General features: G+C 70.3%; 50 protein-coding genes, 1 tRNA gene and 1 pseudogene (2 of these 52 cut by a window edge). 28 read left to right on the forward strand and 24 right to left on the reverse strand.

The window, feature by feature from the left end; all coding sequences use genetic code 11:
• The 6 genes from ACQP1N_RS04520 to ACQP1N_RS04545 form a co-directional block, all read right to left on the reverse strand.
• A protein-coding gene (locus ACQP1N_RS04520; protein WP_433229298.1) for a type IV secretory system conjugative DNA transfer family protein crosses the window boundary here: on the reverse strand, positions 1 to 2,092 show its 5' portion. The gene continues 443 nt to the left of window position 1, outside the view; only the first 2,092 of its 2,535 coding nucleotides appear in the window; the start codon lies at positions 2,090 to 2,092; the stop codon falls past the left edge of the window.
• A complete protein-coding gene (locus ACQP1N_RS04525) occupies positions 2,089 to 3,843 on the reverse strand; it encodes a VirB4 family type IV secretion system protein (RefSeq protein ID WP_433229299.1) in 1,755 nt (584 codons plus the stop codon). Before ACQP1N_RS04525 ends, ACQP1N_RS04520 begins: the two co-directional genes overlap by 4 nt.
• 77 nt (positions 3,844 to 3,920) lie before the next feature.
• Complete coding sequence (locus ACQP1N_RS04530) at positions 3,921 to 4,898, reverse strand: PrgI family protein (protein WP_433229301.1); 978 nt, start codon at positions 4,896 to 4,898, stop codon at positions 3,921 to 3,923.
• Positions 4,895 to 6,235 (reverse strand): hypothetical protein, encoded by a 1,341-nt coding sequence (locus ACQP1N_RS04535; protein ID WP_433229302.1) that lies wholly within the window; start codon positions 6,233 to 6,235, stop codon positions 4,895 to 4,897. Before ACQP1N_RS04535 ends, ACQP1N_RS04530 begins: the two co-directional genes overlap by 4 nt.
• A 31-nt stretch (positions 6,236 to 6,266) precedes the next feature.
• Entirely contained in the window at positions 6,267 to 6,482 is a 216-nt protein-coding gene (locus ACQP1N_RS04540; protein WP_433229304.1) for a hypothetical protein, read from the reverse strand.
• Positions 6,483 to 6,594: 112 nt separating this feature from the next.
• Positions 6,595 to 6,924 (reverse strand): pilin, encoded by a 330-nt coding sequence (locus tag ACQP1N_RS04545; RefSeq protein ID WP_301177925.1) that lies wholly within the window; start codon positions 6,922 to 6,924, stop codon positions 6,595 to 6,597.
• A gap of 542 nt (positions 6,925 to 7,466) precedes the next feature.
• On the opposite strand from ACQP1N_RS04545, the gene ACQP1N_RS04550 reads away from it, so the two are divergent.
• From ACQP1N_RS04550 to ACQP1N_RS04570, 5 genes are read left to right on the forward strand one after another with little or no spacing between them, the layout of a single operon-like run.
• A complete protein-coding gene (locus tag ACQP1N_RS04550) occupies positions 7,467 to 8,483 on the forward strand; it encodes a hypothetical protein (RefSeq protein WP_433229306.1) in 1,017 nt (338 codons plus the stop codon).
• A complete protein-coding gene (locus ACQP1N_RS04555; protein ID WP_433229308.1) occupies positions 8,480 to 9,364 on the forward strand; it encodes a TRM11 family SAM-dependent methyltransferase in 885 nt (294 codons plus the stop codon). The genes ACQP1N_RS04550 and ACQP1N_RS04555 overlap by 4 nt, the downstream gene beginning before the upstream one ends.
• On the forward strand, positions 9,361 to 9,831 hold the full coding sequence (locus tag ACQP1N_RS04560; RefSeq protein WP_433229310.1) for a hypothetical protein: 471 nt from the start codon (positions 9,361 to 9,363) through the stop codon (positions 9,829 to 9,831). Before ACQP1N_RS04555 ends, ACQP1N_RS04560 begins: the two co-directional genes overlap by 4 nt.
• Positions 9,828 to 10,100 (forward strand): DNA-binding protein, encoded by a 273-nt coding sequence (locus tag ACQP1N_RS04565; RefSeq protein WP_433229311.1) that lies wholly within the window; start codon positions 9,828 to 9,830, stop codon positions 10,098 to 10,100. The genes ACQP1N_RS04560 and ACQP1N_RS04565 overlap by 4 nt, the downstream gene beginning before the upstream one ends.
• On the forward strand, positions 10,101 to 11,813 hold the full coding sequence (locus tag ACQP1N_RS04570) for a tyrosine-type recombinase/integrase (RefSeq protein ID WP_433229313.1): 1,713 nt from the start codon (positions 10,101 to 10,103) through the stop codon (positions 11,811 to 11,813).
• A 576-nt stretch (positions 11,814 to 12,389) separates the two neighbouring features.
• Here the strand turns inward: ACQP1N_RS04570 and ACQP1N_RS04575 are convergent.
• Entirely contained in the window at positions 12,390 to 13,535 is a 1,146-nt protein-coding gene (locus ACQP1N_RS04575; RefSeq protein ID WP_242609080.1) for an IS701 family transposase, read from the reverse strand.
• Positions 13,536 to 14,515: 980 nt separating this feature from the next.
• Positions 14,516 to 15,772 (reverse strand): caspase family protein, encoded by a 1,257-nt coding sequence (locus ACQP1N_RS04580; protein WP_433229314.1) that lies wholly within the window; start codon positions 15,770 to 15,772, stop codon positions 14,516 to 14,518.
• Positions 15,773 to 16,048: 276 nt separating this feature from the next.
• Between ACQP1N_RS04580 and ACQP1N_RS04585 the strand changes: the two genes are divergently transcribed.
• The 4 genes and pseudogenes from ACQP1N_RS04585 to ACQP1N_RS04600 all read left to right on the forward strand — a co-directional run bounded on the left by ACQP1N_RS04585 (position 16,049) and on the right by ACQP1N_RS04600 (position 20,526).
• Positions 16,049 to 16,174, forward strand: a complete 126-nt coding sequence (locus ACQP1N_RS04585) for a hypothetical protein (RefSeq protein ID WP_433229316.1) — start codon at positions 16,049 to 16,051, stop codon at positions 16,172 to 16,174.
• 913 nt (positions 16,175 to 17,087) lie between these two features.
• Positions 17,088 to 17,861: a HEPN domain-containing protein gene (locus ACQP1N_RS04590; protein WP_433229317.1), complete on the forward strand. Its 774-nt coding sequence runs from the start codon at positions 17,088 to 17,090 to the stop codon at positions 17,859 to 17,861.
• A gap of 200 nt (positions 17,862 to 18,061) precedes the next feature.
• The gene (locus ACQP1N_RS04595) at positions 18,062 to 19,096 is read left to right on the forward strand and encodes an abortive infection family protein (protein WP_433229318.1); all 1,035 of its coding nucleotides are present in this window, start codon (positions 18,062 to 18,064) and stop codon (positions 19,094 to 19,096) included.
• A 122-nt stretch (positions 19,097 to 19,218) separates the two neighbouring features.
• Positions 19,219 to 20,526, forward strand: a pseudogene (locus ACQP1N_RS04600) (IS1380 family transposase).
• 223 nt (positions 20,527 to 20,749) lie between these two features.
• Here ACQP1N_RS04600 and ACQP1N_RS04605 read toward each other — a convergent pair.
• From ACQP1N_RS04605 to ACQP1N_RS04630, 6 genes are all read right to left on the reverse strand, one after another.
• On the reverse strand, positions 20,750 to 22,267 hold the full coding sequence (locus ACQP1N_RS04605) for a ThiF family adenylyltransferase (protein WP_433229320.1): 1,518 nt from the start codon (positions 22,265 to 22,267) through the stop codon (positions 20,750 to 20,752).
• 357 nt (positions 22,268 to 22,624) lie between these two features.
• Positions 22,625 to 22,873, reverse strand: a complete 249-nt coding sequence (locus ACQP1N_RS04610) for a multiubiquitin domain-containing protein (protein ID WP_433229322.1) — start codon at positions 22,871 to 22,873, stop codon at positions 22,625 to 22,627.
• Positions 22,874 to 23,099: 226 nt separating this feature from the next.
• Positions 23,100 to 23,627, reverse strand: coding sequence for an ImmA/IrrE family metallo-endopeptidase (locus tag ACQP1N_RS04615; protein WP_364545501.1), 528 nt, complete (start codon positions 23,625 to 23,627; stop codon positions 23,100 to 23,102).
• Positions 23,614 to 23,952: a helix-turn-helix domain-containing protein gene (locus ACQP1N_RS04620; RefSeq protein WP_433229323.1), complete on the reverse strand. Its 339-nt coding sequence runs from the start codon at positions 23,950 to 23,952 to the stop codon at positions 23,614 to 23,616. The genes ACQP1N_RS04615 and ACQP1N_RS04620 overlap by 14 nt, the downstream gene beginning before the upstream one ends.
• Positions 23,953 to 24,414: 462 nt before the next feature.
• Positions 24,415 to 24,490 (reverse strand) — tRNA-Lys (locus ACQP1N_RS04625).
• Between the two features lie 43 nt (positions 24,491 to 24,533).
• Entirely contained in the window at positions 24,534 to 25,820 is a 1,287-nt protein-coding gene (locus tag ACQP1N_RS04630; protein ID WP_433229325.1) for a cytochrome P450, read from the reverse strand.
• Positions 25,821 to 25,844: 24 nt separating this feature from the next.
• Between ACQP1N_RS04630 and ACQP1N_RS04635 the strand changes: the two genes are divergently transcribed.
• Positions 25,845 to 26,243: a PaaI family thioesterase gene (locus tag ACQP1N_RS04635; RefSeq protein WP_067792968.1), complete on the forward strand. Its 399-nt coding sequence runs from the start codon at positions 25,845 to 25,847 to the stop codon at positions 26,241 to 26,243.
• Position 26,244: 1 nt separating this feature from the next.
• Positions 26,245 to 26,928: a dienelactone hydrolase family protein gene (locus ACQP1N_RS04640; RefSeq protein WP_433229326.1), complete on the forward strand. Its 684-nt coding sequence runs from the start codon at positions 26,245 to 26,247 to the stop codon at positions 26,926 to 26,928.
• 5 nt (positions 26,929 to 26,933) lie between these two features.
• Here the strand turns inward: ACQP1N_RS04640 and ACQP1N_RS04645 are convergent, their stop codons facing one another.
• Complete coding sequence (locus ACQP1N_RS04645; RefSeq protein ID WP_433229327.1) at positions 26,934 to 29,522, reverse strand: helix-turn-helix transcriptional regulator; 2,589 nt, start codon at positions 29,520 to 29,522, stop codon at positions 26,934 to 26,936.
• 101 nt (positions 29,523 to 29,623) lie between these two features.
• Between ACQP1N_RS04645 and ACQP1N_RS04650 the strand changes: the two genes are divergently transcribed.
• Positions 29,624 to 30,697 carry an alkene reductase gene (locus ACQP1N_RS04650; RefSeq protein WP_067792813.1) on the forward strand — a complete coding sequence of 358 codons (1,074 nt, stop codon included), beginning with the start codon at positions 29,624 to 29,626 and terminating at the stop codon, positions 30,695 to 30,697.
• Between the two features lie 65 nt (positions 30,698 to 30,762).
• Here ACQP1N_RS04650 and ACQP1N_RS04655 read toward each other — a convergent pair whose 3' ends face one another.
• Complete coding sequence (locus ACQP1N_RS04655) at positions 30,763 to 31,191, reverse strand: C40 family peptidase (RefSeq protein WP_242608567.1); 429 nt, start codon at positions 31,189 to 31,191, stop codon at positions 30,763 to 30,765.
• A gap of 784 nt (positions 31,192 to 31,975) precedes the next feature.
• On the opposite strand from ACQP1N_RS04655, the gene ACQP1N_RS04660 reads away from it, so the two are divergent.
• The 4 genes from ACQP1N_RS04660 (at position 31,976) to ACQP1N_RS04675 (ending at position 34,982) form a co-directional block, all read left to right on the forward strand.
• On the forward strand, positions 31,976 to 33,289 hold the full coding sequence (locus tag ACQP1N_RS04660) for a glycoside hydrolase family 1 protein (protein WP_084262333.1): 1,314 nt from the start codon (positions 31,976 to 31,978) through the stop codon (positions 33,287 to 33,289).
• Positions 33,290 to 33,367: 78 nt separating this feature from the next.
• Positions 33,368 to 33,982, forward strand: a complete 615-nt coding sequence (locus ACQP1N_RS04665) for a nucleotidyltransferase (protein WP_433229329.1) — start codon at positions 33,368 to 33,370, stop codon at positions 33,980 to 33,982.
• 5 nt (positions 33,983 to 33,987) lie between these two features.
• Positions 33,988 to 34,224 (forward strand): BON domain-containing protein, encoded by a 237-nt coding sequence (locus ACQP1N_RS04670; RefSeq protein WP_067792981.1) that lies wholly within the window; start codon positions 33,988 to 33,990, stop codon positions 34,222 to 34,224.
• Positions 34,221 to 34,982 (forward strand): metallophosphoesterase family protein, encoded by a 762-nt coding sequence (locus tag ACQP1N_RS04675; RefSeq protein WP_433229330.1) that lies wholly within the window; start codon positions 34,221 to 34,223, stop codon positions 34,980 to 34,982. Before ACQP1N_RS04670 ends, ACQP1N_RS04675 begins: the two co-directional genes overlap by 4 nt.
• Positions 34,983 to 35,172: 190 nt before the next feature.
• Here ACQP1N_RS04675 and ACQP1N_RS04680 read toward each other — a convergent pair whose 3' ends face one another.
• Positions 35,173 to 36,021: an SDR family oxidoreductase gene (locus tag ACQP1N_RS04680; RefSeq protein WP_433229332.1), complete on the reverse strand. Its 849-nt coding sequence runs from the start codon at positions 36,019 to 36,021 to the stop codon at positions 35,173 to 35,175.
• Positions 36,022 to 36,184: 163 nt separating this feature from the next.
• Between ACQP1N_RS04680 and ACQP1N_RS04685 the strand changes: the two genes are divergently transcribed.
• The 3 genes from ACQP1N_RS04685 (at position 36,185) to ACQP1N_RS04695 (ending at position 38,977) form a co-directional block, all read left to right on the forward strand.
• Positions 36,185 to 36,958: an SDR family NAD(P)-dependent oxidoreductase gene (locus tag ACQP1N_RS04685; RefSeq protein ID WP_067792818.1), complete on the forward strand. Its 774-nt coding sequence runs from the start codon at positions 36,185 to 36,187 to the stop codon at positions 36,956 to 36,958.
• Between the two features lie 7 nt (positions 36,959 to 36,965).
• Entirely contained in the window at positions 36,966 to 37,730 is a 765-nt protein-coding gene (locus ACQP1N_RS04690; RefSeq protein WP_433229334.1) for a crotonase/enoyl-CoA hydratase family protein, read from the forward strand.
• A gap of 170 nt (positions 37,731 to 37,900) precedes the next feature.
• A complete protein-coding gene (locus ACQP1N_RS04695; RefSeq protein ID WP_433229335.1) occupies positions 37,901 to 38,977 on the forward strand; it encodes a hypothetical protein in 1,077 nt (358 codons plus the stop codon).
• A gap of 192 nt (positions 38,978 to 39,169) precedes the next feature.
• Here the strand turns inward: ACQP1N_RS04695 and ACQP1N_RS04700 are convergent, their stop codons facing one another.
• Together ACQP1N_RS04700 and arfB are read right to left on the reverse strand one after the other, a co-directional pair.
• Positions 39,170 to 39,436, reverse strand: coding sequence for a hypothetical protein (locus tag ACQP1N_RS04700; protein WP_433229337.1), 267 nt, complete (start codon positions 39,434 to 39,436; stop codon positions 39,170 to 39,172).
• Between the two features lie 188 nt (positions 39,437 to 39,624).
• Complete coding sequence (gene arfB / locus ACQP1N_RS04705; protein WP_067792830.1) at positions 39,625 to 40,050, reverse strand: alternative ribosome rescue aminoacyl-tRNA hydrolase ArfB; 426 nt, start codon at positions 40,048 to 40,050, stop codon at positions 39,625 to 39,627.
• An 88-nt stretch (positions 40,051 to 40,138) separates the two neighbouring features.
• On the opposite strand from arfB, the gene ACQP1N_RS04710 reads away from it, so the two are divergent.
• Positions 40,139 to 40,963, forward strand: coding sequence for an oxygenase MpaB family protein (locus ACQP1N_RS04710; protein WP_067792833.1), 825 nt, complete (start codon positions 40,139 to 40,141; stop codon positions 40,961 to 40,963).
• Between the two features lie 131 nt (positions 40,964 to 41,094).
• On the opposite strand, the gene ACQP1N_RS04715 is transcribed toward ACQP1N_RS04710, so the two are convergent.
• The 4 genes from ACQP1N_RS04715 to ACQP1N_RS04730 all read right to left on the reverse strand — a co-directional run bounded on the left by ACQP1N_RS04715 (position 41,095) and on the right by ACQP1N_RS04730 (position 45,035).
• On the reverse strand, positions 41,095 to 42,636 hold the full coding sequence (locus ACQP1N_RS04715) for a sensor histidine kinase (RefSeq protein ID WP_084262334.1): 1,542 nt from the start codon (positions 42,634 to 42,636) through the stop codon (positions 41,095 to 41,097).
• Positions 42,636 to 43,370 (reverse strand): response regulator transcription factor, encoded by a 735-nt coding sequence (locus ACQP1N_RS04720; RefSeq protein WP_067792836.1) that lies wholly within the window; start codon positions 43,368 to 43,370, stop codon positions 42,636 to 42,638. The genes ACQP1N_RS04715 and ACQP1N_RS04720 overlap by 1 nt, the downstream gene beginning before the upstream one ends.
• An 86-nt stretch (positions 43,371 to 43,456) precedes the next feature.
• Positions 43,457 to 43,987, reverse strand: coding sequence for a peptide deformylase (def, locus tag ACQP1N_RS04725; protein WP_067792839.1), 531 nt, complete (start codon positions 43,985 to 43,987; stop codon positions 43,457 to 43,459).
• Between the two features lie 82 nt (positions 43,988 to 44,069).
• Positions 44,070 to 45,035, reverse strand: coding sequence for a DivIVA domain-containing protein (locus tag ACQP1N_RS04730; protein ID WP_067792842.1), 966 nt, complete (start codon positions 45,033 to 45,035; stop codon positions 44,070 to 44,072).
• Positions 45,036 to 45,333: 298 nt separating this feature from the next.
• Between ACQP1N_RS04730 and ACQP1N_RS04735 the strand changes: the two genes are divergently transcribed.
• The 5 genes from ACQP1N_RS04735 to ACQP1N_RS04755 all read left to right on the forward strand — a co-directional run bounded on the left by ACQP1N_RS04735 (position 45,334) and on the right by ACQP1N_RS04755 (position 52,474).
• On the forward strand, positions 45,334 to 45,855 hold the full coding sequence (locus ACQP1N_RS04735) for a gamma carbonic anhydrase family protein (protein WP_067792845.1): 522 nt from the start codon (positions 45,334 to 45,336) through the stop codon (positions 45,853 to 45,855).
• An 89-nt stretch (positions 45,856 to 45,944) separates the two neighbouring features.
• A complete protein-coding gene (locus ACQP1N_RS04740) occupies positions 45,945 to 49,964 on the forward strand; it encodes an AAA family ATPase (protein WP_433229339.1) in 4,020 nt (1,339 codons plus the stop codon).
• A 167-nt stretch (positions 49,965 to 50,131) separates the two neighbouring features.
• Positions 50,132 to 50,329 carry a hypothetical protein gene (locus ACQP1N_RS04745; RefSeq protein ID WP_306303145.1) on the forward strand — a complete coding sequence of 66 codons (198 nt, stop codon included), beginning with the start codon at positions 50,132 to 50,134 and terminating at the stop codon, positions 50,327 to 50,329.
• A gap of 364 nt (positions 50,330 to 50,693) precedes the next feature.
• Complete coding sequence (locus tag ACQP1N_RS04750) at positions 50,694 to 51,311, forward strand: DUF47 domain-containing protein (RefSeq protein WP_067792853.1); 618 nt, start codon at positions 50,694 to 50,696, stop codon at positions 51,309 to 51,311.
• A gap of 137 nt (positions 51,312 to 51,448) precedes the next feature.
• On the forward strand, positions 51,449 to 52,474 hold the full coding sequence (locus tag ACQP1N_RS04755; protein WP_407642170.1) for an inorganic phosphate transporter: 1,026 nt from the start codon (positions 51,449 to 51,451) through the stop codon (positions 52,472 to 52,474).
• A gap of 108 nt (positions 52,475 to 52,582) precedes the next feature.
• Here ACQP1N_RS04755 and ACQP1N_RS04760 read toward each other — a convergent pair whose 3' ends face one another.
• On the reverse strand, positions 52,583 to 54,268 hold the full coding sequence (locus tag ACQP1N_RS04760; RefSeq protein WP_433229342.1) for a bifunctional metallophosphatase/5'-nucleotidase: 1,686 nt from the start codon (positions 54,266 to 54,268) through the stop codon (positions 52,583 to 52,585).
• Positions 54,269 to 54,386: 118 nt separating this feature from the next.
• Here ACQP1N_RS04760 and mshD point away from each other — a divergent pair, with 118 nt between their 5' ends.
• The 3 genes from mshD to pstC all read left to right on the forward strand — a co-directional run.
• Positions 54,387 to 55,253 (forward strand): mycothiol synthase, encoded by an 867-nt coding sequence (gene mshD, locus ACQP1N_RS04765; protein WP_174548807.1) that lies wholly within the window; start codon positions 54,387 to 54,389, stop codon positions 55,251 to 55,253.
• A 246-nt stretch (positions 55,254 to 55,499) separates the two neighbouring features.
• Positions 55,500 to 56,603, forward strand: a complete 1,104-nt coding sequence (pstS, locus tag ACQP1N_RS04770) for a phosphate ABC transporter substrate-binding protein PstS (RefSeq protein WP_067792861.1) — start codon at positions 55,500 to 55,502, stop codon at positions 56,601 to 56,603.
• Positions 56,604 to 56,692: 89 nt separating this feature from the next.
• On the forward strand, positions 56,693 to 57,171 hold the beginning of the coding sequence (pstC, locus tag ACQP1N_RS04775) for a phosphate ABC transporter permease subunit PstC (protein WP_433229343.1). The gene runs 499 nt beyond the window's last position; the window shows 479 of its 978 coding nt (coding positions 1–479); the start codon lies at positions 56,693 to 56,695; its stop codon lies beyond the right edge, outside the window.

The following is a 57,171-nucleotide window of genomic DNA, read 5'->3' on the forward strand; positions in this document are numbered from 1 at the left end:
TGAGGCTGAACCGGTAGGCGCGGGCCTCGGCGAGGATGTCGGAGATGGAGCCGGGCAGGTTGAGGAAGTTGTGCGCCTCGTCGATGTAGGCGGAGGCGTCGCGCCGCTCGCCCTCGTGCTGGGTGGCGCGCGGGGTGATGGCCTGCCAGGTGTGCGCCAGCAGTAGCGACCCGAACAGGCGGACGGCGTCCTCACCGAGCACGCCCTTGGGCAGCCGCGCCAAGACCAGCCCGCCGGAGCCGAGCATGCCGCCCAGATCGAGGGTGGAGGCGCCGCCCGACAAGGTGTGGCGGACGAACGGCCGCAGCAGTACCGCGCGGAGTTTGTTCATCACCGGCCCGATTACCGACGCCCGTGCGGCCGGGGTCAGCTCGTCGTAGGAGGCCCAGAACCCGCGCAGCAGTTCGTCGTCCAGGCGTGCGGTGACGCGGGTCCGGTAGGGGGTGTCGGTGAGCAGGCGGGGGATGTCGGCCAGGGTGGCGCGGGTGCCGTTGACGCGGGTGAGGGTCAGGCACGCCGAGCGCAGCAGGTCGTCCAGGCGCGGCCCCCAGGACGAGGAGAAGCAGCGGCGGAAGGTGGTGACGATCGACTCGGCCGCGAACGCCGGATCACCTCCCGCCAGCACGTTCAGGCACGGTGGGCGGCCACGGTCGGCCGGGTCGAACACCACCGTCTGCCCGACCGCCCGCTCGGGGAGGCGGTCCAGGATGTCGGCGACCAGGTCGCCTTTGGGGTCGATGACCAGCGCGCCGCGCCCCGCGGCGGCGTCGGACAGGATGAGGTTGGCCAGGAAGGTGGACTTGCCGACGCCGGTCTGCCCGAGCACGTGCAGGTGCTGGCGGGCGCCGGCGACGGTCAGCCCGACCGGCCGCGGCGCCCCGGCCTCGGAGTCACCGAGCACGCGGACCCCGGGCCCGGCCACCGGGACGGCGGGCGATGGGGCGATGGGGCGGGCACCGGCACGGGTGACACCGGGCGCGGCCAGGTCGTAGGGCAGGTGCGCGAGCGCCACCAGTTCCGGCACCGACAGCAGGTAGCCGCGGTGCAGGTGCCGTGACTCCAGCCGGGCGGCGGGGCGGCGGAGGCGCCTGCGGCGCAGGCGCTGGTGGCCGGAGGTGAACAGCGCGAACGTGGACGCGACTTCGTGGGCGTGCGCGCGCAGCCACCCGGCTTCAGCTTGGTCGGGGTGGCGGGTGGCGACGCCGTAGCGGATCTGGACCTCGAAGCGCGGCTGGGCGGCCTTGCCAAGGACGGCGCGGACTTGTTCGGCGCGTTCGGGGTGCAGGCGGGTGAGTTCGCTGGGGTTGTGGTGCCCGGACATGCCGGGGGTGACCAGGTCGAACAGGAGGCTCTGGGGTGCGGTGGAGCGGCCCCCGCGCAGGGCTGATGCGGCCCGGTGGGCCTTGCCGAGGCGGCGGCCGGTGGCGGGGCGGGCCAGGATCTGCACGGCCAGGTGTTCGCCTTCGGCGAGGCCGGATGCAGTGCCGAGCAGCCCGCGCAGCGGGTCGGTGTCGTGGTCGCTGGTGAGCGGGAAGTGCTCGGGTCGGGCCAGTACCAGTCGTCCGCCCGCCGCCTGGTACTCCGGGTCGAGGGGGAGTGGTGGTGTGGCGGGGTGGGTGGTGAGGGTGGCGCCGGGCCAGGACGCCCGGATGGTCTTCTCCACGATTCCGGGCGGGATGGTGCCGGGCGCCCAGATGTGGAAGCGGACGCCGTTGTGGTCGGTCCGGTATTCGAAGGCCAGGTGCGGTTGCCCGAAGAGCAGCCGCTTCCAACGCGGGTGGGTGAGGCCGATGAGGCGGGTCCACCAGGCGGCGGAGCTGGCCGGCTCCACCTTCGGCGGCACCGCCACCTCGATCAACCGGGCGCCCGGGGCGAGCCGGCTGTTGCGCCAGTCCCACAGCACCCACCGGACACTCGCCCACGCGGCGGCCGCACCGAGAACACTCAGCACGGCAACGGGCCCGTACTCCGTGGCGGCGTCGATGAGCCGGTGCGGGGCGTGACCGAGGTCGGACAGCAGCCCGTACAGGCCCGTGCCGCCGCCAGAGTCGTGGACCAGGGCAGCGTCCTGGAGCAGAAGCGTGTGAGTCATCGGTGTTCGGCCTCCGTTTCCGTGGCTGCGATGCCGCCGTCCTTGCAAGCGTGGGCGGCGAGTTCAGCCGGGTCGGTGGTGACGAGCTGGTGTTCGTGGCCGCTGGCGATGGCGGTGAAGGCGACCCGGTCGGATCCGGCGCCGGTTCCGCACAGCAGGCCGTGGCCGCGGTCGGCCGCGAGTAGGAAGGTCTTCTCGCCGTCGGTGAGGTCGAAGGCGTCGGCGATCTGGTCGATGGCCTGGGGTGCTTGGCGGATCAGGATCTGGGTGGCGGAGTTGGTGATCACCGCCCGCCCCAGATCCGAGCCGAGCAGGTCTCCGGCGTCCTGGGTGACCACCGCTAGGCCCGCCCAGTGCTTGCGGGCGGACTTGGCCAGCCGGTATAGGAACCGGGCGCCCTCGTCTTCACGCATGAGCATCCACGCCTCATCGACCACGACCAGGCGGCGGCGCCGGTCGGCCGGGTCGGCGACTTGCCGCCAGATCGCGTCCAGGGCCAGGAGCATCCCGACGGGGCGGGTCTCCTCGGGCAGGTCGCGCAGTGAGAACACCACCAGGTGCCCGCCGGGGCGGGTGGTGGTGGGTCCGGCGAACAGGCTCCGGTAGGACCCGGTGACGTACGGTGCGAGCCGTGCCGACAGATTGGCCGCCTCGGCCGAGCCATCGGTGCCGGCGCGGTCGAGTTCGTCGGCCAGGTCGGCCAGCAGCGGGGCGCGGCGCTTCCAGGTGCGCGGGTCGGAGGTGATCCCGGCCGCCTTGTAGGCGGCGAGCACGGCCCGGTCCAGCACCGCCCGCGCCGCCGGGGCCAGCGGTTCGCCGAGCATCGCCCCGATCAGCGTATGGACGAACAGCGCCCGCCGGATCAGCGTGTCCTCGCCTTGCCCTTCGGGCAGGTCGAAGGGGTTGAAGCACACGCCGGGCGCGCCCAGCGGGATGTGGGTGCCGCCGACCGCGCAGGCAAGGCGCTGGTATTCGTCTTCGGGGTCGATGACGGCGACGTGGACGCCTTGGTAGAGCAGGCGGAGGGTTTCGAGTTTGGTGAAGTAGGACTTGCCGGCCCCGGAGCGGGCGAGGGTGACGGAGTTGTAGTTGTCCTGGGCGAACCGGTCCCACACCACCACTCCCGAGGAGTAGGCGTTCAGCCCGTACAGCACCGGCGTGTCACCCAGCACCGGCTGCAGGTCGGGTGAGGTGAAGGGGAACGCGGCGGCGAGCGCGGCGGTGTCGAACACCCGCCGCGCCCGCACACTGTCATGGGCGAGGGGGAGGGTGGTGGTCCAGCCTTGCAGGGCGCGGAAGGTGGTGGGCTGGGCGTCCAGTAGCAGCGATGCGGCCAGTGCCCGCACCCGCTGCACCTCCGCGTCGAGTTCTGCGTCGTCTCCGGCGTGGACGGTCAGGTACAGCCCGACCCGGAAGAGTCGGCCGTGTCCTCGGGCGAGGGAGGCGGCGAGTTCGGCGGCGTCGTCGGCGGCGGCCTCTGCCGCGAAGTCGGCCAGCCGGCCGTGCTGGGCGTTCGCGCGGGACGACGATTCGAGCCGGGCGAGTTGGCGGCGCAGCCGCTGCGCGGCCACCAGCGGCGGTACCGGCTCAACGTGCAAGGACACGTCGAGGCGGCCGGGGTAGGTCAGCAGCGGCTCCAGCCAGCCCGCGCCGACCTCCCGCGGATACCCGGTCACTGCGAACGAGGCGCACACCCCGCCCGGCAACTCCACCGACCGCGCCCGCACCCGCAGTCCCGACGGCCCGAACATGCCTGACAAATCACCATCGGTCCTGTGGTCTCGACCGGCCCCATTGCGCCCCTGAACACGGGCAACGATCTTGCGCATCACGCCTCCTGCCCCATGGTGATGAGGTCGTCCGGTGCAGCGTTATCCACAGGCCGGGGCTCGCCTGGGGACAGCGACTCGGCCAGTGCCGCGACGCAGGACCGGCTGTCGAGTACCTCGGCCGCGACACCGAGCGCGGCGAGCGACTGCACGGCCTCGGCGGCTCGCCGCACCACTACCTCGGCGCTGGCGTCTCGCCCGATCCGCTGCCGGCCCTTGCCCCACGGTGCGGAGGCGGACGCGGCCGGGGTGGTGGTGAACACGATCAGGACGTGCCGGACCAGTAGGCCGTGGGCGGCGCCGATCTCGGACAGGAATGCGGCATGCTCGCCGGCCGCCTGCTCCAGCGCCGGATCAGGCAGGCCGGTCGCGTGCTCGGTGATGTGGTCGGCCAGGCCTGTCAGGTCGACCGGGCGGGCCTGGACCAGGATCTGCACGGGGGTGTCCAGCGAGTTGAGCCACCGCCCGAACCCGGCGACCAGGCCCGCCTGCTCACCCGGCGTGCGCAGCCCGAACGCCACCGTCCCGGCCCGCACCATCGCGGCCACCCCGCCGCCGGTCAGTTCCATGGCGCCGTCCTGGCGGACGGCCCGGACCGGGAGCCGCAGTGGGGCGGGCAGCCGTCCCCGCATCCGGCACCACGACGGCGGCGCCTGCACCGCACCTTCGGTGGTGACTCGTGCCTTCGGCGCGCGCAGGTGGGCGAGAGCGGTGACCAGGTAGCGGTCCAGGCTCATCCCGTCCCGGCGGGCGACCGCCAGCACGACCCCGCCTGCCGCGACGGGGATCAGTACCGCCACCAGGACTGGGAACGGCACCAGCGCCTGGAAGGTGAGCAGCAACCACAACACGACGGCGGCGGTGCCGCCAAGGATGGCCAGCTGCCGGGCGGTCAGCCCGTAGAGGATCTTGTCGGGCTGGTCGACGTCGGCGGGGATCTTCACACTCATCGGCTGCTCATGCGAGTGGCTGTTCATGTGCGCCTCCTGCGTTTGGGCGGCTCGGTCCACAAGGTCAGCTGCCGGTGCGGCACCGGCCGCCGCGGCATCCCCGGCAACATCAAGTGGCCCGACCGCGGACGAGGCCGCGCCGGTTCTCCAGTCGGCCTAAAGCGTGTTGGCGGAGGCGTGCGCGTTGCCGGGATGGGCAGCGCAAGCTGCACCGGCCGCCGTCTCCGGGGCCGCGCCGGGATCGGGAGCGCGAGCTGCATCGAACGTCCACCTCCAGGAACAGGGCCCGATTCCGGGCCGGCAGGGTCGACGGGAGAACCGGGCGAGGGCGGTTCAGGGGGCGGCGGTGGCCCGGCGGGCAGCGCCAGCCGATGACGCGGCGCCGGCAGCTCCAGCTGCCTCGGCGGCACAGGCGGGGGCGGTGGTACGGGAGGCGGGTGCTGGCGCCGTATCGGGGCGACGACGCGGCGCCGGTTGCCGAACAGAGCGCCCAGCCCCCGGTAGAGGATCAGGCTGCGCAGCAGACCGCCGAGCATGCGCGGCTGCGCCGGACGCCAGATGGTGCGCGCCACCCAGGACGGAATCCGCAGCATCACCCACAGCAAGCACGCCGCCAGCAGCAGATCGGTCACGTCGTTATGCGACGGGATACCGAGGAGATGGTCCCCGCTGTCGCCGGTTTCGGAGAACATCAGCCGGAACGCGGTCGCCAGCACCAGCGACTGGCACACCTGGATCGCCAAGATCCCGCTGATCCCGCGCCACCACAGCCGCGCCAGCCCGTCCGTCACCGGCAGGGCGTGGAACATCAACGCCAAAGGCGCCGCGGCGATCAGCACCATCGTGATCGCCAGCCGGATGATGTAGATGAAAGCCACGCACAGCGCCAGCACCACCACGCCCAGCCCCAGGAACGCGGTGAACGGCTGCCCCGGCACCAGATTCGCCGCCACGAAACCGGCCACCACATCGGCGACCACACTCGGATCAACCGATTCGGCGCCCGCGTCCAAGAACGCCCCGGCCAGCCCGTTAGCGAACCCGACCCCGTATCCGATCAGGACCAGGCTGAGGTTGGAGGCCAGGAACGCCCCCACGATCCGTACCGCGAGTTGCCCGGGGGTGAGCTCGGCGCCGGGCAGGCTGTGCCCGGCCATCAACCACACCCCACCGGCGGTGATGAGCAGCACGTAGCAGGTGTTGGCGATCGTCTGCGACACGCCCCACAGATCCCGCGCCCGCGCCATCTCCGCCGAGTCCACCTCCGGCGTGCCCAGCACCGTGTCGCGCAGCAACCCGAAGACCGGCTTGGCAGCCGACGACACCAGGTCGGTGAACCAGCCGTTCACCGCACGCTTGGCCATACAACTCACATCAGCGAATCCGCAACCGTCCTCACCGCTGGTGCCCTGCCCGCCCGGCGCTGCCGGCGTGGGCGAGGACCCCGGCGACGGAGACGGCGAAGACGGGGCTGGCGTTGACGAAGGTGATGTCGGTGAGGGCGATGCCGGAGCCGCCGGAGGCGCAACCGGCGGGGTCTGCGCAGGAGCACCAGGAGACGGACTCGGCGCCGGATCGGCCACAGCCCTCACCGGGAGCGCCGACACCCACAGCCAGGCCCCGGCCGCCAGCACCACGAGCACGGCGACCTTGGCGGCGGCGCCGACCGGTGGCCCGAGGCCAGCCATTCGCAGGGTTCGCCGGCTCCGGGCGGTATCGGGAGTCACGAAGGTGTGCCCACAATGCTCTGCAGCAGCTTGACCAGCACCGGAGCCAGCACCGCCACCGAGTACCCGATCGCCGCGTACCGCAGTGTCTTCTTAGCCGCCTCCACCTCACCCGGGTCACCCCCGGCCAGGATGTAGCGGACTCCGCCGATCGTGGCGAAGAGCGTCGCCAACCCCACTAGCAGACCGACGATCACGTTCCGCAGGTTGGTGATCACCTCGTCCAGCGAGGCGGCCGCAGCCAGGCCCGTGCCGGCCTCGGCGACACCGGGCACCAGCAGGGAGGCGGCCACGCACCCGCCCGTCCACAGCAGCGAAGCGGTCAAGACCCGGCGTCGGCTGGGCCGTCGGCGCGTGGTGCGGCCCGCAGCAGCGGATCGCTGAGAGGTGTCCGTCGTCGGCCCGCGGCCTTCCCGAGTGCACCTGGGACGGCGGGCGTGCTGGCGTGCGTGATCGTGGATGCGCATGGCAGTGTCTCCGAACACGAGGTGGGAAACGGGTACGGGCTGCCATCGAGACCACCGGCACCGGCGCGGCCAAAAGAGGCTGCGGGTGTCCTCCTTGAAGGAACACGAGGCGACGGGATGATGCGGCGGGGACCGGGCTCGAAGCCGTCCGCCCTTCCAACTGCGCCAAGCGCCGGTGATCTCGACAGGCACCCCTGAAGCACCGCGACACCGGCCCGAATTCACCCGGCCATCGACGGCCTTGACCAACCTTTGAAGCGCCTCACTCCGCCAGCGCCGACCTCGGGAACACGCTCAACCCCTGCCGGAAGGCGCCCGATGGTCCTCGCGGCCGAGTGGCGGCGGACATACAGCTGGTAAGGAACGGCTCGGCCCGCCTTGGTTAAAAGGTGACCACCGGCGTGGGTGAAAACCGGATCGTCCGGCGGTTCTTCATTGCTGCAACGGGGATCGGGTGGCCGTCTCGGGTCACCCAGCAGATGAACCGCACACCGCCCAACCCGAACCACTCACCCACCGGACCCACCGGCGACATCCAGCGCCGGATGGTGCCGCTGACCATCTGGCTGTGCTCCGACACCACCGACTCGGCGCCCTCCAACGCGGGCAGCCGAGCCGATCCAGGCGCTGAGCACGCCCGCGCACACGCCACCCGGTCCGCCGCGCAGATCTGTCCGCCGCACCGGCAGGCGGTCGGCCGGGAACTGGCCCGACACCTGATCGGCACCTGCACCCACGAAGGCGACCTCGTCGCCGAGGGCTTCACCACCAGCGAAGCCACCCTGGTCGCCGCCGCCGACCTCGGCCGCCGAGGGATCGCCCTGGTCCCGCACTTCCCGCTCGCCCAGCACATCGGAACCCGGCTGCGCGCCGACCTGACCCAGGACCAGTTGGCGCAGGTTCAGATGAGGCCGGCCCGCCCGGACCAGATGGCCCGCGGTCTGGCCGACCACCTCGGCGACGTCGCCATGGTCGTCGCCGCACCGCCCCCGTATGAGACCGGCGGCCACCCGCCGCGCAGGGTGGGCGAGCGCGGCTGCCCGGCGTGCCGGGCGGACCTATGGATGCTCACCAGCGAACAACTGGGCCTGTTCCTGGCCTCGGCATGGAAGCTACTGCGGCCCGGCGGGGTCCTGGCCATCACCACCACCGCCCGCCACCAGGGCGGGCGCCTCATCGACCCTGCGCCGCGCATCATCCGCCGCGCCCAGGGACTGGGCTTCCAGTACGTCCAGCACGTCATCGCGCTCCGCGTCCCCATCGACGGAGACGCCCTGGTCGTCCAGGCCGGACCAGCCGACCTGGCACACCTCCGCGACGCCCGCTCCCGGGCACTGCCGCCCCAGGTCAGCGTCCACGCCGACCTGTGCCTATTCACCAAACCCCAAGCCCGGCAGGGGAACGGGAGCGCCCGATGAACCACAACGCCTCCACCGCCACGGCGAGACTCGCGTCAGTACTGGCGACGGGGCAGCGGCCCTCCCGGCTGCAGCGCCACGGCCGCTACACGCCCGAGTCGATACGCCACCCCGGCAAGATGCTGCCCGCGATCGCCGCCACCGTCATCGAAGCCTTCACCCGTCCCGGAGACCTGGTGGTCGACCCGATGTGCGGGATCGGCACCACCCTGGTCGAGGCCATCCACCTGGGCCGTGACGCCGCCGGGGTGGAGTACGAGCCCGACTTCGTGCACCTCACCGTGGGCAACCTGCGGCACGCCCACGCCCAGGGAGCCACCGGCACACCACAGCTGGTGTGCGGGGACGCCCGCAACATCGCCACCCTCTACCGCGCCCTGGAGGGGAGAGCGGCACTGGTGCTCACCTCACCGCCCTATGGTTCACACACCCACGGACACATCCGCTCCGGACGCGACAACGGCGGCGGAAAGATCGACAAGAGCCACCACCGCTACTCCACCGACCGCGGCAACCTCGCCCACCAGCCCCTACCCGGCCTCCTGGACGCCTTCGGACACATCCTCGCCGGCAGCGCCACCCTGCTGCGCCCCGGCGGTGTGATCGCCATAACCGTCCGGCCGATCCGGGTCAAAGGGGAGCTGATCGACCTGCCCGGCCAGGTCATCGACACCGCCCAACGCCACGGCCTCACCCTGGTCGGCCGGTACGCCGCCCTGCTCGCCGGTCTGCGCGACGGGGGGCTGGTCAACCGGGCCTCCTTCTTCCAGATGCTGGAGACCCGCCGCGCCCGCGACCGCGGCATCCCCGCCTGCGCCACCGCCCACGAAGACCTCCTCCTGTTCCAACGCACCACCGACATGCCGGAGGCGGCCCGATGACCAACCACCGGCACCACAAGCCAGCAGGGCGGAACCAGGTCCTGGAGATGCTGGCCATCCTCCAACTCGGCCTGTGCGGGCGGTGCGGACGCGCCCGCTACCTCACCCGCCGCACCGCCCGGCACGCCGCCCGCATCGCCGCTCCCGGCACCCGGCTGCGCGCCTACCGATGCGGCGACGCCTGGCACCTGACCGTCCCGGCAGGCCGCCCCCAGTTCATCGCGCCACCCGTCACGACCGTGCAAGAGACCGTCCCGGTCAGGCGCGGGCTTGACCGGCGGGGCGAAGGCGAGCGTCGATACGGGCGCTCCGCACCAGCCGGACCCGCCCGCCCGCGCGGCAGGCGACGCCCGTCCGGCGGCCGGAGCGGTTCTGACCCGCTGGAGGACGCCCGTGACACCCGCACCCATCCCTGCTGGCCTCACGGCCGCCGTGGGGCGGCGCCGGTTGCCGGGGGTGCGCGGTGAAACCCGGGCTGACTCCAGCGGAACTCCGTTCGCTGCCCGTCACCATCGACCTGGTCACCGCCGGACGCGCGTTCGGCATCGGACGCACCAAGGCCTACCAGCTCGCCCGCACCGGGACCTTCCCCTGCCGGGTGCTCCAGGTTGGCCGCAACTACCGGGTGTCCACCGCCGACCTGCAGACCGCCCTGGGCCTCCACCCAAAGGCGCCCGCCAGCGGCGACCAGTGCATGACCGCCGGGCAGCCTCCCAGCAACGAGAAGGAAGGCTGAATGGCCGCCAAGGGAAGCACGTTCAAAACCTGCGGATGCCGCGACCAGGACGGCAAACTGCTCGGCAAGAAATGCCCGAAACTGCGACGCGGCAAGGGCCGCTGGAGCAGCACCCACGGCTCCTGGAACTACCAGCTCGAACTCCCGCCCACCGCCGCCGGGGCCCGGCGCAGCCCGCTGCGCCGGGGCGGGTTCACCACCCAGGACACCGCCGACGCAGAGCTGAACCGCGCCAAGGAACTGCTGGCCATCGCCACCGATGACACAGCCCGCGTGCAGATCGCCGACCTGATTGTCCCCACCGTCCGCGCCACCAAAGCGCTGCCCGACCCCAACGAGGTGCGCCGCAAAGTCCGCACCGGGCAGGACCTGAGCCGAGCGATCACCGTAGGGGAGTACCTGGAGACCTGGCTGGCCGGACGCCGGAACCTGCGCGAAGGCACCCGCCGCTCCTACGCCAGCCACATCGAGCTGTACCTCAAACCCCACCTCGGGCACATCCTGCTGGAACGGCTCCGCGTCACCGACGTCGACCGGATCTTCGACGCCATCGACGAACTCAACGAGCAGATCACCACCGCCCGCGAATCCGCAGACCCCAGACTGCGCGCCAAGGTCAAGGGACGGCGCGTGGTCGGCCCGGCCACCAAGCAGCGCATCCGCGCGACCCTGCGGTCCGCGCTGAACAAGGCCATCAAGCAACGCCTCATCGAAATCAACGTCGCCTCCCTGGTCGAACTGCCCTCCGGCAAAGCGCCCAAAGCCCTGGTGTGGACCGACGAGCGCATCGCCGAATGGGAGCAGGCCTTCAACGAGCACACCGAGACGATGAACGCGCGCCGCAGACGGCAGGCACGGCTGGAACCGCACAAACGGATCGGGGACCGGATCAACCGGCTGGACGCCTACATCGGCGCCCCGCGCCCGTCCAAGGTCATGGTCTGGACCCCCGCCCTGACCAAGCAGTTCCTGCAGCGGGCACGCGGCCACCGCCTGTACGCCCAGTTCCATCTGATCGCCTGCCGGGGCCTGCGCCGCGGCGAGTCCTGCGGCCTGCGCTGGTCCGACCTGGACCTGCGCGCCGGCACCGCGGCGATCCGGTGGCAGATCACCCAGATCGGCCCCGACACCTTCCAAGGCAAACCCAAGTCCGACGCCGGGGAGGCCACCATCAGCCTGGACTCCACCACCATCAAGGAACTACGCGCCCACAAGACGCGGCAGAACACCGAACGCCTCGCCGCCGGCGACGCCTGGACCGAGACCGGATTCGTCTTCACCACACCCACCGGCCAGCCGGTCGACCCCAACGACGTCACCGACCAGTTCGAACGGCTGTCCATGGAGGCCGGGCTACCACCGATCCGGCTGCACGACCTGCGGCACGGCGCCGCCACCTTCCTTCTCGCCGCCGGATACGACATGAAGGTCGTCCAGGAGACCCTGCGGCTCTCCTCGATCGCGATCGCCTCCGACATCTACACCAGCGTCCTACCGCAACTGGGCCGCCAAGCCGCCGAAGACGCCGCCGCCCTCATCCACAACGCCCACCACCCGACCAGCCACCCGCCCGAACCATCCAGCGCCACCATCACCCCGCTGCCCCCACACGCCCAGCCCAACGGCGACGCAAACCCACACCCTGACACCGGGCAGAGCCAAACCCACGATCCTGACGGCCCGGACTCCGACACCAACGCCCAGGCGTCCTAACGTCCCGCACGGTTCACCGACCGAAATAGCCGCGCAACGCGCCGACACACGCGGCTTGGCGGGTCCCGTCATGCGGGAAGCGGCGTCGGCACTCGGCCCGAACCCAACCCGGCACCCGACGCGCCTGCGGCGGCTTCACCGTCCGCGGGCGCCGGGCTCTGTCCTTGGGTGTGACCGTGCTGCTGCGTGGACGCGGAGGCTGTACCCGGCGGTTACCGGGTACGGCCTCCGTCGATACCGCATCGGTCTCGTCCTCGCTACTCGGTCGATCGTGATCATGCCCGGTACGGCCCAAAAGGCGTCCGCCTTCGGGCGTGGCGGTCCGTCCGGTCACGGACGGGCTCAACCGGTAGTTCAGGATCGTCGCGTCCGTCCTAGTACTCCAGCCGCATTTAGAGATGGGTGAGTTCTCGTTGTCGCTGGTAGTGGCATCTTCGAGCACGGGCTTGGTGGCGGCGTCGCCAGTGTGACCAGTGCAGATGGTGTGCGGGTGGGTGCCGGGTCGGGTGCAGGAGGGCGTGGAGGCGGCGGATCTCGTTGACCGTGAGCGGGGCCAACGCGTCCGGATCGTCACCTTCATACCGCCGGCAGGGTGAACGTCCCTGCCGGGACGGCCCCCTGTGTGGCGAGGTCGTCGGCCTCGCCGTCGTCGGTGCCGCTTCGGCCTGGGGGTGGGGCGGCGGCCAGGAAGACCAGGTGCGCGTGGGCGACCATGGCCAGGGTGACGTGCCGGTACCAGGCGGTGTGCTTGCGGACCTGGTAGTGGTCCAGGCCGACCTCGTTCTTGGACGCTTGGAAGCATTCCTCGACGCTCCAGCGGGAGCCTGCCACCCGCACCAGCTCGGGCAATCCGACCGGCCGGTTCGCCCGGCACCGGTAGAACGCCAGGTCGGTGGGGTCGCTGATCGACCGGCGGGCCAGCATCCATTCGTGTTCGCCCAGGCTGATCCATGCCCAGTCGTACCAGCGGCGGCCTTTGGCGCCGTTTCCGCACGAGTGCCGCTGCCACGCCGTCTCCCCCAGGCCGGCGAACGCGGCATCGGCCCTGGTGCGGGTGCCGCCGAGCACGAGCGGGTGGTCGCAGGAGACCGCGAACACAAAGTTGATGCCGCGGCCGGTGCAGCGGCGGCGCAGCACGGTGTTGTCGCCGTAGGCCTCGTCGCCGGTCACCCACCCGAACACCAGCAGCGGATCATCAGCGGCGCGTTCGATCATCCGCCAGGCCAGCTCCGGCTTGGTCGCAAACCGCGTGCGCTCGTCGACCCCGGCGTCGACGAGCCGGCCCGGATCGGCGAACCAGGACTCGGGCAGATACAGCTCCCGGTCGATCAGAACCCGCTGCTTATCGGGGTTCACATACGAGCAGAACACCCCGATCTGACAGTTGGTGATCTTGCCTGCGGTGCCGGTGTACTGCCGCTGCACCCCCGCGCTGCGGCGGCCCTTCTTCTCAAACCCGGTGTCATCGACCGCCAGCACCGCGTCGGCCGAGCCGAGCCGCTCGGCCACCTGCCATCGCAGCGCGTCCCGCACCTGATCGGCGTCCCAGCGGGCGTGATTCAGTAGCCGCTGCATCCCATCGGGAGTGATGTCCCCGGCGAACTCCGCCAGCGACCAGCCGTTCTTGCGCTCCAGCCCGCTCAACAGCCCCAGCAGATACCACCGGGCCCGCACCCGGGGCTCCCGGCGCCCGAAGAACGGCGCCACCACCTGCGCGAACAACTCATCGAACCCATCAGCCCACCCCGCCGGATCGACATCTTCTACAGTAGGCGGCACGGCCACCGCCGATCGTCTGGTCTCAACACACCCACACGATCACAGCGGTGGCCGTCTCACGTCCCGACCTCGATCAGACCGAGATCTCCAAGTGCGGCTGGAGTACTAGGCAGCGGAGACGATGGGGCTAACCCGGACGCCGCCGCGAAATGGAAGACGGCGGTGCCAAGGACGGCCAGCCCAGCGCTGACCACAGGCGCCGCCCAGCGGCGGCGGTCGCGAGGACGCCGGTGCCGACGGCGCGGACGGACACACCACGGCTCATCGAGCTCAGGCGACACCCTCGCCTCCGGCGGGGCCGGCGAATTATTGATCACCACAGTTGGCTACCAACAGTGATGACGCCCGCACAATCAGGCGCTGTTGGCAGCTCCACGCGGACCACGTCGTTGGTGCCGGCTGAGTACCGCAACGCTCGCTGCAGCGGGTGTCCGAATGGACTGTTCCCCGCGCTTATGTATCATCCAGGCGTGATGTCAGTTCAGAGGCGAACCGGGTCCGCCGGACAATGACCTTCATGGCGTCGGTGGCAGCGACATCAGCTCGGGCAATCGCCCGCCGAGCGCCGCCCTCTGACACCGTCCGGGAAGTAATCCACGCCTTCAATGAGCGGGGACTGCCTGGACCCTAACTAGGCGGATGCCGTCCGCGCCGCATCGGGGACGATGACATTGCGTTCGTCGTCAAGACGGTCAACACATGCCTGACCGGCCTCGAGTACCGTCACCTGGTGGGAGCATCCACAAATTCGCCATCCCCGGCTGACCACAGCGAACACACGACCAGTATTGGACTCGAACGGGCTGCGGCAGCTCTTACGAGGTTATCCCCATGGCATTCCGGTTGCAAGAACGGATGCGCCGTTGATGCGGTATCCACGTCCGCCGGGACTTTGGCCCGGTCGGTCTTAGCCGGCCGAGGACTCAGCTCAGCTGGTGAGCGCGATTAGCGACCAGACCGAGATCACCGACCTGGTCCCTTGCCCTCATACTCGGCCGGGGCCGCCCAGCGGCGGTGATCCGTTCGCGAAGCTCATTAAAGATCGTATTGAGATCCAGGACCTTCGGCCCTCGTGGAACCCCCTCGGCCAGCAACCGGATCAACTCTCCTGTGAACGCGGTGTACCGGCTCCCCGATGGAGCCATAGCCATGCTCGTGCTTGAGGTCGAGGCGATGACGCACGCTCCCTTAATCACGGCGGCGGACATGATCTCGTCTGTGCCGCTCATCGTGCCCAGTGCCCGGCCGCTGAAGCAGCAGTCCAGAACCACGATCACGCGGCGCGCGGGAGCATCCGCGACGATCTCCCGGATCCAGTTGTAGGGCAACGCCGTATAGGCGCGGTCAGGGCGGGTATCGGGCAACGCCAACATCAGGTCGCCTGAACGCGAGACCTGCCCGTGGCAGGAAAAGTACACGAACAAGGTGTCGGTCGCATTGGCAGCCGCGTCATCTAGTCCCTCCAGCGCCTCAACTGAGCTCATGGGATTCATAAGGCCGACGCTGGTGTCGTGGGCAAAACTGCCCGTCTCCTTATCCGTCAACAGTGTCATGAGGTCGCGCACCCCGTTCGCCACACCCGGAAGGTCCGGCAGGTGCTTGTAACGGCTGACGCCGGCGATGTAAGCACGAGACTCTGAACGGACCGGCAGCGACCACCGCGAAGCCCGTTCCTCCGTGCCACCGGCGACCGTGTGAGGTGCGGGAAACGATGTCGTCGAGGTCGGAGTGACCGGCTCCGCACCGCGGTCGGAGGGCTCTGCGGCGGCTTGTCCGGTGAACGCAGAACGTGACACGGGTCTGGGGTGCGGTCGCACTTCCAGTGCTTCGTACGTCTCGCGGCAATCCTGGTCCGCAGCAAGCCACAGTTTGTAGAACCGCTCCCCTGCGACCTCCGGGACGAGTTCGGATCCCAGCCTGGCGGCGCGCTGTGCCAACACCTGGACCAGTGCCGCCACCAAATCACAGTCGGGCAGACGGCTGCGGACGAAGACGTCGTAGATCCGGGTATGGCTGGGCGGTGTCTCCAGGAGGCGCTGCTTCCTGATGTCTCCTTCGAGGTCGCGGGTGCTCGGCCTGCCTGCACGGCGTAGCAGTTCGCGCAACGCGTCGTTTAGATCTTTTAGGCTGCCATCAGGAAGAACAGGCCGGGCGAGATCTCCCCGTTCTCTCCCTACCATGATCAGCCTCCTCGGGGGCCGGAGTACGCGTTCGTTTTCTAGGGTGCCGGACAGATTGTCGCAGCCTGTCAGGCTGTGTTGTACGCCGTCAGACGATGTGGCTCTTCGTTGGCAGCGTTTTCGCTGGTGAAGGCCGCAGAACGTTGAAAGCTGTCAGGCCATGTGGCGTTCTGTACGCCCGAGTGGTGGTGTGTCAGCGCATTCGAAAGTGCCGGGACAGTAAGGGGCAGGTTGGCGACCGCCGACCATGAACCCTCTCACCCGTGAGGAGCCGTCGTGGACAGCGCCCTGGACCTCATCGTCGAAGGCCTGCTCGCCCAACTTCCAGCCGAACTGCTCACGGCGATGGTTATCGCTCTGGTCACCTGGGCAGTCCGCCGCCGCCGCAAGTCCGATAAGTAGGAGGATCAAGGTTTCAGTCGACGCGAGCATGGGCGAGATGAGGAGGGCAGTTCGCTCTGGGGTCCTGCTGAGTGGGGCGGACGGGCTACCGAGTTCGAACTGAGACCTTCACAGTCCGCTTCCCTGCGACCATCTGTGAGATCGTCCTCCGGTGCTTCGGAGGACGATCTTTCGTCTGGTTGGCCCTCCGGTGCCGCCGTACCGGGACCGTCTGGGTGCCGCCTGGCAGGCCCGGTTCGCCTCGTGTTTGCACCGCTGGCTTTCACCGCCGCGATCTGCTGCAGCCGGCGTCTCTCGTCCTGAAGTCGACCGCCGCGCTTCTGACGGGCTCCGCCAGTAGCCCATCTCACCCTCTCGACACCGACTTGTGTTATCGAGGAGATGGACCATCGACTCCCGCATCCCGGACCCGGCCCGGAGCGTCATCCAACCCAAGGGAACATTCGTGGTCACCACACTAGCGGCGGCGCAGGGTGGTTGCGCGGAGGGACGATGGGGAGGTGTCGGCGGAGGTCACCGGATCGGTGTGACATGCGATGGGTGGGCGATAGCGCTCGGCGGATGATCCTGCGAAGCGCAGTGTGTCGTTGCCTCATACACGATCGAGGCCGGGGGAACACCGCCCGAAAGCTGGAGTGACCAGGCCCGATCCGTGCCCGCGAGCAAACATCGAGCAGACAGGGGGACGAAACGGGGGGAACCTGGCGGCGGGCAAACCGGGACGATCTCGCGTTTGCCCTGGTCAGGGGTGGTGGGTCGCGTGGGACTCGAACCCACAACCTACGGATTAAAAGAGGGGATCGGTCTATCCCGGTCCGAGCCAGGTGTAAGAGACCGCGCCCGACCTACGTCTGTAGTGGTCGTTACGGCATGTCCTGATGCAGCCGACGCCCTCTTTAGTCATGATTGCGGGGTGTGTGCTGCCAAGCGTGGGGCGCCTCCGAAGCTGTCAGCTCGGGACGCGTTCAACCTGAACATCGAGGATGCCGAGACACTCGTCGCGTTGGCGAAGCTGCTGCAAAATCGTCGAACTCGGAAGATGCGCCGGGAGTTGCGTCAGCGGGCGGGCGAAGCGCTTCGTCTTCCGCAAAAGCAGTGGAATGACCTGGAGTGTTTGGAGAGTGATGCTGTCTTCGCGATCTTCAAGCCGGGGCATGCGTCCTGGCGTGAGCGGCTGACCGAGCCAGCGCTGCGCCCGTTGCTCCGCCAAGCGCTTGTAGCCGCGTGTGCGGCGGTCGAGACATTTTGCGCTGATCGGGTCATGGAGCGCTACAGCGCAACGATGAAGCTTGAGGAGCGTCCGCGGAGGCTTCTGGACTTGCCGTTGACGGTCGAGACACATTTGGACATCCAGTCGCACGGCAAGCCGGGACAGGGGTTGCGGAACGCTGTGGAGACGCAGGTGCGGCAACTGGCCAGTCCCGCCCCGGCCCAGATTGGAGAGTTGTTTGCCTTGGTAGGTGAGAAGCGACTCCTGACGAGAGTTGACGGGCGTCGCGGTGTTGCGAAGGAAACTACGACCGCTGACCTGCAGCGGATTGTTGAGAGACGTAACCGGATCGCTCACACTGGCGATCGAGCAGGACGCGGCCGCGCAGCGATTACTGTGGCCGAAGTAGAAGCTGATTTGTCAATCTTGGTGTCGATCATTGATGCGCTGGATGCTGAGACACGGCCACATGCGTGACTGCCATAGGGGTGAACGGCTGTGCGGAGCCCGGACCATGCGTCAGCTCGAAACTTGTGTCGTGGCTGCTCTTCGGCGGGTGGCCGTTGCGCGCAGACGACGTTGAGTAGGCGGCCGCGCCGAAATCGGCATGCCGATACTGGGGTTCGAGGTGTTGAATCAGTCTAGCACCGCTGTACTGGCCGCCTTGAGAGGAACGCGTGACGACGCCCACCCCTGGCGCACCGACGCCACCGCTTGTGTACCAGCTCACCCTCGAACGTCCAACCGGGATCAAGGACGATTCGTGGCAGGTGATCGAAGCGGCGCAGCGGCGTCTCGCCCTGGCTCTGGAGACCGGCGATCACCCGCTGTCCATCGGGACGGCGAAGGAGATGGTCGAGGCGATCGCGAAGATAGTGATGTCCACGCGCGGGCATGCCACCGGTGCCCTGATGGATTTTGATAAGTGCGTGATTCAGGCCCACCGGGCATTGGAACGCCTGCCAGGCCCGGACCTTTGCGACGACCAGACGCTGAGGCAGTTGGTTCAGAGCGCGAAAGGTATTGCCACGCAGCTCGGCGCGATCCGTAACACCTACGGAACAGGCCATGGCCGATCCGAGCAGCCCGCGATCACTGAGGAGATGCTCCATCTCTGCCTTGATGGCGCACTCTTGTGGTCGCGATGGGCGCTTCGCCGACTTGGCGTCCTCACGCTCTCGATGCCTGAGCCCTTGATCCAGGACCTCGAATACGCGACCTTCCGTCGTGGTGACCTTGCCAAGCGTCTGGACGCGGCCGCCTTGGCCGACTTGGACCCGGCGGTGCAACGCCGGATCGGACTTGCCGTAGCACAGCGCGCGATGCGGCAGACCTTCGTTGTCCGCCACGACGGCGTTGAGGTGTGCGCTGAGAGCCGCGACCTCACGGCCTGGCCTGCCTCCTATCGGAGCGCGGTCTTCGAGGGACTGTTCATCGACCCTAGCGGGCGACTGACCGTAGATGACTGGTCGGCTGAGTGGGCATCTCGCGTGCTCGCGCCCCTCCCAGAGGAGCAGACCATCGAGGTGATCGAGGAGTTGCAAAGCAAGCTTGCCGAGACCAGCGCGCCCTCACTTACGCAGGATCCCTTCGCGGGTGACTGGGGTCTCGAACAAGGACTCAAGGCGAGCGTCGCCTACTTGCCGCCGGCTGTGCACGACCAGTGGCAACTCCTCGCCCGCGAGGTCGCCGTGGCAGCCAAGAACGCCTAGCCTCGGGCTTTCACCGAGCGGCGGGTCGGGAGTGATCATTTAGACAAGAAAAGTGCCCTCCAGCTGGGAGGATAGGGCTTGTCGAAGGTACTGTCCGCGCCAGTTCAGAAGGCAGTTTTCACGTGAAGACGACAGGTCGCTCTGCCAAGCTCGTGGTGTCTTCGGATGGGGCCGGGATCGTCGGTCAGGCCGGCGGGGTGCTGCTGACCCGGACGCTCCGCGCGACCGGGCTCGACCGGGCCCTTTCGGTTGGGTTGGAGCGGTGGCGCAGGCCGCAGGCGGTGCACGATCCGGGCAAGGTCGTCGCGGACCTGGCGGTGATGCTGGCGCTGGGCGGGGACTGCCTGTCCGATATCGCGGTCCTGCGGGCCGAGCCGGAACTGTTCGGGCCGGTGCCCTCTGATCCGACGGTGTCGCGGCTGGTCACTACTCTCGCCCGAGCCGGTTCGCAGGAGTTGCGGACGATCCGCAAGGCCCGGGCGGCGGCTCGCGCACAGGCCTGGGAACTGGCCGGCGAGCACGCCCCAGGAATGGACGGGGGCCTGATTCCGGTGGATCTGGACGCCACGATCGTGCTCGCGCACTCCAACAAGCAGCACGTGGCCCCGACCTGGAAGCGCACCTTCGGGTCCCACCCGATGACCGCGTTCATCGACCACGGCCCGTAAGGGACCGGGGAGGCCGCCGCGCTGGTGCTGCGGCCCGGCAACGCCGGGTCCAACACTGCCGCCGATCACATCACCGCGGGTCGCCTGGCCCTCAACCAGATCCCGACCCGCCTGCACAAGCAGGTCATCATCCGGACCGATTCGGGTGGCGGCACCCACGAGTTCCTGGACTGGGTCACCGCCCGCCGCGTCAGGTACTCGATCGGGTGGGGCCTCACCGACGACATCTGCGCCGCCATCCTCAACCTGCCCGAACACATCTGGCAGTGCGCCTACGACGCCGACCGGCAGCCGCGGCCGGGGGTGTGGGTGGCCGAGCTGACCGGGATGCTGGACCTATCGTCCTGGCCGAAGGGCATGCGGGTCATCGTCCGCCGTGAACGCCCGCACCCCGGCGCGCAACTGCGGTTCACCGACATCGGCGGGCACCGGTTCACGTGCTTTGTCGCCGGCACCTGGCACGGGCAACTGGCCGACCCGGAACTGCGCCACCGCCGCCGCGCCCGCTGCGAGGACCGCATCCGCTGCGCCAAGGACACCGGCCTGCGCAACCTGCCCCTGCACGACGCCGCCGCCAACCAGATCTGGCTCGAACTCGTCGCGCTGGCCGCCGACCTGACCGCCTGGACCCAGATGCTCCCCTTCGCCGATCACCCAGCCCGCCGCTGGGAGCCCAAACGTCTGCGCCTGCGCGTCTTCTCGACCGCCGCACGCCTGGCACGGGGCGGCAGACGACTCCGGCTCCGGCTGGCCCGCCACTAGCCCTGGACCGACCTGATCGCCTCGCCGATCATCCGGCTGCAGACGCTCCCAGCGCCCTGAACAGCCCAAACCGTCCCATCAATACCAGGAAGGAGAACCATCAGGGTTCCGTGGAACCCCACCCACCCGACGCGACAGTCGGGCCTGACACATGACCAGCTACTGAAGACCAAAAGTCGGTTGGGCCGCTCCGCGACTCAACCAACCTCACGAAAGATCGAGGCTAGAGCCGCGATTCCGGGCAGGTCAGCTCGGTCCATTTGCGTTGGGCCGAGGTCAGGAGTCGGTCTCCGGCACGGGCAAGGCGGATCCTGGTCGAGCGCTGGGCACGTCGACGCGCGGCGCGGGTGCGTTCGGCGGATTCATGAACGCCGGTCAACTCGACTCGTGCGTCCCCGAGCCCGGTAGTCCGCTCAAAGAAGCATTCAGGATTGAGGGACGTTGGCAGCGCGATGAGCTGGTGGGTTGAGAGCACGTACTGGAGCGGTCCCGGTTCTCCGAGCCCGCCCGGAGCGACAACGAGGCTGACGAACTGTGCCAGCTGACTTGCGGCGGGGCTGATTGCGAGAGCGGCCACATTCTGCCGTGCCGGTTTCTGCCGTCCGGACTGTCGAATGTACTCGGGGTCCTCAAGAAGCCCTTGCTGGTCCAGCGTCACATCGGCGGGGTTGAGTTGGCGGGTGCACACCATGCAGGGACGGCCGGGCCTGAGGACGTGGCTGCGCCAGGTGGCGTTGCGCATGCCGTTGCCGTCGGCGAAGGGGTCGATCGCGATTCCGCCATCGATCACGGGGATGAGGTCGCTGTAGGCGAGCTGATTGAGGACCGCTCGGGGCCACGGCCGGTCGACGCAGCTGAAGATCACGTCGTAGTCGAGGGCGATGCGCTGGCCGAGGTCTTCGCAGATGCTGTCCTCGAAACCGTGCAGGTCCGGCCGGCCAGCGGTGGCCGCGAGCCGGAGTTGCCGCAGGGCGTGCTCGACCTTGCCCCGTCGTAGCGCGACATCGATCCATGTCGCGGTGGGCATTCGATCGAGGTTGACGCGCTCAAGGTCGTCGAAGTCCATGACGGCCACGTGAAGCAGCCCTGTGGCGGCCAGGCGGATGGCGATGTCGTGACCGATGCTCCCGGCTCCGACGACCAGGACGCGGAGGCGGGTGAGTAGTCCCTGTATCTGCTCGCCCCACCCGGAGATCGTTCGGATCTGGGAGTCTTGGGGCATCGGCACGGGGCGCAGCGCCTCGTTCCATGTCACGCGTAGGTGCGAGTCGACCACTCGGACACTTTCGGCCTCAGTGCAGCGGGCGTCCGCGTTCCAGCGGCGAGCGGACCATGCGCGATCGCCTGCAACGGTCAGACCGAACAGTTCATGGCCTGTGATCGCGTGGGCCAGATGAGCGAAGGAGCGTTCGGCGTCCTTGTCGGGCCCGCTCATCTGCTGCCAGCCAGACCCATGAGGATGGGAATGGGCGAGCGCGATGCCCAGGCCCTGGGCTGCGGCGATGCTCGCAGCCCGGACCACGTAATCCCCGGTGAAGGAGGCGTTGCCGTGAACGGAGCGCTCGCCTGGTTTTGGTAGGACGACCTCCTTCAGCAGCGCTGATGTACGGCTGGCGCCGGTGGAGGGCGCGTAGGTGACCAGGCAGATGTCTTCCTGCCCGTCGTCACGGAGCAGATGCAAGCGAAGCGCGTCGTCGACGGTGCCCGGCATGGCTGCCGAGAAGCGCCGCGGCTGTGTCATCGGCTCGCTCCCAGAACGCCACGGACATGGGCGATCCACGCCTGAGCCGGCTCGTCTGTCGCGGCCCACCACCGGACGTCTCGTGAGTGGGCGAGCCATCCGGGGATCGGAGAAGGATTCGTGGTGGTTCTGGCGAACGTGATCTCGTCCGGAAGGTGGATCCAGTGCGGCGGGGTGAGGGGCCAACCGCGTAGTTCCGCGGTGTTCACGCCGGTCTGGACCGATGTTCCTGCGTGAACGCCCGAGAGCACCTCGACCGGGAAGGTCACGACTCCGTGGAGGAGCCGGACTTCCCGGTCGCAGCGCTCCAGCCCGAGGACGAAGGCGTCGACACCGGTGCTGGACAGAGTGGTCATCTCAGGCGACCTGAGCGCACTGACGCACCGTGACGAACTTGTCGCCGTTCTTGATGTGGACAGTGTCGCCATCGTCGTAGCGCTTGGGCTCGCCGTGGCCGTGCCGCACCTCGGCCAGGTCGTAGCTGCTGGGGTCGAGGCCGGCCAGGCGCAGCAGAGCCGCCGCGGTCTGGGTGCTGTCGGTCACCTTGAAGTGCCGCCCATCGATCGTGAAGTTGGTCGGCCTGGTGCGGTCGTCGTCCTTGGGCACTGTGCCCTCCAATCCCCGGGAGTACCGGTCTCGGATGTGCCATGGGCTTCGAGGGACGGACGCAAGTGTCTGCGACCGTAGGTGCCGCGAAGCCTCCTGTGACCAAGGGTGATCAACGTGAGGACAATATGTCAAGGCTTTTTTGGAGGTTAGTTTGACTGTCCTGTTGGTCTAGATGGTGTTGCTGGCTGGGGACGGTGCCCCGGCCAGTGCTTCGAGAGCGTGCCTAGCTGATATCCGCGGGGTACGGAAGGATGCCCAGGTTCACGAGGCGAAAGTTCATGGCGGACGGGCTTACCTTGAACCGACGCCGAAGTTTCGTGACCAGCTCTTCTGCGCTCTCGAACCCCAGGTCGGAGATCTCGCTCCGCACCATGAAGTCGGGAATCAGGAGAGCGGCGGCGAACCGGTTCGCCTCGATCTCCTCACGGTCGGTCGCCATGCTGGAGACCTTGTCGCGGAGGTTCACCCGCACGTCCGTGTCCATGATCAACGGACGGCCCTTGTGGAGCTGCAGATGCCCGATCTCGTGCGCCACGGTGAACCGCTGCCGGGTAGCGGCATGACCTTGGTTGATCCCGATCACGGTACGCGTAGGTTCGCGGACGAGCATCCCGGACACGTCGTCCTTCATCTCTGTCCGGACTAGGAGGACTCCGAGTAGTTCCTGGGCGATCCGGAAGGGGTCCACGGGGGGCTCCACGATGCCCTCCTTGTCGAGCAGTTCGCGTGCGGCGACATCAGCTCTGGCCATGACTGCCTCCCGCCAACTCACTGGCTGCAGATGTCACGCTGGCCAGGGCTTCCACAAGGTGCTCTGGCATCCCCGGCTCGACTCCGCCAAGCTCAGCCAGTACAGGCAGCAGGTCAGCGGCGCTGACCCTCAACACATCGGCGATCAAGGCCAGCTTGTAGGGGGGTGGCGCCTGGGAGCCGGCTTCGATGTTGGTGATCGACGCCCGAGAAAGCCCGACCATCTGGGCAAGCTGGGCTTGGACGAGATCGGCGTCCTTGCGGGCAGCGCGGATCCTGGCTCCCATCGCCTGATTGAACCGAGCTTCCTGATCGTGATCTTCCACCGGGCCCCTTCGATGTCAGCGTGACTGTCATCACTGTATATACGCATCCCCGACGCCAGACGAGACCCACCCAGGTGCTTGTTCGCATACGGGCGAACGTTGCCTTGCTGGAGAGCCGTGTTGATGCGCCGCGAAGAGGGTGTTCCTATAGACGGGACGGTCGCTGCGCCTGTCTAGTGGCGGCGCCGGGGGTGAGAGGGGAATCTGGTGAGGCGTCGAGCTCATCCGGATCGGCGTGACGTGCGACTAGCGGTGATACCGCCCCGCGGAATGATCCTCGAAGCTCAGGGTGCCGCCACCCATACATGATGGCGGGCGTGTGTCGGGGAACATCCTTGGAGATCGGGGGTGACCAGGCCCGATCCGTGCCCGCGAGCAAACATCGAGCAGACAGGGGGACGGAACGGGGTGAATCGGGCGGCGGGCAAACCGGGACGATCTCGTGTTTGCCCTGGTCAGGGGTGGTGGGTCGCGTGGGACTCGAACCCACAACCTACGGATTAAAAGTCCGGAGCTCTGCCAATTGAGCTAGCGACCCGTCCCGCAAGCGTACCGAGATCGGCGGGGGGTTCGCGACGTGGTTAGGGGGTCGGGGTCAGGTGGAGGGGGAGGTGCTTCAGTCCGTTCTGGAAGTTGGAGGCCAGGCGGACGGGGGTGCCGGTGAGGGTGATGCGGTGGGGGAGGAGCTCGCGGAAGAGGGCGCGCATCTGGGTGCGGGCCAGGTGGGCGCCCAGGCAGAAGTGGGGGCCGAAGCCGAAGCTGACGTGGTCGTTGGGGGTGCGGGTGATGTCGAAGCGGTCGGGGGACGGGAAGACGGATTCGTCCCGGTTCGCGGAGGCGTGGTAGACGACGACCTTGTCACCGGCGTTGATCTTCTGGCCGGACAGTTCGAGGGCGGCCGTGGCGGTGCGGCGGAAGTCCATGACCGGAGGCCAGTAGCGGAGCATCTCCTCGGCGGCGGACGGGAGGAGGGACGGGTCCGCGCGGAGCCGGGCCAGTTCGGCGGGGTGTTCCAGGAGGGTGAGGAGGCCGCCGGGGATGCCGTTGCGGAGGGTCTCGTTCCCGGCGACGGCGAAGAGGAAGAACATGTTCTCGAACTCGTGGGTGGTGAGGCCGCCCTCCAGCATGCGGGACATGATGTCGCCGGACGGGTGCTTGCGCTTCTCGGCGGCCAGCGCGTGGGCGTAGGCGAACATGTCGGCGAGGGCCGTGTAGGAGCGCGGGTTGACGGGACGTCCGTCGGGGTGGGTGGTGGTGGTCGGACGGTAGTTCATCGCCTTCTGGGCCATGGGCGTCATCGAGGCGGTGTCGGCGGTGGAGAGGCCGGCGTACTCGTCGTCCTGGTAGCCGATGACGCGGGACGCCCAGTCGTAGAGGAGGCGGCGGTCGTGGTCTGGGACGCCCATGATGTGCGCCAGCGTCCAGACGGGGAGGTCGGCGGCCAGTTCGACGAAGTCGGTCTCCTCGTCCAGGGCGGAGGCGATGAGCATGCGCGCCCTGTGGTCGATCGTCTCCTCCAGGGCGCGGACGGCGCGGGGGGTGAACGCGGCGGCGACGATGCGGCGGAGGCGGGAGTGGTCGGGCGGGTCCTGGTTGAGCATCATCGCGCGGACGAACGCGAGGTCCTCGGGCGTGTCGGGGTCGCGGATCTGGGTGGCGCCGAGGTTGGAGGAGAACAGGTCCGGGGAGCGCAGGACGTGCTTGACGTCGGCGTGCCGGAAGACCGCCCAGTAGCCGGGGCCGGCGGGCCAGGGGCCCACGGCGGGTTCGGAGACCCAGGTGACCGGGGATTCGGCCCGGAGCCGCTTGAAGGTGTCGTAGGGGACCCCGGCGGCATAGGTGGCGGGCAGGAAGATCTCCTCATGCATGCCTTCAGCGTGCATCATGTCGGGATGACGGTGAAGCCCGACGAGATCCTGCAAGAGAATTTCGCGCCCTGGGTGCTGGACCTGGGCCTGGTCGCCGAGGAGGTGGGGGACGGGAAGGCGGTGCTGCGGCTGCCGTGGTCCGACCGGCTGGCCCGGGAGGGCGGCGCGCTGTCCGGGCAGGCCCTGATGGCGGCGGCCGACACGGCCGTGGTGCTGGCCGTTTCGGGCGCCAAGGGCGGGTTCGTGCCCATGACGACCGTGCAGCTCAACACGTCCTTCCAGCGGCCCGTGACGGGACGCGACGTGCTGATCGAGGTCGAGTTGACGAAGCTGGGACGGACGCTGGCGTTCGCGGAGATCGACATGACCGTGGATTCCGTGACCGTGGCCCATGCGAGCGCCGTTTACGCGATCATCGGGTGATATGAGGCGCGTTGAGAAGGTTGCTGTTCCGGACGGTGAGTTCGACCTGCACGTATGGGGAGAGCGCGGGCCGGGGGTCCTGCTCCTCCAGGAGATCTTCGGGGTGGGCGACTACATGGAGGCGGTCGCCGGGGACCTGGTGGCGCTCGGATACGTGGCGGCGGCCCCCGACATGTTCTGGCGCATCCAGCCCAACTGGACGACCGCCCACGACGAAGAGGCTGTCCCCAAGGGGATGTTGATGGTCTCCCAGTTCGACTGGGAGAAGGGCGTAGAGGACGCGGTGGCCGCGCTGGAGGTTCTCAAGGGCCTGCCAGAGGTCGGCAAGGTCGGTGTCCTTGGCTTCTGCTTCGGCGGGACGCTCGCCTATCTGCTGGCGGCGAAGACCAAGGTCGATTCCCTGGTGTCGTTCTACGGGTCTGGTGTGCCCGGAATGCTGGACCAGTTCGACGCCATCCAGGGCCCGGCGCAGTTCCACTTCGGTGGGTCCGACCCTTACATCCCCAGGGAGGACGTCGCCAGGGTGGAGCAGGCCGTGGCCGGACGGGACGACATGGAGATCCACGTCCAAGAGGACGGCGGCCACGCCTTCCACAACCGGAAGGCGCCGATGTTCTACCAGCCGGAGCCCGCCGAACGGGCCTGGCGGCTCACCGAAGACTTCCTCGCCCGAACCCTGTCATAGCGCGCTTATGCGGGTTCCAGGGTGAGGCGGGACAGTTCCTTGCGGGACGAGATGCCCAGCTTCGGGTACGCCTTGTAGAGGTGGTACTCGACCGTGCGCGGGCTCAGGAAGAGTTGGGCGGCTATCTCGCGGCTGCTGGTGCCCGCCGCCGCCAGGCGGACGACCTGGAGTTCCTGCGGGGTGAGGCGGTCGAGGAGGTCCGGGGAGGCCGGCGCGGAAGTGCCCGACTCGCCCGTGGCCCGTAGTTCGGCGCGCGCGCGTTCCAGCCATGGTGTGGCGTGGAGGCGTCCGAAGATGGACGCCGCCGAGCGGAGCGGGACGCGGGCGTCCGAGCGGCGGCGGGCACGGCGCAGGTACTCGCCGTAGAGGAGTTCGGTGCGGGCCCGCTCGAACGGCCGTGACGACTGCTCGTGTAGCCGGATGGCCTGGAGGTACGGTTCCTCGCTGTCGTTCAGCAGGGCCTCGCAATGCAGGGCCACGGCGAGAGCCCATGGTTGCTCACCTGCCTCGGCCCAGGCACGGAACCGGGAGAACGCCGTGTCCGCGAGCGCGGGCTCACCGGAACGTACCGCGGCCTCCACCTGGTCTGCGGCGTAGAGGACGTTGCCGTGCCGGTGCGGGCCGTGCGCGATCTCCTCCAGGCGGCGCAGGGCGTCGTCGTAGCGGCCGAGACCCAGGTCGAGGAGGGCGAGCGCGCCGTCGGCCGGTCCCGGCGGGGCGGAGACGGTCAGCTCGTGGAGCCGCGCCTCGTCGCCCTCGACCGCCGCGACGCGGGCCAGGACGGCGCCGAGGCGTCCCTCCCGGTGCGGCCGGCCGGTGTCGCGGGCCAGCGCGATCGCCTCGGCGACGGCGGCCTCCGCGTCCGCGTGCCGGCCGACCGCGATCAGCGTCTGCGCCTGTACCTGCAGGATCGTCGGCAGTTCGCCGACGAGACCGTGCCGGCGGCAGTGCGCGGCCTCGGCGGCGGCCAGTTCGAGCGCCGCCGCGTCCGCGCCGGTGAGCAGCGCGAGCTGGGCGGCGCGCAGCCGGTCGCCGGTGCCGTCGCGCGCGGCGGTGATCTGTTCGGCGAGTAGCGGCAGGCCGCCCGCGTGGTCGCCGTTCGTGAGCAGCGCGAGGCCGCGGAGCGTCCGGTCGCCCGGCAGGAGTTCGGAGGCCCGCAGCACGGCGGGCAGCTCGCCGGACGTCCACCCGTACATGGCGCCGGTCCGCAGCATCGCCGCGCGCTCGTCCGCGGGGGCGTCGGCGGCGCGGTCGACGATCATGCGGGCCGCGGTGCGCGGATCGCCGCGCTCGTACTCGACGGCGGCGTGGACGCGGGCCAGCCGCGCCCGCGCGGCCGGGGACGTGGTGAGCTTCTCGGCGTGGACGGCGAGGTCCTCGGCCTCGTCCAGCCGTCCCGCCCCCAGGGTCAGCGACGCGGCGGCGGCGAGCCGGGCGGCGCGCTCCTCCCGGCCGGGCGTCAGGTCGGCGGCCTGCCGGTAGAGCGCGGCGGCCGTCGCGTGCCCGGCACGGCAGCGGGCGCGTTCGGCGGTCTCCTGCAGCTCGGCGGCGACGGCCTCGTCCGGGGCCAGGGCGGCGGCGGCGCGGTGCCGCGCGCGGCAGTCGAGGTCGTCGGCGGACTCGGCGAGCGCCCGGTGGACCTCGACGCGCCGCGCCGTGGTCGCGCCCTGGTACGCGGCCGCCCGGATCAGCGGATGCCGGAACGTGATGCTGTGCCCGGTGACCTCCACCAGCCGGGCGCATTCGGCCGCCCCCAGGTCGGCGAGGCCGGTGCCGAACGTGGCGGCGGCGGAGAGCAGGCTCGGCATGTAGCCGCGCCCCTCCGCCGCCGCGATCAGCAGCATCAGCCGGGCCTTCTCCGGCAGCCGGGCGATCTGCGCCTGGAACGACCCGAGGACGCGGTCGGCGACGGGCAGCGGCGTGCCCTCGGGCGGACGTTCCCCGGTGGCGGCGAACTCCTGCAGCGCGAGCGGGTTGCCGGCCGCCTCCCGCAGCACCCGGGCGCGGACGAGCGGCGGCAGGTCGCGCGCCGCGAGGAGCCGTTCGGCGTCGTGCCGGTCGAGCCGGCCGAGCCGCAGTTCGGGCAGGCCGGTGCCGGTGAACGCCTCGTCCCGCGCGGCGAACAGCATGACGACGCCCTCGGCGGCCAGCCGCCGCGCCGCGAACAGCAGCGCCTCGCCGGTCGCCGTGTCGAGCCAGTGCGCGTCGTCGACGACGGTGAGGACGGGGCCGTCCTCGGCGAGGTCGGCGAGCAGCGTCAGCACGGCGAGGCCGGTGCTGAATCGGCCCTGCCCGGCGGACGTCTCGCCGAGCGCGGCGCGCAGCGCGCCCGCCTGCGCGGGCGGGAGCGCGTCCAGCCGGTCGCGGACGGGCCACAGCATCTGGTTGAGGCCGGCGAACGCGATGCCGGACTCCGCCTCGATCCCGGTCGCCCGCAGCACCCGCGGCACGCGGCCGGCGGCCTGCGCGAGGAGCGCCGACTTGCCGATGCCGGCCTCGCCGCGCAGCACGAGGACGCCGCTGCGCCGGTGGTCGCGTGCGTCGTCGATCAGTGAGGTGAGCCGCGCCAGTTCGTCGTTCCGCCCGTAGAGCACGGCTCCAAACTACGGGGCCGGATACCGAAACCCTACGGATTCGCCCCGTGCCCGGTGGCTCGTACGTTCTTGATCAGCGATAACGCCGTCTGGAGGATGTCATGCAGGAACTGTTCGAGCCGCTGTCGGCCGGGAAGCTGGAGTTGCCCAACCGCCTGGTGATGGCGCCGATGACCCGCAGCCGGGCCGGCGCGGACGGCACCGTCGGCGAGCTGCACGCCGAGTACTACCGGCAGCGCGCCGGTGCCGGGCTGATCATCACGGAGGGGACGCAGCCGAGCGTCCGGGGCCAGGGGTACATCCTGACGCCGGGCCTGCACTCGGACGACCAGGTGGCGGCGTGGCGGACGGTGACCGGCACCGTGCACGCCGAGGGCGGGCGGATCTTCGCGCAGCTGATGCACGCCGGGCGCGTCGGCCACCCCGTCCTGTACCCGGACGGAGGGCTGCCGCTGGGCCCGTCGCCGATCGCGTCCGGGGAGCAGTTGTTCACCCCCGAAGGGATGCTCGACCATCCCGTCCCGCGGGAGATGACCCTGGACGACATCGCGCGGGCGGTCGAGGAGTTCGGCGGCGCGGCGCGCAACGCGATCAGGGCCGGGTTCGACGGGGTCGAGCTGCACGGCGCGAACGGCTACCTGATCCAGCAGTTCCTCGCGGACGGCAGCAACGTCCGGACCGACGCCTACGGCGGGACGGCCGGGAACCGCATCAGGTTCGCCGTCGAGGCCGTCCGGGCGGCGGCGGACGCGATCGGGCCGGAGCGGGTGGGCCTGCGCGTGTCGCCGGGCGGCAGGGCGAGCGGCGTCAGCGAGAGCGACACGCCCGAGCTGTACTCGGCGCTGGTCGCCGCCCTGGCGCCCCTCGGTCTCGCCTACCTGCACGTCCTGGAGGAGGGCGACCGGGAGACGACGCGGCGGATCCGCGCGGAGTGGCCGGGGACGCTGATCCTGAACCCGCATCCGACGCCGGAGTCGTTCCCCGCGAAGCCGGAGGACGGGGCCGAGGCGCTGCGGGACGGGGTGGCCGACGCGATCGCCTTCGGGGAGTTGTGGCTCGCCAACCCCGACCTGCCCGCCCGCATCAGGGCCGGCGGCCCCTACAACAAGGCCGACCGGGCGACGTTCTACGGCGGCGACCACCGCGGCTACACCGACTACCCGACACTGGGCTGAACGGGGGCGCTGAGCAGGGGAAAGGCCCCGCACCGGGCCGAGTGCGGGGCCTTTTCGCGGCAGGGTCAAAGACCCGGCCGGACCGCGCCGCTGAAGTGGCGCTTGTAGTACCTCGTCAGCTTGATCTTCTGGACCCGCTTGCCGGAACTCGGCGCGTGGATCATGTAGCCGTGCCCGGCGTAGATCCCCATGTGGGACCGGCCGCCGTAGAAGAAGAGGAGGTCGCCCTTGACGGCGCCCTTCCAGGAGACCTTCTTCCTGACCGCGCGGTAGATCTGCTGGGTGGTGCGGGGCAGTTTCACCCCGGCCTTGCGCCAGGCGCCGCCGGCGAGGCCGGAGCAGTCCCAGTAGTAGGGCCCGGTCCCGCCGTAGCGGTACGGGTCGCCGATCTGCTTCGCCGCGTACTTCACGGCGTAGGCCGCGCGCTTCTTCTGCCTGGCGGCCCGGGACTGCTGCGCGGTGACCTGCGCGGGGACCGTCGCGGCCGCGGGCACCGCCGCCGACAGGGCCGCGGTCTTCTGCGGCGGGGCCGTCGCCTCGACCGGCCCTGCGGCGAGGACGCCCGCGCCGGACGCCGCGGTGGTGGTGAGGATGAGGCCGCCGGTGGCGATTCCGGTCTTCAGGGTGTTTCGGGGGGTATGCAGAATGACTCCAGACCTCGCGGGTGATGCCTACCGGGCAGCCGTCACCCACCGGTCGTTCATGGGGGTTCTGGATGCGCGCGGCCGTTTCCGGAGCGTCATTGTTCGTAAACGCAGTGGAATTTCGGCCGCTTCCGGCTCCGTGCCTCTCGGCTGCACGGACTCGGCGATTCGACGGCGGCTTCCGGGCGGGGCCGGGGGAACGACCTGGGGGTCCGCTCCGGCCGTCCTCGGACGACCGGGCGCGTCGCCGCCGCGCGTCGGGGTGCGTGTTCTGTTATCCGGTTCCTGCCGGGACCTGTCGCCCGGCCGGCTGCTGTGCCGCATGAACCGGGCAGGAAGCTAGCCAGGGCCCGTCGAATCTGGCAAATCACGAAGCTATTTCGATCAGGTGCGGGCGGTCCGAATGAGACGGCGGTCCACCGCGCTGCCTGGATCAATTCAAAGCGCCTTCAGTGAATTGTGAAGTGGATCACAGATCCGCCCGGACATCGTGGTTCATTTGCCGACCTGTGATTTGCCGCACATTTGGAGTCGCCCGGAGGGAGGCCGGATCCGGCCACGCCCGGCCGTTGCGGACACCGCCGCGCTCCCTGTAGTTGAAGGAGATTCATGTTCGGTGCCCGGAGGGAGACCCGTGTTCGGCACGTCGAGCAGAGCACGCATCGTCCGCGTCCTGACCGCTCTCACCCTCGTCCTCACCCTGACCGCCCCGCCCGGGGCGTCCGCCGAGGCGAGGCCCGCGACCGTCAGGTTCCCGCCCGGTTTTCTCTGGGGCGTGTCCACCTCCGGCTTCCAGAGCGAGGGACACTTCCCCGATAGCAACTGGACGAGGAACTCCGACCGCAAGGCGGACCCCTACGGCAACTCCGTGGACTTCCGGCACCGCTACCCGTCCGACCTGAAACTCGCCAAGGGCCTCGGCGTGAACGTCTTCCGGACGTCCATCGAGTGGGCCCGGGTCGAGCCGCGCCGGGGCCACCGCGACCCGAAGGCGCTCGCCTACTACGACGACCTCGTGCGCCGTATCAAGGCGAACGGGATGCGGCCCATGCTCACCCTCGATCACTGGGTGTATCCCGGCTGGGTCGTCGACCAGGGCGGCTGGAGCAACCCCCGCACGCGCGACGACTGGCTCCGCAACGCGCGCTTCGTCGTCAACCGCTACAAGGGCCAGGGCGTCATCTGGATCACGTTCAACGAGGCCACCATCCCCATCTTCAAGGAGATGACCGCCCACCCCGGCCAGATGATGCAGATACGCGACGCCTTCATCAAGGCCCACCGGTCCGCCTACGACATGATCCACAAGATCGACCCGGGCGCCCCCGTCTCCAGCAACGTCGCCTATGGGTCGGTCCTCAACGGCTTCTTCGACGCGGCCCTGTTCAACGATGCCGCCGACAAGCTCGACTTCATCGGCATCGACTACTACTACGGCGCCAACCTGCAGAACTTCACCTCGGCGCACATGCTCACCGGAGAGCCCTGGAAGGTGGACCCGGAGCCGGAGGGGCTGTACTACGTCCTCAAGAACTACCAGCGGCGGCTCCCGCACCTGCCCGTGTACATCGTCGAGAACGGCATGGCGACCGACAACGGCAAGCCGCGCAAGGACGGCTACACGCGCTCGGACAATCTCCGCGACCACATCTACTGGATCCAGCGTGCGATGGCCGACGGCGTGAAGATGATGGGCTACAACTACTGGAGCCTCACCGACAACTACGAGTGGGGCATTTACCGGCCACGGTTCGGCCTCTACACGGTGGACGTGCTGACAGACCCGACCTTGACGCGCCGCCCGACCGACGCCGTCCCCACCTACCGGTCGATCATCGCGAACCGGGGCGTTCCGTCCGGGTACGTCCCGGTGCGCAAGCCGGGCTGGTGCTCGATCGAGGATCCCGTCGCGACCTGCCTCGGCACGACCCCCACACCGCCCGCATGACCTGGACACCGCCCGCATGACCCGCGCGTCCCCGGGTACCGCCACCGCGACCGCAATCGACCAGGGGACGCGTGGGACGTGCAGACGGAGCCGAGCACCCCGACACGCGGGTCCGGCCTCCCGAGGTCCGGCTCGGCCGGCGTCGTGGACGGCTTGCTGACGGCTCTGAAACGGGCCGCCGCCGCGCTCCGCGAGGCCGGCATCGATTACGCGCTCGCGGGCGGATTCGCCGCGTACGCGCATGGCGCGGCCCTACCCACCCATGACGTCGACTTCGTGGTGCGTGAGCGGGACGTCCAGGTGGCCTTGGACGCACTGGCCGACGCGGGCATGACGCATGTGAAGAGCCCGGAGAACTGGCTGGCGAAAGTGTGCGATGGGGAGCACTACATCGACCTCATCCACACCCCGTCCGGCCGTCCGGTGGACGGAGAACTGCTGGGGCGGGCTGAGGAGATGACGGTCGGGGCGGTGTTCATGCCCGTCCTGACCGCCACCGACCTGATCATCATGCGGGTGCTGGCGTTCACCGAGACCGCCTGCGACTTCAGCGCGTTCCTGCACGTCGGCCGGGCCCTGCGGGAACAGGTGGACTGGCGCCGGGTCGCCGCGCAGACCGCGCAGTCCCCGTACGCCCATGCCTTCCTGACGCTGCTGGCCCGGCTCGGAGTGATCGAGGAGGACGCGCTGTGACCGGCATGTCGGAGTATCTGGCCGCGCACATCCAGGAGCGGCTCGCGGCGGACGCCTACGAGCTCGGCATCCGCGTGGACGTCCGTGGTGACGTCGTCCATCTGCGCGGCGAGGTGATGAGCGAGCAGCGGCGCCGGGAGGCCGAGGAGGCCGCCCGCGCCGCCGCCGAGGGCCGCGAGATCTGCAACGAGCTGCACGTCGTCGCGGTCGCCGAACCGGAGGCTGAGGAGCGGCTCTCATGATCCGGGTGGCGGCGGCCGGGGACCTGCACGTGGGGCCGGAGGTGGCGGGTGCGTACCGGGCGCGGCTGTCCGCGCTCGCCGGCCAGGCGGACGTGTTCCTGGTCGCCGGCGACCTGACCCGGCACGGGACGGCCGGGGAGGGCCGGATCGCCGCCGGTGAGCTGCGCGATCTCGGCGTCCCGGTGATCGCCGTGCTCGGCAACCACGACTACCACTCGGGTGCCGAGGAGGAGATCACGGGCGTCCTGCGGGACGCCGGCGTGACCGTCCTCGAAGGCGGCGGGACGGTCCTCGACTGCACCGGGACACGGCTCGGCATCGCGGGCGGCAAGGGCTTCGGCGGCGGGTTCGAGGGCCGCTGCGCCAGCGACTTCGGCGAGCCCGAGATGAAGGCGTTCGTCCGGCACACCAGGGACTTCGCGGAACGGCTCGGCGCCTGCCTCCAGGACCTGGACGCCGACGTGACGGTCGCCCTCACGCACTACTCGCCGTCCGCCGACACCCTCGAAGGGGAGCCGCTGGAGATCTACCCGTTCCTCGGCAGCTACCTGCTGGGCGAGGCGATCGATGCGGCCGGCGCCGACCTCGCCGTCCACGGTCACGCGCACAAGGGGACGGAGAAGGGCCTCACGTCCGGCGGGGTACGGGTGCGGAACGTGGCGCTGCCGGTGATCCAGCACGCCTACGCCCTGTACCGCCTGGACGTCCCCGAAGCCACATTCCGCCGCAGCGTCCGGGAACGCGTCTCCGCCTGGTGACGTTCGCTCTACGTGATGCCGGTGGGCGGTCGCGAGATCACGAGAGGGGGAGTGGTCTCGCGGCCGTCCCACCACCCAGGCCGCCGAGCGGTAGAGGCACTGGCGGCCGTCGAGCCCCGGATGCACGAGGCCCTTGCCGGCCCTCCGCCGTCCGTATCCCGGCTCCCGGGGTCGCTACGTTGCAGGTCCATCAGCCCGGATGTATCTCCCCGCCGGCCGGTACGAGCGTCTGGCCGGTGTAGTAGGAGGACAGGCGGTTGGACGCGAAGAACACATAGGACGGCGCGATCTCGTCGGGATCGGCGGCACGTCCCATCGGTGCGTTCTTGCCGAAGCTCTCGACGCGTTCCTCGTCGAACGTCGCGGGAATGAGCGGTGTCCAGACCGGGCCGGGCGCGACGCAGTTGACGCGGATCTCCCGGTCCATGAGGTTCTGGGCGAGACTCGCCGCGAGGGACATCACGGCGCCCTTGCTCGCGGAGTAGTCGATGAGCGTCTTGTTGCCGCGCAGCCCGTTGATCGACCCGGTGATGATGATGGACGAGCCCGGCCCCATGTGGTCGAGGGCCTCCTGGACCGTCCAGAACACCGCGAACACGTTCACCTCGAACGTCCGGCGGAGCTGCGCGTCGTCGATCTCCCGGACGTCCTTCACCGGCTCCTGCGTGCCGTGGTGCAGGACGAGCACGTCCAGCCCGCCGAGGTCGCGGACGGTGTGCTCGACGACCTCGCGGCAGTGCCGCTCCTCGGCCATGTCGCCGCCGAACATGACGCAGCGCCGTCCCGCGGCCTCGACCAGGGACGCGGTGTGCCGGGCATCGTCGTCCTCCTCCAGGTACGTGATCGCGACATCGGCGCCCTCCTTGGCGAACGCGACCGCGGTGGCGCGCCCGATGCCGGAGTCGCCACCGGTGATCAGCGCCCGGCGCCCTTGCAGCAGGTCGCTGCCGGTGTAGTCGCGCATCTCGTCGCGGGGTTCGGGTGCCATGTCCTCCGTCCGGCCGGGGTAGGACTGGCTCTGTGCGGGTCGCTCGCTCATGTGCAGGCGGGTGCCCGTGGCCGGGAGGGGCAAACGCGCCCCCTAGTGTGACCCATGGGTAACCACGCGCGCCCGTGATCGCCGGGGTGTGAGCGGTGCGTGCGACGCCGTCTGGATAGCATCACCCCGAACCACATTCGGTCCCTCACGTAAGGTGTCGCTTATGGACCTGAACGGAGTTTCCGCCGTCGTATCCGGTGGCGCGAGCGGCCTCGGCGAGGCCACCGTCCGCGCGCTGGCCGCCGAAGGCGCCAAGGTGGTCGTCGCCGACCTCAACGAGGACAAGGGCAAGGCCGTCGCCGACGAGGTCGGCGGCGTCTTCGTCAAGACGGACGTGTCGAACGAGGAGCAGGTGCAGGCCGCCGTCCAGGCCGCCGTCGACACCGGCGCCCCGCTGCGCGTCATCGTCAACAGCGCGGGCATCGGCTGGGCGTCGCGGACCGTGAACCGCGACGGCAGCCCGCACGACCTCGCGTCCTACGAGACCGTCATCCGGATCAACCTCATCGGCACCTTCAACCTGATGCGGATCGGCGCCGCCGCCATGGCCAAGACCGAGCCCGCCGACGCCGACGGCCAGCGCGGCGTGGTGATCAACACCGCGTCCGTCGCCGGCATCGAGGGGCAGACCGGGCAGGTCGCCTACTCGGCGTCCAAGGGCGGCATCATCGGCATGACGCTGCCCGCCGCGCGCGACCTCGCCGCGGTCGGCGTCCGGGTCAACACCGTCTGCCCCGGCATCATCGACACCCCGATCTACGGCGAGGGCGAGGGCGCGGAGGCGTTCAAGGCCAAGCTCGCCGCGCCCGTCCCGTTCCCGAAGCGGATGGGCAAGGCGTCGGAGTTCGCGCACCTAGTCAAGTCCCTGATCGAGAACGACTACATGAACGGCGAGACGATCCGCTTCGACGGCGGCATCCGCTTCCAGCCGAAGTGAGGCACGCATGTCCGAAGCTGTTCTGACCGAGGAAGACGGCGCCGTCTTCATCGTCACCATCAACCGCCCCGAGGCCCGCAACGCGGTCAACGGCGAGGTGGCGAAGGGTCTCGCGGCGGCCGTGGACGAACTCGACTCCCGCAAGGACCTGTCCATCGGCATCCTCACCGGCGCCGGCGGGACGTTCTGCGCGGGCATGGACCTCAAGGGCTTCCTGACCGGTGACAACCCGACCGTCGAGGGCCGCGGGTTCGCCGGCATCACCGAGCGTCCGGCGGCCAAGCCGCTGATCGCCGCGGTCGAGGGCTACGCCCTGGCCGGCGGCTGCGAGGTCGCGCTGTCCTGCGACATGATCGTGGCCGCGCGGGACGCGCAGTTCGGGCTGCCCGAGCCGAAGCGCGGCCTCGTCGCGGGGGCCGGCGGCCTGCTGCGGCTGCCGCGGCGCATCCCGTTCCACATCGCCATGGAGATCGCCCTCACCGGCGACAAGTACCCGGCGGAGCGGATGGCCGAGGTGGGGCTCGTCAACCGGCTCGCCGAGCCGGGCGGCGCGCTCGCCGCGGCGAGGGAACTGGCCCTGAAGGTCGCCGAGAACGCCCCGCTGGCGCTCGCGGCGACCAAGAGGGTCATCGTCGAGTCCGCCGACTGGACGGCCGAGGAGGCGTGGAAGAAGCAGCAGGACATCATCCTGCCCGTCTTCACGTCCAAGGACGCCCAGGAGGGCCCGGCGGCGTTCGCCCAGAAGCGCAAGCCGAACTGGAAGGGCGAATAGCCTCTCCCGTGCAGGACGCCCGGAACCGCCCGGTTCTGGGCGTCTTGACGTCTGTGACCCATGTGCCTGGTGCGTCCTGATCCGGCCGGATCGGGGGTTCCGCTTACCCGGAAGTAAGTAATGCCGTACTCTTTGGCGCACGCTTGCTGTGATCTTGGGAGTGGGAGCATATGAGACGCAACGCGGCGCTGGTGGCCGCCACCGCCCTGGCCTGCGGCGCCGGGACGGTCGCGCTGGCCGCCCCGGCGAACGCGGCCGGCTGGAGGAACATCTCCAGCGCGGCCCTGAGCTACAACGGCAGCCTCGACCGGGTCGACTTCGGCGCGAAGAACGCCGGATGGGCCGTCGGCGCCGCCGGCTCCTTCTTCAGCCCCCAAGCCAAGATCGTCCGGTGGACCGGCTCCGCCTGGGCCGCCGACAAGAGCCCGGTCGGCTTCACCCCGACCGACGTCGCCGTCTCCAGCGGGTCCAAGGCATGGATCATCGGCTACAACCTGGGCGGCACCCTCGGCCTCTACTGGAACGGCACCAAGTGGAGCCAGGTCGCCTACCCGATGGTGGGCTTCCCGACCGCCGTGTCCGCCGCCCCCGACGGCGCCGCCTACTCCATCGCCGGCGCCGACGCCGCCTCCGGCGGATTGAGCGCCGTCCTCCGCTGGACGGGCAGCGCGTGGGCCGAGACCAAGGTCCCACTGCCGGCGTCCTCGTCCATCACCGCGGTGGACGTCCGCGCCAAGAACGACGTGTGGCTCGCCGGCTCCACGTCCGCCACCGGCACGTCCGTGACCGGCCTGGTGATGCACTTCAACGGCACGTCCTGGAAGAAGATCGACGTCCCCGGCTCCCTGGGCGTCCCCGGCTACCAGGGCACCCTGCACCGCATCGTCGCCAACTCCCCGACGAACGTCTACGTCCTGCGCGTCCGGCAGAACGCCCAGATCACCAACGCGATCCAGCGCTACAACGGCTCGACCTGGAAGACGGTCAACACCCCGCTGAACGCGGCCGGCATCGGCCTGTCGTCCGACGCCAGGGGCGGTGTGGTCATGCTCCCGATCACCACCGGGACCAAGACCCAGTACATGCACTACAACGGCTCGTCCTGGACGACCCTGAACGGCCCCGCCCGCACCGGCACCGTCCAGGCCACCGACGCCGACCCGCGCCCCGGCACCACCGCCATCGTGAGCGCCGGCACCGCCTCCCACCCCGACAAGAAGACCCCCTTCATCGAGTACTTCAGCTGACCCGACCCCGGACCTCCCGTCCCGCCCACCCGGCCGGACGGGCGTCCGCGTCCCCGGCCCCCACCCTTCGATCACGGTGCGCGGCGAACCCTAAGTGGAACGGGGGACTGCTAAGAGGCGCCGTTCCGCCGTCCGCCCAAGCGCGACGATGCCCCCGGGAGGATTCCCGGGGGCATCGAAGAGCCGGAGTCGCTACCGCATCACGCCGTCGGACCTGGCGACCAGACGGGCCAGATGCCCGGCCATCTCCTCCTGGCGAGCGGCGATCTTGCCGATCTCGCCCAGCAGCAGATTGACGGCCGATCCCGTCTCCTGCTTGAACTCCTGCCTGAGCTCCGTGATGTCGTTCTTGAGCTCCTGCCTGAGCTCCCTGATGTCGTTCTTGGTGGCCAGGTCCTTGAGGTCGTCCTTGGTGGCCAGGTCGGCCAGGGTGACCTGTTCCAGGGGCTTCGACACCATGACGGGATGCTACCTCTCCTTCAAGTTCCGGCACCTCCGCCGGACGGGGGGAAGCTTCATCCTCCCACACGTCGGGACTCTCCGTGTCCAAGTGATCACATAGAGCTTTGCTCTGTTGTCTACGCGGGACCCCGCCGGACGCGGCTGCCATTCGGCGCCTGTTCGGGTGATGGCGGCTCGGGTGGGGGTCAGTCCCAGCGGGTGGAGCGTTGGCGTTTGACCGAGGAGCGGCGTTTCTTGTTCTCCAGGCGGCGCTCGTTGATTCCCCTCGGGACCTTCTTGGGGATGCGCTTCTTCGGGGGCGGGGCCGTCGCCTCGGCGAGGAGCGTCGCCAGGCGGGTGCGGGCGGCGTCCCGGTTGCGCTGCTGGGAGCGGTACTCCTCCGCGCGGATCGTGAGGACGCCGCGGACGAGGCGGCCGGCGAGACGGTCCAGGGCGCGGGCTCGGAGGGGTTCGGGGAGGGACGGGGAGTTCGCGACGTCGAAGGAGAGTTCGGCGGCGGTGGCGCTGGTGTTGACGTGCTGCCCGCCCGGGCCCGAGGAGCGGGAGAAACGCCAGCTGAGCTCGGACTCGGGGATGGAGACCGAGCCGCGGACGTGGATCTGGCCGGGCATGTCCCCATTGTCGCAGGCAGGTGTGATCTTGTCGCTCGATTAACACCCCACTGGCGACAACTGCAAGTACTTACTTACAATGATCGGCATGACCGAAGGACTCTTCCGGGACGGCGACCTCATCCGCGTCATCGCGCAGGAGGGCGCGCTCATCGCGGCGGGCGGGGCGGCCTCGCTGCTGCAGACGGCGCATCCCAAGGTGGCGCAGGGCGTGTACGACCACAGCTACACGGCGGACGATCCGCTCCGGCGCCTGCGCAACACGATGGGGTGGCTCTACACGGTGCAGTTCGGGACGCGGGAGGAGGCCGAGACCCTCAGCGCGCTCGTCACGAAGGGACATGAGGCCATCACCGGACCCGGCTACGAGGCCAACGATCCCGAGTTGCAGGTGTGGGTCGCGTCCACGCTGTTCGCGGTGGCGACGCAGTTCTACCAGTTGCTGTTCCGCCGGACGTTCACCGAGGCCGAGCTTGCGGAGTTCTACGGGCAGAGCAAGGTCTACGCGACCATCCTGGGCTGCCCCGAGGAGCGGATGCCGGGGACCTACCGGGAGTTCCGCGCGTACTACGCGGACATGCTCAACGGCCTGGAGATCAGCGACGCGTCGCGGGCGATCGCGGCGCGGGTGCTGCGCCCGAAGCTGCCCGGCGGGCCGCTGCACGCACCCGGTCTGATGGCGATCCGGCTGCTCACGGCGGGGCTGACGCCGCCGCCGATCCGCGAGCAGTACGGGTGGAAGTGGGACGCGGGACGGGAGCGGCGGTTCCGGCTTCTCATCGCCGCGCTGGCCCTGGTGTATCCGCGGCTGCCGGTGCGGGTCCGGACGCTGCCGAGGGAGTACTACCTGCACTCGACGCGGCAGACGCTGGCCAAGATGAAGCGGAAGCCCGCGATCGGGGTGCGGAGCTGAACGGCCGCGTGACCCGTGGAAGGGCCACGCGGCGAAGCTGGCCAGGGCGCGGGCTCCCGGTTTCCGTCGAAACCGGGGCGCGCCCTGTACGACCACCTAAGCGCACTTTCCTGAACGTTTCCTGAATGCCGCTAGTCCTCGTCCATGGGGAGGACGACCCTGAACGTCGCCCCGCCGCCCGGAGCGGAGCCGGCCTCCACGAGCCCGTCGTGCGCGGCGACGATCGCGGCGACGATCGCGAGGCCGAGGCCGGTGCCGCCGTAGTCGCGGGAGCGGGCCTTGTCCGCCCGGTAGAACCGCTCGAAGACGCGTTCTGCCTGCTCAAGGGAGAGGCCGGGCCCCTCGTCCGCGACCGCGACGACCGCCGCCGGGGCGCCGCGCAGCGTGCCGGGGGCGAGCCGCACCTCGACCGGCGTGCCCCGCGGGGTGTGCGCGATCGCGTTGTTCAGCAGGTTGCCGATCACCTGGCGCAGCCGCGGTTCGTCCCCCCGCACCTGGTACGCCAGCCCTCCCTCGACCGAAAGGTCCATCTTGCGTTCGGGTGCAAGAACTCTCGCCTCCTGGACGGAGTCGGCCGCGACGGCGAGCAGATCGACCGGGCGCCGCTCGAACGGGCGCTGCCGGTCCAGCCGGGCGAGCAGCAGCAGGTCCTCCACGAGCAGCCCCATCCGGGACGCGGCCTCCTCGATGCGGCCGATCAGCCGGTCCAGTTCCGCCGGGCCGCGGGCCGCGCCCTGCCGGTAGAACTCGGCGAAACCGCGGATCGCGGTCAGCGGGGTGCGCAGCTCGTGGCCGGCGTCCGCGACGAACCGCCGCATCCGCTCCTCCGACCGCAGCGCCCTCTCCTGGGACCGCCGCGCCGCCGCCTCCGACTCGGCGCGGGCCCGGAACGCCGCCTCGATCTGCCCGAGCATCGTGTTCAGCGACCGGCCGAGCCTGCCCATCTCCGTTCGCGGATCACCTTCCGGGACACGCCGGGACAGGTCACCGGCCGCGATCGCGCCCGCGGTCTCCTCGACGGCCGCGAGCGGACGCAGGCTCGCCCGCACGACCCACACCCCCAGCGCGGCCAGCACGGCCAGCACCAGCAGCCCCACGGTGGTGTCGATCACCACGAGCCGCCGGACGGTGCGGTCCACCTCGTCCAGGCTGAACGCCAGGATGAGTACGCCGCCGGGCAGCGGCTCGGCCAGGATGCGCCATTGTGAGCCGCGTGTTCCGGATACGGTGACCGGGCGGCCGATGTACTTGTTCAGGTTTGCCGGGAGTCGTGGACGGCCGGTCTCGCCCCATGCCGGGTTCTGGCCGAGTGCTCGTCCGTCGTCGGTGCGGACCTGCCCGTACATCTCGCTGGGGATGCGCACGACGATGTTGTCCTCGCCGCGCCGCAGTTGCGGGGCGGCCTGGCCGATCGCCCGTTCCACCGAGCCGCGCAGCTGGTCGTCGGTCCGTCCGATCAGGTACTGGCGCAGGACGGACGCGCCCGCCGCGCTCATCACCGTCATCCCGAGCGTGACCAGGACGAGCATGCCCGCGATCAGCTTGAGGCGCAGCGACGTCCGTCCCCATGACTGCGCCAGGGCGCGGCGCGGCGAGCGGGAGGGGCCGCGGGTGCCGGCCCGTTCCGGCGTCTCCGGCCGGGCCTGGGCGGACACCGGGACGCGGGTTTCCATCAGCCCGATCTCGACGGCTCACGCAGGACGTAACCCACGCCGCGCAGCGTGTGGATGAGGCGCGGCTCGGAATTGTCGACCTTGCGGCGCAGTGCGGACACGTACGACTCGACGATGCCCGCGTCGCCGCGGAAGTCGTAGTTCCACACGTGGTCGAGGATCTGCGCCTTGGACAGGACCCGCCCCGCGTTGGCCATGAAGTAGCGCAGCAGCTTGAACTCGGTCGGCGACAGCTGGATCGCGCGCCCGCCGCGCCACACCTCGTGGCTGTCCTCGTCCAGTTCCACGTCCGCGAACACCATGCGCGGCGGGGGATCGGTCACGCCGCCGCGGAACCGGCGCAGCACCGCGCGGATCCGGGCGATGACCTCCTCCAGGCTGAACGGCTTGGTGACGTAGTCGTCGCCGCCGATCGTCAGCCCCTTGATCCTGTCCTGCACGGCGTCCCGCGCGGTCAGGAACAGCACGGGCGTGTGGTCGCCGCCGGACCGCAGCCGCCGCGCGACGTCGAACCCGTCGATGTCGGGCAGCATCACGTCGAGGACGATCAGGTCCGGGCGGTGCCGCCGCGCCGACCGCACCGCGTCCGCCCCGTTGGTGGCCGTGATCACGTCGAACCCGGTGAAGCGCAGGCTGCCGGCGAGAAGCTCCAGGATGTTGGGCTCGTCCTCGACGACGAGAAGGGTCGCCTCCGCCGTCGCCCTGCCGCCGCTGTTCGCCGTCCGTTCAGGCAATTGCACAGTCCCCCTCCGCATTGTCGCAGAGGATCCCATTCCAACCTGAACGCCCCCTGAAAGCCCAGGGAGGCGTAGGGGCGGGCCTACCGGCGGAGGCCGCGGATCGCCCGCATGGCCTCCCGCCGGGCATCACCGGACAGGACGTCGACGTAAACGCGGCCGTCCAGGTGGCCGCACTCGTGCTGCAGGCAGCGGGCGAAGTACCCGGTGCCCTCCACGCGGACGGGCCCGCCCTTCATGTCCACGCCCTCGACGACGGCGTGCGCGTAGCGCGGCGTCTCGAACCGCAGGCCCGGCAGGGACAGGCAGCCTTCCGACTCGACCAGCCGCTCGCCGTCGGCCACCACCAGTTCCGGGTTGACGACATGACCGATGTGGCGGCGTCCCCTGTCGTCCTCGCAGTCGTACACGAACACCCGCAGGCCGACCCCGATCTGGTTGGCGGCCAGCCCGGCGCCGTTCTCCTCGTACATGGTGACGAACATGTCGTCGACGAGCCGCTCCAGGGACGCGTCGAACGTCCGGACCGGATCGCACTCGGTCCGCAGCACCGGATCCCCGAGAGACCTGACCGGCCGGACGTTCCCACGCCGCGAATGGCTCCGCTTCCTCACGCGAAGATCCTAAGCGCCCCCGAGGAACCGCCTGCCCCCGCCCGCGCGACGGAGTGCCCAGGGGTCGCCCCCTGGGCACCTCCTACAGCTCGATGGGGCCGCGCGATTGCTGGGGCGGGACCGGCGGCTGGGGCGGGGTGTGGTCCTCGGCCGGCCGGGCGGGCTTGGCCTGCGGCGGGGCGGGCGTTTCGGTGGCCGGGGGCTCGGGCTTCTTCATCGACGGTGCGGGTGCGGCCTGCGGTGCGGTGGCCGGGGCCGGAGCCGGGGCCGGGGCCGGCTTGGGCGCCGGGGCGGGCTTGGGGGCCGCGGCCGGCATCGGCTTGGCGGCGGACGCCTGCTTGCGGGGAGTGCTCTGGCGGACGGCGTCCTCGACCATCTTCTCCAGCGGGCCCGCCTCGTTCTCGGCGGTGAGCAGCCGGTGCAGGGTGTCGCTGATCTCGGTGAGGCGCTGCAGGGCCTGGGTGTGGTTCTTGGTGAGCGCGGTGAGCCGCTGCGTGGCGCCCTCGTTGATCACGCTGGCGCGGCGTTCGGACGCGGTGAGGGTGCGCTCGGCCTCCAGCCGCGCGCTCGTCACCGTCTGCTCGGCCTCCTGCTTGGCCGACGACAGGACGCCCTCCGACTCCTTCTTGGCGGACGCGAGCACGTGCTCGGCCTTCTCCTGCGCCTGCGCGAGGTTCTTGTCGGCGTGCGCGCGGGCCTCGTCGATGATCCGCTTGGACTCCCGCTCGGCGTCCTCGCGGATCTCCGCCCCCTTGGACTCGGCCTGGGCGACCTTGTCCTGGGCCTCGTCCTCGGCGAGGTTGATGATCTGCCGGAGGCGGTCGCTGAGGTCGTCGCCGGTGGGCTTGCGCGCCTCCCTGAGCTCGGCCATCTCGCGGCGGATGCGCTCGGCGTCGTCCTGGGCACGGGCGAGCCGCGCCTCCAGTTCGCGGTGCTTCTGCTGGGCGCGGGCGATGTAGTCGTCGACCTGGCGGCGGTTGTAGCCGCGCATGACGATCTCGAAGGACTCTTCTTGGAGGAGATTCGGCAGGATCTCTTCGTTGCTCATGGTGCCTTGGGGGGTCGTTGGCGGGGGTCATCACCCCGTCAGGGTCGGACGCGATAGCAGCCACACCCGCCTGAGCGGGCCCACATGGAAACGTCAGGACGACTCTCGTCCGGTCCACCCCGTTCGTGCAACCGGAACGCGCTTCTTGCTGCCGTTTCTTCATCTGGATGGAGCCGCCAAACTATCTAATCCCGGCAGAATCCGCGCCCCTCGCGGGATGGTGTGTCGGGCCGGAACCGGACCCGCGGGGCCGGGGCGCCGTCCAGGACGGGGCGGGACGCGTCCTAGCATCGGCGCCATGAGCTACCTGGGAGCATTGGGTGAGGACCGGCCGAAGATCCACCCCGAGGCGTGGGTCGCGCCGGGTGCGGTCGTGGTCGGGCGGGTGACGCTGGGCCGCGCGTCCAGCGTCTGGTACGGCTCGGTGCTGCGCGGCGACGACGAGGAGATCGTGGTCGGCGACGAGTGCAACATCCAGGACCTCAGCTGCCTGCACGCCGACCCGGGCATGCCCGCGGTCCTGGAGGACCGCGTCAGCCTGGGCCACAAGGCGATGGTGCACGGCGCGCACGTCGAGACCGGCGCGCTCATCGGCATCGGCGCGATCGTGCTGAACGGCGCCCGCATCGGGTCCGGGACGCTGATCGCCGCCGGCGCGCTGGTGCCGCCCGGCAAGACGATCCCGGCCGGGGTGCTCGTCGCCGGGACGCCGGGCAAGATCGTCCGGGAGCTGAACGACGGCGACCGGCTCGTGCTGGAGCACACGCCCGCGGTCTACATGGAGAAGGCCGAGCGGCACCGCGCCGCCGAGTGGCGGTGATGTCAAGGCCGGTTCATCCTCCCGCTGACCTGGAGTGACACTGACACTGCGCCGGTCAGGGGCACCCCGCGCGGTTTCAGCTGACTACGATGACCCTCGTGGTGTGGGGACCGGGCTATGGCAGTGCTCCGCCGCCCAGCCCGCAGCGGGGGCAGGATCCGTTCACGGAGGCGGAGCGGGACACACGGGCGATGGTGGCCGCCGCGTGGTGGCCGTCGGCGCCTCCGCAGCAGCGCCACCACGCCATCGGCGGCCGCATGCTCGTGCTGCCGGACGGTACGTGGTGGCTGTTCGGCGCGTGGGCCCGCTGGTACCGGCTGCACCCGTCCGACGGGCAGTGGTACCTGTGCCCGCCGCCCCGCACGCCCGCCGTCCGGATGGCGGCGAGGCCCGCGCAGCAGGGGGCGGGGCGGACACCGGCGCTGCCGCCGCATGTGATCCCGGCGGGGCCCGACTTCGCCTACGACCCGCCGTCGGGGCTGCCGTTCGTCGGGCACGGGTTCGCGACCGAGTTGACCTCGCGCGTCCGGTCGACCCTGGAGTCCGCCGCCACGCTGCCCGCGTCCGATCATCCGCACTGGTGGCCCGACTTCACCGGCGAGACGCCGTCCACGGTCGTCGCCGCCTGGGGCGTGATGCTGTGGTGCTCGGCCGCCCCCGTGTTCGACGCGCGCCTGGATGCGCAGATGCTCGACCTCTGGAAGCCCTACCGCGCCAAACCCCTCCCGGATGTGGACGGCCCCCGGTGGCTCACCCCGCCCACGCTGGAGTCGCTCGTCGCGCTCTACGCCGAACGCCTGCGGGCGAGCCGGGTGGACGCGGCGGTCGTCGTCCTGCGGACGATGTGGGCCGTCGCCAGCGCGCTCCGCGAGGACGTCCGGTTCCAGATCCGGGCGGACGCGCTGCTCGCCATCCTCGGCACCACGCTCGCGAATCCGACCGTCGACTATGGGGCGCTGCCCTACGGGGATCAGGCGATCGTCCAGCAGTGGCTTACCCGGTGCCCACCGAACCTGGTCCCGTCGCTGAGGAACGAGAGTTCGCCCGGGGACAACTTCAGGCACGCCTTCTACACGCTCAGCGAGCTGATAGCCGACCTCTCCGGCGACCCCGCAGACCCGGCCTATCTGGAGCCTCGCCTGGTGGCCGCCGCGCTGCTCGCCGCCGATCTGAACGTCGTCCGTAAGGACATGGTGGGCACCATCGTCCCTTGGCTGGACCCGGAGATCCGCTACACGGTGCAGGCGGTGGCGGAGCAGAAGGGGCATCCGCTGCGCCGCCTCTGGCCGGAGGACATGCGGCTCCCGCAGCCGCTGCGGTCGGCGGCCGGGTCCGGGCCGGGCGCCGAGTCGCTGCTGGCCGCGATGTACGAGGTCGATCTGGCCTGGTGCCGGCTCGGCGGGATGCCCGCGCGGCCGCGCGGCTTCCCCGTCCCGACCGCGATCATCGCCGGGATCATCGGCCGCGGCCGGGCCCGTGCCACGGCCGCGGCCACGATGTCCACGCCACCGCCCAACCCGGTGCCCGCGCGGCCGTCGCCGTTCCCCCTGCAGAGCCAGCCGGGCATCGCCCCGGGGACGCCTCCGCAGCCCCAGGGGACGCCGTCCGAGCCGGACCGCCCGTTCGTCCAGCCGCCCGCGCAGCACGAGCGGGAGCCCGGACGGGAGAACCCGCCCGCCGCCCAGAACCAGATGGCCGGTCCCGGCCAGCAGGCCGCGTTCGCCCCGCCGGACCCGGTGATCAGCGCATCGTCCGGGGGCGAGCGGGACGAGTCGAGCGTCGCCCCGCCCTACACCGAACTGGGTTTCCAGCGTCCCGCCGCCGCGCCGGTGCAGAGCCCGATGCAGGGCCCGATGCAGAGCCCGGCGCAGCCCCCGCCCGAGCCGGCCCAGGCGAGTCACGCGCCGGCTTCCGAGCGGCTCGGCGGCTACTCGCCGCCGGAGGAGGAGCGGGACGAGGACTTCGTGCCGCCGTACACGCAGCTGGGCTACCAGCCCGCGGGCACCGCCCCGCCGGCCCAGCCCCCGGCCCGGACCCCGGCTGCACCTCCGACCCCGGCCGCGCCTCCGACCCCGGCCGCGCCTCCGACCCCGGCCGCGCCTCCGACCCCGGCCGCGTCCCCGACCCCGGCGGCGCCGCCCGAGCCGCAGCCCACCACGTTCGACGCGTACGCCACCCGCGTGGAGGGCTCGCACCGGGCCGCACCCGTCCCGGCCGGGCGGCCTCCGCGGCAGGACCAGCCGCCCGGCACGCGCATCCTCGGCCCCGGCGACCTCGACGAGGACGGCACCCTCCCCGACGGCCCGGCTCCCGACGGCCCGGACGGGCCCCCGCCGCCCGTTCCGGGCGCGGGCCCGGGGACGAAGGTCATGTCCAAGACGATGGTCGGCGACTTCGACTTCCTGGACGACACGCCGTCCCCGGAACGTCCCGTCGAGGAGATCCCGCCGCCCAGCGACCGCAGCACCCGCCGCGTCCTGGAGCGGTTCGGGTTCGGGTTCGTCTACGGGGAGCACGACGCGTCCGTCCTGCTGGCGGACGTCCGCGCGCAGGCCGGGGAGTGGAACGCCCCGGCCGGCGAGGAGATCGAGCGGACCCGGGTGGACGGCGCGCCCAGCGCGATCAAGTCCGGCCTCCCCGGCGTGCTGCTGGTCGGCGACCCGCACTCGGGGCAGCGCCGGCTGTCCCGGATGATCGCGCTGACGCTGGCGAACGCCGGCCTCGGCGACGGGACGATCCGGGCGCACGACGCCGACGACGTCCGCGACGCGCCGCCGGAGCGGATCGGGCACCTCCTCGCCCAGCCGGGCCCCGTGATCCTGTTCGAGCGGCTGGACGTGGCGATCGCGGACGCCGCCGATCCGGGCGCCGTCGTCGGCGCGGTGCGCCGTGCCCGCCGCGACCCGGTGAACACCACGCCGGTGATCGCGACGTGTGAGCCGCGCGCGTACAAGCGGCTGCTGCGGGAGCATCCGAAGCTCGTGCAGGCGTTCCGCGTCCACCGGCTCCCGGACTTCGGCGACCTCGACAACCGGATGACGCTGCTGCACCTGCTGGCGGACGAGCGGCGCGTCACGATCGGCGCGTCGGCGCTGGAGGTGGCCAGGGCGGACCTGGAACGGCTCCGCGGCCCGGGTGACCTGGTCAACGCGCGCCTGGTCGAGGCGTACCTGGACCAGGCGGCCCAGCGGAACATGGAGCGCGCCGGGGCGTCCCACGACCGGCTGGTGCTCACCCCGGACGATCTCGCGGGCGTCGCGGAGGGCATCGAGCCGGCGCTGCGCCCGCCCGGCGACATCGACGGCTACCTGCGGCGGCTCGACCAGCTCACCGGGCTGGAGGACGTCAAGGAGGCCGTGCGGGAGCTGGCCGAGGAGGCGGCGCTCGCCGCCGACCGGGTCCGGTACGGGATGTCCGGCCAGGACGTCCGCCACCTGGTCTTCACCGGCCCGCCCGGCACCGGGAAGACGACCGTGGCGGGGCTCGTCGGCGGCATCTACGCGGCGCTGGGGCTGCTTCAGTCCGGCCATGTGGTGGCGTGCCGTCCCGTCCATCTGGCGGGACGCGACCAGGCCGACACCCGGCATCGGGTCGGGGGCATGGTCGACCAGGCGCTCGGCGGGGTGCTGCTCATCCAGGAGGCGTACCGACTCGACCGGGCCCCGGCCGTGGTGGGCGAACTGCTCCGCCGGATGAACCAGAGCGGCGCCCGTTTCATCGTGGTCTGTTCGGGCCCGGCGGCGGAGATGGAGGGGTTCCTCGCGGGCAATCCGGCGTTCCGCGCCGAGTTCGGCCGCGTCCTGGAGTTCACCGGGATGGGCGACCGCGACATGGTGCGGCTCTTCCAGAGCTACGCCGAACGCGACCTCTACATGCTGGACGAGGAACTGCGCGTCGAACTCCTGTCCCGGCTGGGGCAGATGCGCGAGGACCCGCGGTTCGCCTACGCGCGGACCGTCCGGGCGCTGTTCGAGCAGACGGTGGCGCGGCAGGCGGCCCGGCTGGCGGGCGCCGACGTCAACGCCGCGGCCGTGGCCCGGCTGACCGCCCGGGACCTGCCGGAGACACCGCTGGAGCAACTGCTCGGCGACTTCCGGTCCGGGGGCTGAGCGTCCCGGCCGTCCAGATTCGTCGCTGTTCGCCTGGTACATGTGCGTCAGCTGGGCATCACCCGGGAAGACCAGTGGCCAAGGTGGTCCGCGAATGGCCCTCTTGGGTCATGCGCCCGCCCGAGCCGTACGCGTAGCCTCGACTCGGGTGTGGGGAACGAACGGAGGTGGACGCGGTGCGCCGGAATCTCGATCTGCGCGTCCACGACCGTGTTGCGCTGGACGAGATCGAACTCTATGCCGAGATGCTCAGCGCGGTGGCGGCGGCGAAGCGGCCGCTGACCGTCGCGGAAATCGACATGGTGCTCGGGGTACGTTCCGACGGAGCCGGTCGTCGCGAGCTGACATCCCACGACCGGACGTAGTTCCGGGGCCTGGGGGCGTATTCCCCCAGGCCGGACGCGGCTTGCAGGTGCCGGGGACGCCGATTCGAGGCGTCCCCGGTTCGTCGTCTCAGGCCCCGGCCCGGCCCGGACGACCACGTTCGGGAGTGTGAGCAATCTCACTTCCGCTCACCGCGGCCCGCGCGGACGGCCGCCGCACAAGCCCTGAAACGGCGGACGTTCCTCCAGATAGACCGCCATGCGAGGGGTATGCACCTGGTGATCTAGGGCAGGCTGATAGGTGAGAGGATGGGTGACACCAGTCGAAGCTGGGGCAAAGGTTCTTTTTACGGCGGGTAGCGCCTACGATCCTCTGCGGACTGTTCCGGCACATCAGGAGAACGACGTGCGCTTGCGTCTCACGCCGCGTGAGGACAGTTTCTACGACATGTTCGCCGACTCGGCGAACAACCTGGTCACCGGCGCCAGGCTGCTCGTGGAACTCATCAGCGACGGCGCCGACCGCGCGGCGATCGCGGAGAAGATGCGCGCCTGCGAGCATGCGGGCGACGAATGCACCCATGCGATCATGCGCCGGTTGAACGAAACGTTCATCACGCCCTTCGACCGGGAGGACATCTACCAGCTCGCCTCCTCGCTCGACGACGTGATGGACGAGATGGAGGAGGCAGCCGACCTCGTCGTCCTCTACAAGATCGAAGAGTTCCCCAAAGGCATCGTCCACATGGTGGAAGTGCTGGAGCGCGCCGCCGAGCTGACCGCCGAGGCCATGCCGAGGCTGCGCTCGATGAAGGAGCTCAACGAGTACTGGATCGAGATCAACCGGCTTGAGAACCAGGGAGACCAGGCCTACCGGAAGCTGCTGGCGCACCTGTTCAGCGGCGAGTACGACACGCTGACCGTGCTGAAGCTGAAGCAGGTCATCGACCGGCTGGAGGACGCGGCCGACGCGTTCGAGCACGTCGCCAACACGGTCGAGACCATAGCGGTCAAGGAATCATGAGCACGGCCGAAAAGCCCGGCGGGACCCTCGCCCAGGATCCGTCCCAGGAGGAGGATGCCGCCTCCCTCGGCGAGCAGGCCACGCGCCGTGTCTCCGGCCGCGCGTGGCTGCTGCTGCTCGCCGGTGTCGCACTGGTCATGCTGGCGGGCGCGCTCGGGCTCCGGACAGACGCGCAGATGGCCGTCCTCGTCCTGGTGGTCATCGTCGCGCTCGTCTTCGACTACACCAACGGGTTCCACGACGCGGCCAACGCCATCGCCACCGCGGTGTCCACCCGCGCGCTGACCCCGCGCGTCGCGCTCGGCATGGCCGCCGCCATGAACATGGTCGGCGCGCTGCTCGGCGTCGGCGTCGCCAAGACCGTCAGCGAGGTCATCAGCCCGCCGTCCGGCCTGCACGGGCTCACCGTGGTCGCCGCCGGCGTGCTCGGCGCGATCACCTGGAACATCATCACCTGGTACTTCGGGCTTCCGTCGTCGTCCTCGCACGCCCTGATCGGCGGGGTGGTCGGCGCCGGGCTGGCGTCGCTGTCGTCGGTGAACTGGTCCACCGTGGTCGACAAGGTCGCGATCCCGATGGTGCTGTCGCCGGTCGTCGGCTTCTGCCTCGCCTACCTGGTGATGGTCGCGATCCTGTGGATCTTCCGGCACGCCAACCCGAGCCGGGTCGGCCGCCGGTTCCGCATCGCGCAGACCATGTCCGCCGCGTCCCTCGCGCTCGGCCACGGCCTGCAGGACGCCCAGAAGACGATGGGCATCATCGTCCTCGCGCTCGTCACCACCGGGCACGCCGACGGCAGCACGGTGCCCTGGTGGGTCGTCATCGCGTGCGCGGGCGCGCTGTCCGCCGGGACGTACGCGGGCGGCTGGCGGATCATGCGGACGCTCGGCCGCAAGGTCATCGAAGTCGATCCGCCGAAGGGCTTCGCCGCCGAAGCGACGGCCTCCATCGTCCTCTACACCACCGCGTTCATCTGGCACGCTCCAATCTCCACCACCCACACGATCACTTCGGCGATCATGGGCGCCGGCGCGACGAAGCGGCTGTCGGCCGTCCGCTGGGGCGTCGCCGGCAACATCCTGATCGCCTGGGTCCTCACCATGCCCGCCGCCGCCGCGGTGGCCGCGGTCGTCTACTACCTCGTCCACTTCTTCGGGGCGTAGCCATCCAGGGGGGCGGCCCCTGAAGCTGTTGTGAGGCCGGTGTTCGTACGCGTGGCCCGGGGCGTTGGGCGCCGTTAGGCGTCCGGCGACCCGGGCCACGCTCATTTCTCACTGGCCGGAGATGCGGTTCAGCGGGGGTGGGGAGATGGTGCCCTGGGCGTTGAAGTAGGCGACCAGGGTGTCCAGGTCTATGGAGCCGAGGACCTGGTTCTTGCCTTCGGTGAAGACGGTGAAGTCGTCGCCGCCGCCGAGTAGGAAGTTGTTCGCCGCGACCTTGTAGGTGGCGGACGGGTCGAGCGGGGCGCCGTCGATCGTGATCGCGGACACGCGGTCGCCGATGGGCTTGGAGCGGTCGATGGTGAAGTGCAGGTTCGCCGACGGCTGGAGGATCTTCTCGCCCGCGGGCGTCCACTGCTGTTCGAGCAGGGCGTCGAGCTGCGCGCCGGTCAGCGACGTCACGCCCATCACGTTGCTGAACGGCTGGACGGCGAACGCCTCGCCGTAGGTGACGACGCCGTCGCCCTCCGAGCCGCTCGTCTTGTAGACCAGGTCGGTGCGGACGCCGCCGGGGTTCATCAGGGCGACCTGGGCGCCGAGGTCCTTGGTGCCGGCGAGCTGGCCGTCCGCGATGACGTCGCCGAGCGCGGTCTCACCCGCGGGGGACGGGGTCCGGGTCAGATCGGCGGTGATCTTGCCGATGGGCTTGTCGGCGATGGCGGAGACGCGGTCCTTCCAGGTCTGGACGAACTTCTCCGTCGCCGGGTCCGGCGGGACGTCCCGCGTCACGACATGGTTGTCGGCCTTCACCGAGGAGCGGACGATGTCGCCGGTGCGCCGGTCCACCTTGAGGTTCACCTCGGTGATCACGCGGCCGAAGGAGGAACCGGACGAGAACAGCCGCGGGTCGCCGTCCGGGTCCTTGACCGAGCAGATGTACTGCTGGTGCGTGTGCCCGGACAGCACCATGTCGATCTCGGGGTCGGCCTCCCGCGCGATGCGGGACCCGGCGCCGGGGACGGCGCCGCAGTCGTCCGGGCGGGTGCCGGGCCGCACCTGGTCGCCCTCGTGGACGAGCAGCACCATCGCGCGGACGTGCCGGCGCTTCAGCTCGCGGGCGGCCCGGTTCGCGGCGGCGACCTCGTCATCGAACTTCAGGCCCTTGATGCCCCCCGGTGTGACGATGCTCGGGGTGGTCTTGGTGACGACGCCGATGAACCCGACGCGGACGCCGTTGATGCGCCGGATCGTCCACGGCTTCAGGATCGGGCGTTCCGCGTGGCCGCGCTGCTTCAGCACGTTCGCCGCCAGGTAGTCGAACTTCGCGCCGCGCCACGGGCCCGCGGGGGAGCAGCCGTCGACGGGGTGGCAGCCGCCGTTCTGGATGCGCAGCAGTTCCCGGTAGCCCTCGTCGAACTCGTGGTTGCCGACCGCGGACGCCGTCACGCCGATGTCGCCCATGAACTGCACGGACGGCTCGTCGTGGTAGGCGGCGGAGAGCAGCGGCGAGGCGCCGATCAGGTCGCCCTGCGCGACGGTCAGGGTGTCGGGGTTCCGCAGTTGCCTGAGGTGGGCCGCGATGTAGGCGGCGCCCCCGGCGAGGACGGTGTCGCCGTTCTCGTCAATGGCCCTGCCCGAGCTTCCGGACGGCGGCTCCAGGTTGCCGTGGAAGTCGTTCAGGGCGAGGAGCCGTACGGACGCGGTCGGTGCGGGACGGGCGGCGGCGGGTTGCGCGGCCAGGCCCACGGCCGTCAGCCCCGCCGCGGCACAGGCCAGGATGGTGCGTCGTCGAGTCATTCTGCGGACGGTAGGTTCGCCCGGCATACGGATTCCGGCGGCGCGATGACGTTTTCGTGACAAATCGATCAGGGGCCCGGCCGATCAACACGTCCGTCCGGCTCATAGGGTGGCGAGCGTGAGTGAGCTGCGGGCGCGCGGGACGCTGGGGGAGACCGAGGCCGCGGAGGCGCTGGCGCTGGCCGAGGCGGCGGCGCGCGCCGACGGGGTGGGGCCGCTGTCCGAACATGCCGTGCTGGCGCTGCGCGGCGGCCGGTCCGGCCTGGCGATCTCCGAGAGCGGGACGATCGTGGCCTATGCGCATCTCGACCCGGCGACCGAGGAGGAGCCCGCGGCGGGGGAACTGGTCGTCCATCCGGAGCATCGGCGCCGGGGGCACGGGCGGGCCCTGCTGCGGGCGCTGAAGGACGAGGCTCAGGGCCCGCTGCGGGTCTGGGCGCACGGTGATCTCCCGGCGGCGGCCGCGCTGGCGGGTTCGGAGGGCATGGCGCGGGTTCGCGCGCTGTTCCAGCTGCGGCGCCCGGCGTCCGATCCGCTGCCGGAGCCGCGCGTCGCCGGCGGCGTGACCGTCCGCACCTTCGAGCCCGGACGTGACGAGCGGGCGTGGCTGGAGGTCAACGCCCGCGCGTTCGCCGACCATCCCGAGCAGGGCGCCTGGACGATGGACGACGTCCGCGCACGCGAAGCCGAGGACTGGTTCGACCCGGACGGGTTCTTCCTCGCCGAACGCGATGGCCGGCTCGTCGGCTTCCACTGGACGAAGGTCCACCCGGGCGACATGGGCGAGGTCTACGTCGTGGGCGTCGACCCGGCCGCGCAGGGCCTCGGCCTAGGCCGCGCTCTTACCCTGAAGGGCCTGCATCACCTGCGCGACATCGGCATGGAGCAGATCATGCTCTACGTGGACGAGTCCAACGTCGCGGCCGTCCGCCTGTACGAGTCGCTCGGCTTCACCCGGTACGCCGTGGACGTCATGTACGCCTGACCCCGGTTGAGCATGTCTCGACCGGGTGTTTAGCCGGGTGAGCCGTGCTGTTCACCCGGTGTCCACCGTAAACCGGGACATTCTTCGCGACCATCCTCAAGTTCGTTCACCTGCCGTTCACCCGGATCGGGGCGGCTGGTCACCTCGCCTGCTTAGCGTCGCATCCGACGGCGAACCCCACCCTCCGGCCGGCATGGGCCGGCGGCGGGGGAGACCCGGCCGACGAAACTAAGAGGAGACCCTCCGGTGAAGAACGGTTCCCGACTCGCCGCCCTGGGCGGCGTGGTCGTCGCGGGAGCGCTGGCCCTGTCCGCCTGCGGGAGCGACGCCAACATGGCGGCCAGCGCGGGCAGCGCCCCGTCCGGTGACATCGACTGCGCGAAGGCCAGCGTCAACGCGGCCGGCTCCAGCGCGCAGAAGAACGCCATCGAAGAGTGGACGAAGCTCTACGCGAGCAAGTGCGCGGGCGCCAACCTGAACTACAACCCGAGCGGCTCCGGCGCGGGCATCCAGGCGTTCACCAGCGGGCAGGTGTCGTTCGCCGGTTCGGACTCGGCGCTCAAGCCCGAGGAGGCCGCCGCCGCGCGGAAGCGCTGCCAGGGGAGCGGCGCGCTGAACCTGCCGATGGTCGTCGGCCCCGTCGCGGTCGTCTACAACCTCCCGGGCGCGGACGCGCTGAAGCTGTCCCCCGAGAATATCGCCAAGATCTTCTCCGGCAAGATCACGAAGTGGAACGATCCGGCGCTCGCCCGGGAGAACGCGGGCGCCAGGCTCCCCGCCTCCGCCATCAAGCCGATCTACCGCTCGGACGAGTCCGGCACCACCGACAACTTCACGAACTACCTGAACACGGTCGCGCCGAAGATCTGGACGTGGGAGAAGGCCAAGAAGTGGCCGAACTCCACCGGCCAGGGCGCCGCCAAGTCCGACGGCGTCACCAGCCAGGTGAGGAGCACCGTGGGCGCGATCTCCTACGTGGAGATGTCGTACGCGGAGAACAACAGGCTGCAGACCGCGCACGTGAAGAACGGCGCCGGCGAGTACGTCGAACTGTCGTCGGAGAGCGCGTCCAAGGCCGTCGCGGGGGCGAAGGCCGTCGGCACCGGCAACGACGTCGCGCTGAAGATCGACTATGCGACCAAGGAGCCGGGCGCCTACCCGATCGTCCTGGTCACCTACGAGATCGTGTGTGAGAAGGGACTGCCCGCCGAGCAGGCCGGGTTCGTCAAGTCCTTCCTCACCTACACCTCCAGTGCGGACGGCCAGAAGATCCTGGCCGACCTCGGGTACGCGCCGCTGCCACCGAGCGTGCTCACCAAGGTCCAGGCGTCCGTGAAGGCCCTGTCCTGACGGCGGGCGACGGCACCCGCAGCCCCGCCGCCGAGCACCTCGGCGGCGGGGCCGACGCGGGTTCCGGCGTGATCGAAGGAGGATCCCCCATGACCACCGAGACCGGCGTCGAGGCACGCGCCGGCGCCCGGGACCGCGCCGCCGCGCCGATGAGCACCGGACGGGCCGGAGACCGGATCTTCGCCGGCGCGGCCCGCGGCGCGGGCATCACCGTGCTCGCGATCGTCGCCGCGATCGCCGCGTTCCTCGTGTGGAAGGCGATCCCGGCCCTGCGCGAGAACCAGGCGAACTTCCTCACCAGCGAGGAATGGGACCCGAACGCGACGCCGCCGAGGTTCGGCATCGCCCAGCTGGCGTTCGGCACGCTGATCTCGTCGCTGCTCGCGATGCTCATCGCGACGCCGGTGGCGATCGGGATCGCGCTGTTCATCTCGTTCTACTCGCCGCGCCGGCTGGCCTCCGCCCTCGGCTACGTCGTCGACCTGCTCGCCGCGGTGCCGAGCATCGTCTACGGCCTGTGGGGGCTCGCCTTCCTGTCCAGGCACATGGAGGGCGTCAGCGCGTTCCT

Source organism: Actinomadura formosensis (genome assembly GCF_050948385.1).
GTDB classification, from domain to species: Bacteria; Actinomycetota; Actinomycetes; order Streptosporangiales; family Streptosporangiaceae; genus Spirillospora; species Spirillospora formosensis.

Excerpts from the sequence above, each read along its gene's own strand:
- ACQP1N_RS04525 (WP_433229299.1), bottom strand. The coding sequence starts at position 3,843 with ATGTTCGGGCCGTCGGGACTGCGGGTGCGGGCGCGGTCGGTGGAGTTG.
- ACQP1N_RS04530 (WP_433229301.1), bottom strand. The coding sequence starts at position 4,898 with ATGAACAGCCACTCGCATGAGCAGCCGATGAGTGTGAAGATCCCCGCC.
- ACQP1N_RS04535 (WP_433229302.1), bottom strand. The coding sequence starts at position 6,235 with ATGGCCAAGCGTGCGGTGAACGGCTGGTTCACCGACCTGGTGTCGTCG.
- ACQP1N_RS04555 (WP_433229308.1), top strand. The coding sequence starts at position 8,480 with ATGAACCACAACGCCTCCACCGCCACGGCGAGACTCGCGTCAGTACTG.
- ACQP1N_RS04560 (WP_433229310.1), top strand. The coding sequence starts at position 9,361 with ATGACCAACCACCGGCACCACAAGCCAGCAGGGCGGAACCAGGTCCTG.
- ACQP1N_RS04570 (WP_433229313.1), top strand. The coding sequence starts at position 10,101 with ATGGCCGCCAAGGGAAGCACGTTCAAAACCTGCGGATGCCGCGACCAG.
- ACQP1N_RS04580 (WP_433229314.1), bottom strand. The coding sequence starts at position 15,772 with ATGGTAGGGAGAGAACGGGGAGATCTCGCCCGGCCTGTTCTTCCTGAT.
- ACQP1N_RS04605 (WP_433229320.1), bottom strand. The coding sequence starts at position 22,267 with ATGACACAGCCGCGGCGCTTCTCGGCAGCCATGCCGGGCACCGTCGAC.
- ACQP1N_RS04615 (WP_364545501.1), bottom strand. The coding sequence starts at position 23,627 with ATGGCCAGAGCTGATGTCGCCGCACGCGAACTGCTCGACAAGGAGGGC.
- ACQP1N_RS04630 (WP_433229325.1), bottom strand. The coding sequence starts at position 25,820 with ATGCATGAGGAGATCTTCCTGCCCGCCACCTATGCCGCCGGGGTCCCC.
- ACQP1N_RS04635 (WP_067792968.1), top strand. The coding sequence starts at position 25,845 with ATGACGGTGAAGCCCGACGAGATCCTGCAAGAGAATTTCGCGCCCTGG.
- ACQP1N_RS04640 (WP_433229326.1), top strand. The coding sequence starts at position 26,245 with ATGAGGCGCGTTGAGAAGGTTGCTGTTCCGGACGGTGAGTTCGACCTG.
- ACQP1N_RS04650 (WP_067792813.1), top strand. The coding sequence starts at position 29,624 with ATGCAGGAACTGTTCGAGCCGCTGTCGGCCGGGAAGCTGGAGTTGCCC.
- ACQP1N_RS04670 (WP_067792981.1), top strand. The coding sequence starts at position 33,988 with ATGTCGGAGTATCTGGCCGCGCACATCCAGGAGCGGCTCGCGGCGGAC.
- ACQP1N_RS04675 (WP_433229330.1), top strand. The coding sequence starts at position 34,221 with ATGATCCGGGTGGCGGCGGCCGGGGACCTGCACGTGGGGCCGGAGGTG.
- ACQP1N_RS04680 (WP_433229332.1), bottom strand. The coding sequence starts at position 36,021 with ATGAGCGAGCGACCCGCACAGAGCCAGTCCTACCCCGGCCGGACGGAG.
- ACQP1N_RS04685 (WP_067792818.1), top strand. The coding sequence starts at position 36,185 with ATGGACCTGAACGGAGTTTCCGCCGTCGTATCCGGTGGCGCGAGCGGC.
- ACQP1N_RS04690 (WP_433229334.1), top strand. The coding sequence starts at position 36,966 with ATGTCCGAAGCTGTTCTGACCGAGGAAGACGGCGCCGTCTTCATCGTC.
- ACQP1N_RS04695 (WP_433229335.1), top strand. The coding sequence starts at position 37,901 with ATGAGACGCAACGCGGCGCTGGTGGCCGCCACCGCCCTGGCCTGCGGC.
- ACQP1N_RS04700 (WP_433229337.1), bottom strand. The coding sequence starts at position 39,436 with ATGGTGTCGAAGCCCCTGGAACAGGTCACCCTGGCCGACCTGGCCACC.
- arfB (WP_067792830.1), bottom strand. The coding sequence starts at position 40,050 with ATGCCCGGCCAGATCCACGTCCGCGGCTCGGTCTCCATCCCCGAGTCC.
- ACQP1N_RS04710 (WP_067792833.1), top strand. The coding sequence starts at position 40,139 with ATGACCGAAGGACTCTTCCGGGACGGCGACCTCATCCGCGTCATCGCG.
- ACQP1N_RS04715 (WP_084262334.1), bottom strand. The coding sequence starts at position 42,636 with ATGGAAACCCGCGTCCCGGTGTCCGCCCAGGCCCGGCCGGAGACGCCG.
- ACQP1N_RS04730 (WP_067792842.1), bottom strand. The coding sequence starts at position 45,035 with ATGAGCAACGAAGAGATCCTGCCGAATCTCCTCCAAGAAGAGTCCTTC.
- ACQP1N_RS04735 (WP_067792845.1), top strand. The coding sequence starts at position 45,334 with ATGAGCTACCTGGGAGCATTGGGTGAGGACCGGCCGAAGATCCACCCC.
- ACQP1N_RS04740 (WP_433229339.1), top strand. The coding sequence starts at position 45,945 with ATGACCCTCGTGGTGTGGGGACCGGGCTATGGCAGTGCTCCGCCGCCC.
- ACQP1N_RS04755 (WP_407642170.1), top strand. The coding sequence starts at position 51,449 with ATGCTGGCGGGCGCGCTCGGGCTCCGGACAGACGCGCAGATGGCCGTC.
- ACQP1N_RS04760 (WP_433229342.1), bottom strand. The coding sequence starts at position 54,268 with ATGACTCGACGACGCACCATCCTGGCCTGTGCCGCGGCGGGGCTGACG.